The sequence below is a fragment of the Bacillus sp. AR8-1 genome (assembly GCF_008042345.1).
In the GTDB taxonomy this organism is placed as follows: domain Bacteria; phylum Bacillota; class Bacilli; order Bacillales; family Bacillaceae_G; genus Bacillus_A; species Bacillus_A cereus.
Window position 1 is genome coordinate 1 of record NZ_QNUB01000059.1, and the last position, 57671, is coordinate 57671.

Consider the following 57671-nt stretch of genomic DNA (forward strand, 5'->3'; position numbering starts at 1 on the left):
TGCCGCCAGAGCCACTGCCACCAGAACCACTATCGTCCTGAGAACCGTTATTTCCTGGAGGTTTATTATTATCCTTTAAATTTCCTTCGGCAAAATGATTGCTATTTTGTACAATAGCGTTTGTTAATGGTTGGAAGTTTTCAGTTGCAGCATTACCGATATTTAAACCGCTAAAAAAAGATAAAGAGAGTGTTGATGCTAAAATGAAGATTTTCGTCATGGTTTTCCTCCTAAGAAATTAATATTCCATCTAAAATACATCCCTTTGTAATATTTCTTAGGAAAAAGAGTTTTATGCAAAAAAAACTATATATAGAAAAAGGTGGTGTATTTGTCAAAGCAGAAAAGAGTTAATGTAGATTTCCTACAAATAGTAGAGGCGGGGAATTTACATTCATAACGGTAGAGGAAGTGGCAGTAGATGAAAGAGTACATAGCGTTTGATATTGGCGGTACGCAAATTAAGTATGGCATTGTTTCAGAAATAGGGAGAGTATTAAAGCGTAAAACAGTTGCAACAGAAATTCATTTAGGCGGAGAACAAATTATTCAAAAACTTATATATGTATCCAAAAAAATAATGAATGAACATACTATTACAGGAATTGGTATTAGCACTACGGGAATTGTTGATATTAATAAAGGAATTGTGACGGGAGGTGCGGATCATATTCCGGGATATAGTACTATTCCTATTATTGATAGATTGCAAGAGATATTAAAAGTTCCAGTATCGATTGACAATGATGTGAATTGTGCAGCGTTTGGAGAAAAGTGGAATGGTAGTGGAAGAGAGAAAGAGAACTTTATTATGCTCACCCTTGGAACAGGAATTGGGGGAGCAATTTTTATAGATGGAGAATTGTACCGAGGACATTCATTTAGTGCTGGTGAATGGGGGAATATGTTAATAGAAGGAAAAACGTTTGAAGAGGTTGCTTCGATTTCAGGATTAATTCGGCTTGTAAGAAAATATAAAGGCAAAGGCGAGTGGAATGGGAGAACAATTTTTGAGTTGTATGATAAAGGAGATAGAGAAGTTGCTCAAGCAGTTGGGATTTTTTTTAAACATTTGGCAATCGGAATTAGTAATCTTGCTTATATTTTTAATCCAGAAACGATTATTATTGGTGGAGGAATTACCGATAGAGGAAATGAGTTTTTAAAAGAAGTAAAAGAAGAAATCAGTAAATACTTAAATCAAGAGATTTATAATAATTGTGAGATTGAACTTGCGCAAAACGGTAATTGTGCAGGAATGATTGGTGCTATTTACCACTTCTTACATCATCATAAGTAAATTATATGAATGTTTTCATATAACTGAGAATTTATCCTTTTTATCGCTAGGTAAATAATGCTACAATATAAGAGAAGAATACAATATTTTCCGATTTGGAAAATGCTTTGTAGAAAGGGAGAAACTTCATGCCTATTATTTTAGAAAAAGGTCAAAAGATCGATTTAACGAAAGGACAACCAAAAGTAGCAAAACTACAGGTTGGCTTAGGCTGGGATCCAATTGGGCAATCAGGTGGATTTCTGTCTTCATTATTTGGAAGTAAACCAAATGTAGATTGTGATGCATCTGTTGTTATGTTAGAAGGAGATCGTTTTTTAAACAAAAATGATTTAGTTTACTTCGGAAATAAACTTTCTACTTGTGGTAGTATTATTCATTCAGGAGATAATTTAACAGGCGAAGGCGCTGGTGATGACGAAACAATTTTCGTAGAATTACATAAAGTTCCGAGCCGTATTAATCGTTTAGTATTCGTTGTAAATATTTATGACTGTGTAAATCGTCGTCAAGATTTCGGGATGATTCGTAATGCATATATTCGTATTCAAAACCCGCAAACTGGTGAAGAATTAGCACGCTATAATTTATCGGATAATTATGCTGGCAAAACGACTCTAATTGCAGGTGAAATGTATCGTCACGGAAGTGAATGGAAGTTTTCAGCAGTTGGAGAAGGAACACAAGATAAAAACTTAAGTGAGATTGTATCACGTTATCAATAAAATAACCGAGGAGGAATTGTATATGGCATCAATTTCATTGAAAAAAGGACAAAAGGTAGACTTAACAAAAACGAATCCAGGTCTTTCAAAAGTTCTTGTAGGACTTGGTTGGGATACGAATCGTTATGATGGACAAAACGATTTCGATTTAGATGTTAGTATTTTCTTAGTAGGTGCTAACGGTAAAGTTTCAGGTGCAGAGGATTTCGTCTTCTATAATAACCCAAAAGGTGCGAATGGTGCTGTAGAGCATTTAGGAGATAACCGAACTGGCGAAGGTGAAGGCGATGACGAATCGATTAAAGTAGATTTGAAAAATGTACCTGCACATATCGAACGTATTTGCTTCACAATCACGATTTACGATGGAGAAGGACGCAGCCAAAACTTTGGACAAGTTTCTAACTCTTTCGTACGTATTTTAGATGAAGAAAAGAATGCAGAATTAATTCGTTACGATTTAGGAGAAGATTTCTCTATTGAAACAGCCGTAGTAGTAGGTGAATTATATCGTCATGCAGGTGACTGGAAATTCAATGCAATCGGAAGTGGATTCCAAGGTGGATTAGCGTCTCTATGTAATAATTTTGGTTTAGATGTAGAGTAATAGATTTGATTTATATATCCATCGGTGAAATGCGTGTATACCGATGGATATATTTTTAAAGATAAAAATATAGAGGTGAATATAGATGGTTATTCAATTACAAAAAGGACAGAAAATCGATTTAGGTAAGACAAGCCCTGGTTTAACAAAAGCAGTAATTGGTCTTGGATGGGATATTAAATCTTATGACGGTGGATCAGATTTCGATTTAGATGCATCTGCCTTTTTATTAGATGCAAACGGAAAATGTACGAAGGAAACTGATTTTATTTTCTATAATAATTTACAGTCTCCTTGTGGATCTGTTTTACATACAGGAGATAACCGTACAGGCGAAGGCGAAGGCGACGATGAGCAACTTGTTGTAGATTTGAAGAAGGTTCCAGCAGATGTTCATAAAATTGCTATTACAGTTACAATTTATGATGCGGAAGGCCGTAATCAAAACTTTGGACAAGTAGGAAATGCGTTTGTTCGTTTAGCAAATGAAGAGACGAATGAAGAAGTTCTTCGTTTTGATTTAGGGGAAGATTTCTCCATCGAAACAGCAGTTGTCTTTTGTGAATTATACCGTCATAATGGACAGTGGAAGTTTAATGCAGTAGGAAGTGGATTCCAAGGTGGTTTAGGTGCGCTTGTAAGAGCGTATGGCTTGGATGCATAGAAAGGAAACGATATTCGTTTCCTTTTTTTGACCTTTCTATAAATCTAGCAAAGAATAGGGGATAAAGGTAAGATGAGTATTTTGCAAGGAATCCTTGATACGTATGCTCAGTTTTTCGACTTGGACATGTGGATTAAAGTGTTGCAAGATCCAGTATCTTGGGGATTAATAGGTACACTTGTTGTACTTGAAGGGTTGTTATCTGCTGATAACGCACTTGTGTTAGCGGTAATGGTAAAACACCTTCCGGAAGAAAAACGTAAAAAAGCATTATTCTATGGACTTATTGGAGCTTATGTGTTCCGCTTTATTGCGATTGGAATCGGGATGTTCTTAATTAAATTAGCATGGGTAAAAGTGTTAGGTGCACTTTACTTAGCGTGGCTTTCAGTTAAATACTTCATTGATAAAAGAAAAGGTAATGCAGAAGAAGAGGAATCTCATGGTATGAACCAAAATAGTATTCTCTTCAGAATGTTCGGTGTCTTCTGGGGAACAGTTGCGATGGTTGAATTAATGGATATCGCATTCTCTGTAGATAGCGTACTTGCTGCATTTGGTGTATCTAATGAAGTTTGGATTTTACTATTAGGCGGAATGCTAGGTATTTTAATGATGCGTGGTATCGCTGGTGTATTCTTAAAATTGTTAGAGCGTATTCCAGAACTTGAAACGACAGCATATATTTTAATTTTAATTATTGCAGCAAAAATGTTATTGTCTGTTATTCATATTGAAATAAGCCATACAGTGTTCTTCATTATTTTAGTTGTAGCATTTGGAGCAACATTTATACTTCACTACATGAAGAATTCTGGACAAGCTAAAGAAGAAGTAGCAGCTACTAAAGAAGACAATAAATAATTGGAATGGGTTTGCTCGTTTTGCGAGCGCCCATTTTTTATAACCAAAAATAGTTTATAATAGAAGAAGGACTTAGAAAAAACGTAAATGTTTTTGGAGGTGAACTGTTGTGTTTTCACGTTTTACACTTCAACCATATGCATTAAAAGATGAATCAGATTTAAAGCAATTTGAAGCGCTTTTAGAAAAACGCCCACAATATGAGCTGACAGAGAATGAGATGAAATTTAGTTATATAGCATGTCGAATCCTTGGCGTTCCTAATGATGTAGATGAATATTTTAATGAACTGTTTGATTATAGTGAAGCGAAAGGAATCGAAGTTTTACACGAACAAAATTTAAACAAAGTGATTGATTCAGAAAAGCTTCGTCATATTCAAGAAGTGTTCGGATTACATCAAGAAGCACCAAATGGTCTGACAGTAAATAGGTTAGTTGCACACTTATCTGGGAAACAACTTTTACCGAAAGTAGACAACCCTGATTTACAGCATTACATACATACGACGTTTATTGCAGTATTGAAATTATATGAGAAACAACATAATCAGTCGTTAAAGACAGAAGGCTTCCGTCGTTTCTTAATCGACATAATTAAACTAAGCGAAAATTACGTAGCGAAGTGGTTCTCTACGATTAATTATAAGAAACAGATGCCACGTATCGTTTGGTATGGTGATGCACAGGAAAGCCGTATATATTTCTTATATTTTCTTATTATGCTCGGTTGTGATGTGCTTTATTATCACCCCGAAGGAAAAGATGGATTTGAAAATATTGATGAGGAGGGAAGAACTTTTATTGTGTCCCATCCGGGTCGCATTTCTCTTGAACCATTCCCTGATCGCCGCCGCGAGCGTGTTGCAACAGTAGCGTATCAAGCTTCGAAAGAAATTGAACAAGTACTTCACCACGATAATTCACTATTATATAAACCGTGGCAATTCCGTTCGTATACACCTGTAGCACGTACGTTAAAAACGACATATGATGAACTCTTTTTAATTACGAAAGAAAAGGCATTTGTACGTCCAACATTCTTTGTTGAAAATAAACATATTTATATTCCTTCTTTATTTGCGAAAATATCAGGCGTTTCAAAGAATGATAAAGAATATTTTCAACGATTAAAGGCTGTTACATCATTTGATAACAGTTTATTAATTAATACATTCCCGTTTACGAAAGAGCAAAAAGCAAACTTCCAATATCATTATCGAGATGCATTGGACCGAGCTGGAAAATTACATCCTGATCTAATTATGAATAGCCATTGGTGGCCGCATAAGCGTTTACCGGAAGGTTTACAACATGGGATTGCAGAGGCGATTATCCATACGTGCGAAAGTGAAATGTGCAAACCAATTGCGAAAGAGACGAAACAAGATGTAGCGCTATATGTTTTCGCACAACTTTCTCAAATACCACCCAATATTTTAGAACAGCTTGAGAAATTTGATTATTCACAAGATGTACCGAAAATTGTTATATTTAATAATGAGAAGAGCGGAGAATTAACTCGTTCTGACGCTGTTTTATTACTATTTTTGAATCAAATTGGAGTAGATGTATTCCATTTCAATCCCACGGGCAGAAACGATATTGAACCATATGTTGAAGCGGGAGCATTTGATTCCCATTGGCTTGAAGAAGTTAATTTCGATCTTGAGTTTCATGGTTCATCAGCCTATAAAAATTTATCACAAACAATAAAAGGACTATTTCGTCCATTTTTATAAGGAAAGGGAGAATACCATATGAATAACCCAGTCGTACTAGATTCGAAAACTGAATTGAATGAGCAAACCGCACAAGATGTTCGCTTGCAACTTAGACAAGATGCAGATGTGCAACGTATTTATAACGCAGTAGATATTAAAGATCAACTGGAATTAATTGAACTTGGAAAAGAACCTTCTATGGAAATTTCACGTTTTGCTGATCAAATTTTACATACAATGTCATTATCAAAGATAGAAGATTCTGGTGAATTGTTAAAGCAACTTGGTAAAATTATGGACAGATTTGATAGTAAAGACTTTGCAGAAGAAAAAAGTGGTTTCTTCTCGCGCATGTTCAAAAAAGCGGATAAAATGATAGAACAAATCTTTAGTAAATATCAAACGATGGGCCGCGAAATTGATAAAGTTTATGTGGAAATTACGAAGTACCAAGATGAGATGAAAAAATCAATTGGAACGTTAGATGGCTTGTATGAGCAAAACTTAAAATATTATTTAGACTTAGAGAAGTATGTAGTAGCAGGAGAAATGTTATTAGAGCGTTTAAATACAGAATTAGTTCCGATGTATGAAGAGCGCGTGCGTAATAATGATCAATTAGCAGGTATTGAATTAGAGTCGCTTAAAAACTCGGTTGAAATTTTAGAGCAACGTATTGATGATTTAGAAAAAGCGCGTATGGTTGCGCTACTTACAGCGCCGCAAATTCGCATGATTCAACGTGGTAATAATAAATTAATTGGTAAAATCAATACAGCATTTATTACAACGATTCCTATCTTTAAAAATGGTATCATTCAAGCAGTAAATGCGAAACGTCAAAAGCTTGTTGCAGATTCTATGGCTGAACTTGATCGCCGTACAAATGAATTACTTAAGAAAAATGCACAAAATATCGCAACGCAAAGTGTAGAAGTAGCGAGATTATCAGGTTCTTCTAGTATTAAGATGGAAACGCTTGAGGAAACTTGGAACATTATTTCAAGAGGTATGCAAGAAACACAACAAATTGAAGAACAAAATAAACGTGAGCGTGAAGAAAGTCGCAAGCGTATGGCTACATTAACGGAGAATATCAAAAAAGAATTACAAGGATAAATGAAAAGGCAATGAGGAATATTCCTCATTGCCTTTTTAGTTTCTCTTCACTAATTTAATAATCTCATTCACAATAAGTGGAATGATACTCAATAAGAGAACAAATCCCCAATCTCGCATCGTTAATGCATGTACACCGAATATATTTGCAAGGGGCGGGATGGAGATGATACAAACTTGCATAAGAACACCGATAAGAAGGGAGAAAACTAAATATTTATTTGTAAAGATCCCAATTGAAAAAATTGATTTCGTTCTTGAACGCAAGTTAAATGAATGAACGAGCTGAGAAAAACTAAGAACGACAAATGCCATCGTTTGAGCGTGTAATAGAGCATCGTCATCAATTCGCTCTGGGAAAAGAGGGAATAAATTTGTATCTCCAGTATAGAATTTTGCTCCGGCGATAAAAGCTATTAGCGTTAAAAGTCCAATGATAACTCCATTGAAAATTAGGAAAGGAACGCTGCCACTAAATAAGCTTTCTTTTGCATGTCGTGGTTTTTCCTTCATCACATCTGGATCTTCAGGATCAACCCCAAGTGATAATGCAGGCAGTGTATCTGTAATTAAATTCACCCATAAAATATGAATAGGTCGTAGTGGTGTTGCCCAGCCGAGTAAAATTGCTAAAAATAAAGCGATAATTTCTCCGAAGTTACAAGAGAGTAGGAAGAGAATTGATTTTTTTATGTTGCGATAAATATTTCTACCTTCTTCAACAGCTTTCACGATAGATGAAAAATTATCATCTGTTAACACAACATCCGCTGCCCCTTTTGCAACGTCTGTTCCTGTAATGCCCATCGCTACGCCGACATCGGCTTGCTTTAAAGATGGTGCATCATTGACGCCATCACCAGTCATAGAAACGATATTTCCTTTCGCGCGTAATGCCTTTACAATTTTCACTTTATGCTCTGGAGAGACTCTAGCGAATACATTTAAATGATTAATTTTGCTAGCTAGTTCTGTATCAGAAATGTTATCTAATTCAGTTCCAATCATAATTTCCGATATTTCTTCAGCAATGCCAAGTTCTTTGGCAATTGCAAAGGCGGTATCTTTATGGTCACCAGTAATCATAACTGTGCGAATACCGGCTTTTTTACATTCTGTAATTGAATCTTTCACTTCAGTTCGTGGTGGATCAATCATACCGACAAGACCAATAAAGATAAGATTTTCTTCAAGATGATTTATATCCACATCGTTTGAATTGTATTGTTTAAATGCGAATGAAAGTACTCTTAAAGCTTCTTGAGACATTGCTCCGGCAGCTTCTAATATTTGATTTTTATCAGAATCAGTTAAAATCTCGATTTTGCCGTTTTTAAAAATATGGGTACATCGAGGTAAGAGCTTATCAATAGCGCCTTTCGTCATGCTATAGTAGCTTTCATCGTATGTATGTACGGTTGACATCATTTTACGATCTGAATCGAAAGGTACTTCGTTAACACGTTCATGTATTTTTTCTAAATGATCTTTTTGCATGTTAAAAGTGGTTCCAGCAACGAGAAGTGCAATTTCAGTCGGGTCTCCCGTTTGTGATTCGTTAGTGTAAGAAGCATCATTACATAGCACCATATTTTCTAACAATAGACGTTGCGCATCATTATTTACATTTAAACTTTCTAAGCGATCGTATGTGTTATCACTATAAAAGTGAGTAACGGTCATTTTATTTTGCGTTAACGTACCTGTTTTATCTGAACAAATAATTGTGACAGAACCGAGGGCTTCAACAGCTGGTAGTTTCCGAATGATAACGTTTTGTTTAATCATACGTTGCACACCAATTGCAAGAACGATGGAAACAATAGCTGGCAAGCCTTCTGGAATAGCTGCAACGGCTAAACTAATAGCAGTCATAAACATTTCTAACGTATCCCGGCCTTGTAAAAAACCGATGAGGAACATAACGATACAAATAGCTACAGCGACAAAGCCTAAATATTTTCCGACTTGTGCTAAGCTTTTTTGAAGTGGTGTCATATCATCGTCTGCTTCATGTAAAAGGGTAGCAATCTTACCAATTTGTGAGTTCATTCCAGTTTCAACAGCAACACCGACGCCTCTTCCGTATGTTACAAGAGTGGACATAAATGCCATGTTTTTTTGATCGCCGAGTGGTACTTGCTCATCACTTTGCATGGAAGGGTGGTAGATTGCATCTTTATCAACAGGGACAGATTCACCAGTTAGAGCAGATTCTTCAACTTTTAAATTTGCGGTTTCAATAAGGCGTAAATCGCATGGGATATATCGTCCGGCGTCGAGCATAACGATATCCCCTGGAACGACGTGCTCAGATGGAATTTCTTTTAGTTCACCATTTCTCTTGACGATAGCTTTAGGTGTTGCCATCTTTTTCAATGCCTCTAAAGCTTGTTCTGCTTTCGATTCTTGGACAACACCGATAACAGCATTTAAAACTACAACAAGCGCGATAATACTGGCATCCGCCCATTCACCTACAAAGGCAGAAATAAGGGCAGCAATAATAAGGACATATACGAGGACGTCATTAATTTGGGCGAAAATACGCTGCCATAAAGTGCGTTTTTGTTTTGTAGCTAATTCATTAGAACCGTATTGCTTTAAACGTTCACTTATAATCTCATCTGTTAAACCGTGTTGTTCGTTTGTTTCTAGGTCAATCAATGTTTGATCTTTCGTCTTACTGTACCAATTGCTCATAAGTAAGCACCTCCAGTAAAAACAGTTAGCAATGGTAGTGTTGCTATTATTTGTGAGTAGTATGTATGGAGAAAAAATCTAAGGTGAGGTTCTACTTCTATTGTACAATATTTTACAGTTGGTTGAGGGAAAGAGAAGAGTTGTCATGAATTTGTTGGAAATAAAAAAGAGCCTCATATAAGAGAGGCTTTTTTACTTTTTAATTAATGTACCTAATTCTTCTGTAATAGCTTGCATTTCACTAATGCTGAATGTTTCACGTTTCATAACATGATCATAAATATCACGTAAATCTTCGTACATTTCTTCGTTAAAACTAGCAGCTCTCATCGCTCCAGCATTAACCATACGTAATTTTTCTTTAATAGCTTCGACCATGTATTCAACGTTTTCTTCTGACTTTACGGATAAATCCACCGAAGTGTCCCCCTTTAAAATAACATAAGGCTATCTTAACATTTTTTATCATTTTCGTTAATGGATCTTTTCAATCCTATTAAATTAGTAGGGATTTCCTTTATATTTCATAATTGGTTGTTTATACTATAAGTATATATGAAGAAATGCACCAAGAAGGGAAGAAACAAAAACAGGGTTCAAGTATTGTTTGTTTGTCTTGGGAACATTTGCCGTTCTCCGATGGCAGAAGCGATTTTTCGAAATCTTGTCGTAAAAGAGGGACTTGAAGAGAAAATTGTCATTGATTCTGCAGGAACTGGAGATTGGCATGTTGGCCATCCGCCACATAAAGGAACACAAAAAATTTTAAAAGAAAATGCAGTCACTTTTGAAGGAATTAAAGCAAGGCAAGTAGAAAAAGAAGACTTAACAAAGTTTGATTATATTATTGCCATGGACAACAAGAATATAGCAGATTTAAAAAGTTTAGGTAAAACTGGAGGCTATATTGGTAGGCTGTCCGATTTTGTTCCAGACGGTGGCTGGACAGACGTTCCTGACCCTTACTATACAGGGAATTTCCAAGAAGTATATGACCTTGTAACAGAAGGGTGTGCAAAGCTATTAGCTTTCATTCGAAATGAACAAGGAATATGAGGAAGCTTAGAAAGAAATACTTTCTAACATAAGAAATGAAAGGGTGAAGGAATATGGCAAAGAAAAATAATATTGCTCGAAACATTGCGATTGGTGTAGCTGCAGGTGTAGCGGTATCCATGTTAAAGAAAGAAAACCGTGAAAAAGTAAAAAATACAGCAGAAAAAGCAAAAACAAAGATGATTGAAATTGGTGAAAATGCAAAGATCAAAGAAAAAGTGCAAACTGTTACAGATAAAGGACGCGAACTTGCTGATTTCAATGTTGTAAAAGCGAAAGTAGCAGAAATTAAAAAATTAACGCCATCTGTTGTAGAGACGTTAAAAGAAACGAAAGAAATTTTTAGTAAGAAAAAAGTTGAGCCAGAAGAAAAGCCAGAAACGATTGAAATTCAAGCTGTATCTCCAAAGGTAGATGAGCTGAAAGCAGAAGAAGAGCCAGTAGTTGCTGAAGATGGTGGTATGAAAGAAGCGCGTGAATTATTTATAAAAGACTCAAATGCAGTGGAAAAAAAAACTGAAGCGTACATTGAGTTAAAGCAAGATAAAGAAGAGAAGAAAAGCGTTTAAACATATATGAGAAAAATTTTAGAAAAGGTGAGAAGAAATCGTACTTATTCGTTTGGTAAAGATTTATATGACCGGACGATGCGCGATGATGTAGCGGGCTTGGCAGCACAGCTCGCTTATTTCTTCTTGCTTGCAATTTTTCCTGGGCTCGTTTTCTTAATTACGCTTCTTGGATTTATTCCCATTCAAACAGAGGATGTGCTTAGTTTATTAGAGGTTTATGTACCAGATGATGCAATGAACTTAATTGAGGTAAATGTAGATAAAGTTGTAAACCAGCAAAATGGTGGTTTATTATCATTTGGTTTATTATCCATGTTATGGTTTGCCTCAAATGGTGTTAATGCGGTTATGAATGCTTTTAACCGCGCTTATGACGTAAAGGAAACACGTTCTTTTATTACAACAAGAGCGTTATCAATTGTGTTTACATTAGCTATTATTTTTATGATTGTCTTTGCGTTAATTGTTCCGGTATTCGGACAAGTTATTGGAGCAGCAGTGTTTAAAGCACTCGGTTTATCAGATAGTTTTTCTTTCGTATGGAGCATTACACGATTAGTAGCGAGTTTCTTCGTACTATTTGCTTTGTTTAGTTTCTTATATACATTTGCACCAGATCGAAAGTTAAAAAGAAGAGAAGTTATTTCAGGGGCGTTATTTGCTACTGTAGGATGGATTGTGGTGTCTTACTCATTTGCTTATTATGTAGATAAGTTTGCGAATTACGCCAATACATATGGTGGTCTCGGTGGTATCATTATTTTAATGTTATGGTTTTATTTAACTGGATGGGTAATTTTACTTGGCGGTGAAATTAATGGTTTACTCCACCATTATAGAACCGGTGACAATAATTCCCGTAATGAATAATGAGTTCTTGTTCCATAATAAAAAGGAACAGGGGGGATATTTCATGAGTAATAATAAAAAGAACCATAATAATAAAAGTAATAATAAACAAAAGAGCAGTTCGCATCCAAAGCATAAAACGAGTAGCAGTGCGAACGGTCATAATAGCTATCACTAAAAAAAACGGGTCCTCTATGAGGGACCCGTTTTATTTGCTTCCTTTTAGTAATCGTAAGCCATTCAAAATGACAAGAATCGTACTTCCTTCATGGCCAATAACACCGAATGGAAGAGCTAAAAATTGCAAGAAGTTTGAACAAATTAGCATGGCAATAACGGCTAGCGAAAAGATTACGTTTTGCTTCACAATACGGTTCAGTCGTTTTGATAAACGAATTGCTTGGGAAAGGCGAGATAGTTCGTTCTTCATCAGTACAACATCTGCAGTTTCTAAAGCTACATCTGTTCCTTCTCCCATTGCGACACCAATGCTAGCAGTAGCTAGTGCAGGTGCATCATTTATACCGTCTCCGACCATTGCTACTGTACCGTATTTTTCTTTTAACTTTTTAATCGTTTCAACTTTTGTTTCTGGTAAGCATGATGCGTAATATTCCTTTATATTACTTTCAGAGGCAATTGCTTTTGCCGTTTCTTCATTATCTCCAGTAATCATAATTGCTTCGACACCAATGCTTTGTAAATCACGAATAGCAGCTATTGTTTCTTGGCGAAGCGTATCTTTTAAAGCGATAAGTCCAAGAATGCCTCCCTCATCACTAATATAAACGACAGTTTTACCTTCTTTTTCAAGTGAGGCAGAAATACCATTATGAAATGTCTTTGTTTCTTCACCGATAAAATCAGCTTTACCTATTTTATAAGCGTTGTTTTCCAATATTCCTTTTAGACCAAAACCAGTTACATCTTCAACCTTTTCTGGTTTTTTTAAAGTAATGTCGTACGCATGTTGTGCATATTTAACAATGGATTCAGCTAAAGGATGTGTAGAGTGACTTTCAATTGATGCTGTAATAGAAAGTACTTCTTTTTCTGTTATATTTTCTCGAACATATACATCTGTTACGGTAGGTTTACCTTCTGTTAATGTTCCTGTTTTATCAAACGCGATTGCTTTCACAGAAGCAAGGCGTTCTAAATGTATACCGCCTTTAAAGAGAATACCGTTTCTCGCTCCGTTAGAAATGGCTGATAACGTAGCTGGTGTAATGGCAGCTACGAGCGCACAAGGAGATGCGACTACAAGTAAGATCATAGCGCGATAAAACGTTTCATTCCAGCTCCAGTCAAGTAAGAAATGAGGAACGAACATCATAAGCGCAACAACGAGTAGTACACCTTTTACGTATGTTCCTTCAAACTTTTCGATGAATAGTTGTGATGGTGATTTTTCACTTTGTGCACTTTGGACGAGACGGATAATCTTTTGGAATAATGTTTGATCGCTCGGCTTCGTAATTTTAACTTCGATAGCACCACGTAAATTTACAGTACCGGCAAATACTTCATCGCCATGTCTTTTCTCATTTGGAATAGGTTCTCCTGTGATTGCTGCCTCATTGATATTTGTTTCACCGTTATGAATCGTACCGTCAGCAGGAACACGTTCACCGGGTTTAATTAAAATAATGTCGTTAATTTGTAACTCTCCAACAGGAACACGTTCCTCAGTTCCGGTGGAAATACGTAATGCTTCTTCGGGTTGTAAGTCAAGAAGAGCGGAAATTTCTTTTTGGCTCTTACTTAACGTATAAGATTCCATAGCACCGCTGAGTGCAAAGATGAAGATTAAAATAGCCCCTTCTGCCCAGTAGCCAATAATTGCAGCACCGATAGCTGCAAAGAGCATTAGCATTTCAACATTTAGCTCTTTTTCTTCAATCGTATCTTCAATGCCTTCTTTAGCTTTTGCATATCCACCAACTATATAAGCAAGGATATAGCAAGTAATACCTACATTTATTGCATCGTTCTTTGTGAATAGCCAGCCAGCTAAAATAAAAATACCAGATGCTACTGCAAATACAAGTTCATAATGTTTTTTTAATGTGTCCCATAAAGAGGGATGAGAAATTGTTTCTTTTGCGTGTAACGTTTTTACTTCTGAGTTCATTACTACTCGCTCCTTCCGAATTCTTATTGAGAAAAATAATCAAAATCGAAACCCCTATAAAACGACGAAAGCTGCCATCCATAATGGATAGCAGCATTTCTGTTGAATCTGTTTTTAATCGTTCTTATGTTGTAATTATTCTATAGTATATCATATGTTTTTATGAGATGGTACGGTTTTGTTTCAAGTATAAACGGAAAACTTGTGTTTTCGCAATTCCTTTGGTATATATGAATATTGTTCATAAAAAGGTCGGAAAGGAAGACAACAAGTGAAGACAGAGAAATTTTTTACCCATCCGATTGGCGTATTTATTGCTGCAATAGTAGCAACTTTTTTATGGGGAAGCGCATTTCCTTTTATTAAATTAAGTTATGTTGAACTTGGAATTCAACCACAAGAAGTTGGAGAGCAAATATTATTTGCCGGTTATCGTTTCTTTTTATCTGGAGTCATGCTCTTATTATTCTTTAAAGTGTTAGGAAAAGATATGAGCTTCAAAAAAGGAACGGGGAAACAGTTAATACAAATTGGTTTATTCCAAACGTTTCTTCAATATATCTGTTTTTATATTGGAATGAGTTATAGTTCGGGAATTGAAGGAGCTATCATTTCAGGGACATCATCATTCTTTCAAATTTTACTCGCCCATTTTTTATATAAAGATGATGCCCTCAATATGAGAAAAATAATTGGCGTATCGATTGGCTTTTGTGGCGTCGTTTTAGTAAATGTGCCGAGTGATGGTAGCTTATCATTTCATTTTGGAATCGGAAGCTTATTACTTCTTAGTGCAGCAATGCTGTATTCATATGGAAACATATTAGCGAAAGAAGGTAGTAAAACGTTAGATGTTGGCTATATGACAGCATACCAAATGATGTTTGGTTCTATAGGATTATTATGTATAGGGGCTTTACAAGTTGGAGTAATGCCATTTACATTTAGTCTACATGCACTACTTATGCTGATTTATTTATCTTTCTTATCTGCAGCTGGTTTTTGTATTTGGAATACAATTATGAAGTACAACAAGGTTGGAAAAGTATCTATGTATATGTTCTTTATACCCGTATTTGGTGTGTTATTATCGAGCATGATTTTAGGTGAAGCAATTCATTCATTTGTTTTACTCGGTTTAGCATGTGTAGCCGCGGGAATTATTGTGGTAAATCGGACGCCAGCTAAGCAAAAAATAGAGCAAGAAAAACAAGTAGCATAGAAAGCAGAAAAGCGATTACAATGGAAGAACAGTACTGTTCTTCTTTTTTTATAGAAAAAGGATAATAGACTAAGTGTAACGAAAAAAGATACAAAAAGCATTTATTGAGGAGAACATATTATGAATCTACTTTACGTGGTGTTAATTGGGCAAATACTTCTTTTTTTAATTGGTGCAATTTATGCAATGCGGCAGACAAAAAGAACGAAAGATAATATGCCGTTACCTTTAGCAATCCGTCTTATTCTTAGTTTTTCTTTAACAGGTAGTGCAATTTGGATATGGTTACAAGATCCATCTGTAGAGTATAGTACGTGGGTTGCACTTGGTATGACTTTATCGACTGTGGGAGATTTGTTTATGGCTGGGCTGATTCCAATTGGTCATCGATTAATTGGTGGGATGGTTACTTTCGCTCTTGCTCATTGTTTTTATGTAAAAGCATTTTTGCAAACAGGAATTTCGTGGAATGGTTTTTGGATTGGCTTACTCGTATATGGGCTCTTTCTAATTGTAGGATGGTTCTTCTTTATCCGAAATGATAAACAGGATAAATTGTTTACGATAGGAGCTCTAATTTACGGATTGTGGGTTGGAGGAATGGCTTGCTTTGCATTCGCCTTATATTATGAAAATACAGGAATATGGTGGATACCAGCGTTTGGTGGTTTACTGTTTGTGATTTCTGATTTTATTATTGGCGTGACAGATATCGGAGGGCGTAAATTGAAGTATGAGCCACTTTGGATTTGGTTTACATATGTAGCTGCTCAAATGTGTATTGTATATGTGGGATTATAAAAAGATACTCTCAAAATAGTGAATAGACTATTTTGAGAGTATCTTTTTTGCTTGTTTAATTTGATCAGTATTACCATTTGAAATTTCTAATATTATAATTTTATAATTCAGAATTTTGTAGAAAAATATCGGTTGTATTATTTATAATAAAAATAAAAAGATGATGAGATGGTGAAATGATGCAAAAGAAAAAACGTTGGCGTGAATTCTTTGGAACTATTGCAATTGCATGTTTATTGGTGTTTTTGGCGAAAATTTTTGTGTTTTTCCCTACGACTGTAAAAGGAGCATCTATGAGGCCAACGTTGCAAGATGGAGATAAGGTAATTGTTAATAAGTTAGCAAAACAATTTGAAAGCTATGGGAGAGAAGATATTATTGTTGTGAAAACAGATAATTTTTATGTCAAAAGAGTGATTGGATTATCTGGAGATATAATTGAGATGAGAAATGATCAATTATATGTAAATTCTGAAGTGAAAGATGAAGAGTATTTGGATAGTAATAAAAAACAAGCAGAAAAAAAACTTATGAATTTAACAGAGGACTTTGGACCGATTACAGTTCCTAAAAATAAGATTTTTGTTATGGGAGATAATCGCTTAATAAGTAAAGATAGTAGAAATGGTTTAGGTTTTATTGATAGAGAAGATGTGTTAGGAAAGTTAGCAGGCATTTATTATCCGTTTGAACATATGAAAATAATAAAGTAAAAAACCAAGCAAATTTTAGTTTGCTTGGTTTTTTTGTTAAACAGTAGGAGATTCGTTAGATACAAACATATCTTCATGTTTCTTTGTAGTACTTAAAACGAATTTATGTTGTAGCAATTGTAGTTTAAATAACGCCAAAGGATCATGATATGTTTCTGGATTGCTTCTTAGCGTTGCTAATGTTTGCTCGTCTTCCTGTATCTCAAGTTGAGCTGCATCTACATTTTGTTTCAATATGTTAAGTGGATCTTTGAAGAACATCATGATATCACGTTCTAATGCACCTTCAAATACTTCAAATTGAAGGAAGAATTGTTTTGAAATTGTGTGAGCAATTTCTGTATAGTCTTCTGTTTCAATATATTGTTTATATTTGTTGGCGAGCATAGATTGGTTTTTTTGCATATTACCAAATAATTTTCCGGCACTTTTTAAGAAAAACTGTGTCGGTGTAAAGCGTAATAAAATATTGATGTTCGTTACTGTAATTCGATTTGTCATTCGTGCAACATCTCGATTCCAATCATCTAATAATTTGAAATCGCAAGGAAGTTTCATACGTTCTTCTTTATATAATTTATTAAACGTTTCACTCATTTCATCTAAATAAGCTTGAGCTTGAATAAATTCATTATGTGCCGTTTCAATCCATTCTTGAATAGACCCAGTAAATTTAGGAAGAAGTACCTGTTGCACATGCTTTTGAACTCGTTCATTCATTGCAGCATTTAATTCTTCATGAACTAGTTTGAAATCACTATCTTCTTGAACAAGATCAGAGCAGCTCTGTAATAATTCAGGAATTTGAGAATGTATATCTCGTGTAATTTCTTCTTTCGTTAAAAGATAGGATTCGGTAATAGAGCGAATTTTATCTTTTTCAAGAGCAGTAAGGTTATTAATAAATCCAGTAAGTTTCACTGAGATGTGTTTATTCCAGCGTACGGATTTTACTAATGTATTTTCTAATTCCACACGTTCATTTATGAGATAAGCAATTGTCTTTTGCGTAAACCATATTAGCTTTTCTATACGTTCTTTTTCTATATCGCGTTTTGCAAGATTAGAGAGAATAGATTCTGTTACATCTCCAAGTTGCTGACTACTCTCTTGCGAAGGAGAGTATGGGAAGAATTGTGCATCTGGAAAATGTACTTTAAGTTTACTAATTAGTTTTTCATTAGTAGTCGTATTATTTGTGTGTAATACGAAGTGAATTTGTAAGTTTGGTACTTGTTCACGTAAATAAATTAACGTATCAATTTCTTCACTATGCAATGGTGAAGAAGAATTTAATACGTAAACAAGGCTATCTGCTGCTTGTAAGTATTCAAAGTATGCATTGTTTTTATCCAATTGTCCTTGAATGGATGGTGTAATAAGAAATGTAAACTTATTTTTTCTTAAAAATCTACTTGGTAGCTTAATTTCTATACATTTTTTCTCAAGTTCTGACTGAGCAGATGTAGCCGCTATTTGATGGAATTCATCAAGGTTAGAGATATTTCTAATATCTAACTCGTTAAATTCTGTTATTTCAGTTTGACTAGCGTCTTTAAATAGAATAGGAGTTGTTAAAGTTTCAGTTAAGATGTTCTCTCCTAATATTGAATTAACAAATGATGTTTTATCATGGTCACTAGTTCCAGCTATTAGTAGTGGTGTGACATTTAAATCACATAGTTCATGGACGAGTAGCGTAAATTGATGACTTAAATCTACATCATTTTTCTCAGCCCATACAGCGATTGTTTCGAATAAATGAGAAACTATTTCCATATTTACATCTGCTTCAGCTGATGTATTAGAAAGTAAGGATCCAGCACTTTTTACGAGTAATGATTCTAAGGTTGTAGGTGAGACTTCATTCCATGCTAATACTGCTGCAGAGACAACTAGAGAATCTTTTGCTTTCGTTAAACTGAACCAATTTGTTAATAGATTTGGTACAAGTCCGTTTAATTCATGCATAAAATGATTTCCGGTAATTAATGCAAAGTATGTTTCTTGATAGCGAGTAGAAATTTCATTCCAATCGTCATTATTGTCTGTTTCAATATGCAAGAATAAATGATTAATACTTTGAATCCAAGGAAGGTATAAGGATTCATGTTGGTAGCTATTCCAAAGAGCAATAACAAGTTCTTTAAATTGAGCTTGATCAACAGCATATAGAGCTTTTAAAGACTCATAGAAATATTCAGGCTTAATATTTTTAGTAAATCCTTTGTTTATGTAATTTATTAATGTATCAAACCAGTGTAAAGATTGTGTTCGAATACCTTCTTGAACAGCTAGTTCGATAGCGTTGTTCCAATCTTCTTGTTTTTCATAGAAAGAACGTGCAATTGCAGTAATATTTGGGTAATCCGGTTGGAATGCAACAGCTTCACTAATCGTCTTAAAAGCAAGTCCTAAACGATCTTGTTCGATATAAAGAGAAAGAAGTTGTAATGAAACTTCCATCGTAAGAGTTGTATCTTCTGTTTGAATAGATTGATAAATTTCTTCTGCCTTTGGTAGGAATCCTAGTTCAAAATAAGCATCTGCAATATTTTTTGTTGCCCAAAGTGCAAGAGTATTATTAACTTTTTCCCATTTAAATATAGCTGCTTCAAAATCTTTATTTTGATAATAAAATTCACCTTGAGCAAATCGAATATTAGAAATGTTGGAGAATTCATTTTTAGATTCATTTATATATGCTTCACCGAGTACTTCCGATGCAGGAGTAGAAGTTTCTTCTGTTAAAAATGTTTTATAGTAAACTTTTTGAATAAATTGATTTTCAATGGTCATGTTCGTTCCCCCCTGTATAATTTAGAAAAATGATGTTGTATGTAAAAGGGTTCATGTTCTTTTAATAGGTAGAAGTTGGATTATATAGACCAAACTATGTTTTTGCTAGATATATCATTTTTCTTGAGAATTAAACCGTTGCGAAAAGTAACTTTCCTTTATTGTAACAAAAAAACACGCATATGAATTTTTATTTTTTATCAGGACATTTGCAGGCAGTAAGAATCTAATCTCAAAATTAGTGAATGTAAGTGAGTTATGTGGGAGTCGGGATGTCTGTAGAAGCAAGATTGGCATAGGTTAATAATTACAAAACTCCCACTGATTAAAGTTTCACTTTATCTCTGTTAAAGGAAAGAATAGAAGTAGAGTTCATTATAAAAACAATGTATAGTGAATATGTATACCATGTTTGCCTTAAAGATAGAAAGGGTACAATGTGGAATAACGATCGTGCATAGGATGTGTCTTCCGAATGGAACAACATATTGGCGAGTTAATCGCGCATTATGGCTATTTTGGAATTGTTATAGCTTTGGCTGGTGGGATTGTCGGATTACCGATACCAGACGAGTTTTTATTGACCTTTGTTGGTTATAATGTTTCAAAAGGAGTTATGTCAGGAACTGCTGCTTTTTTAAGTGGGATGGCTGGTGCGATGTTAGGGATCACGTTAAGCTACATATTAGGTTTAAAACTTGGGCTCCCTGTTTTAAAGAAATATGGGCCGAAAATTAGAATTAAAGAACATCACATTGAAAAAACACATATTTTATTTGAAAAATATGGGCCATTTCTTTTAATGATTGGTTATTTTATACCGGGAGTACGTCATTTAACAGCATATTTTGCTGGGGTATCAAATTTGACACTTTGGCGTTTTTGTTTGTACGCTTACGGTGGTGCGCTCATTTGGATAAGTGTTTTTATTGGGCTTGGCTGGAAGTTAGGCGAGAAGTGGCGCTTCGTTGAGTATAGTTTACATCATTATGGAATATGGATTTTATTAATTTCAGCAGTTGTTACATGTGTTGTATGGTTTTATATAAAGAAAAAGAAAAACCGCTAATAGCGGTTTTTTTAGCTGAAAGCAATAAATAATACACCAGCTGTAATAAAGACTACACCAACGCCGGTCATAAAGTTTAACTTTTCACCGAGTATAATCATAGCGAGAATGATAGAAAATACGACGCTTAATTTATCGACAGGAGCTACTTGTGAAACCTTTCCTGTTTTGAGGGCAAGAAAATAAAATAGCCATGACGAAGCACCTGCAATCCCACTTAATGTGATAAATAGCAGTGCTTTTTTATTTAGCAGTACGTCGCCGATATTTTGAAATTTACCTTGTATGATAATAACGCCTATCATAAATAATGCCATAATAATAGATCGAATTGTTGTTGCAACGTTTGCATCGATTCCGTCTAAACCAAACTTTCCAAAAATCGATACAAGGGCAGCAGCAATTGCTGATAATAGTGCAAATAAGAGCCACGAACTCATAGTAAAATTCCTCCAATCTTACAGTATTATACATGAAAATGATTCTCATGTATAAAGTTGAAGCAATTGAGGTTTATAGGAAGCACGACTTCAACTTAACTTCTTGTTCCACCTGAATTTTAAGGTGGGAGTTTGACTGCCCGCAAATAGTGGGCTAAATAACGAAATAATCCCCACCTTATATTTTTAATAAGGTGGGGATTATTATACTACTCTGCAATTTCCTCATATAAAAAGTACGTTACATTATAAATATGTTCTACTTCATCGTCTGTCATAAACAGTAATTCATCACGCTCAATCCCTTTTTTCTTTTCAATAAACTCAATCATGTTTTTGCGTTCTTCTCTCTTCATCAATTTTATTTCTCCTCTCAATCTGTTTTAATACAGTTTATTTAAGTTACTGCTATTATATAACAGAATCTTTAGAAAGTTCCACCTATTTTATTGTTTTTTTCAAAAGAACTTTTCGACAAAACAAGCCCACCTAAGGGGGGGCTTGTTTTATTTTATAGTCGTAAAAACTCAGGCTCCGTCGTACCGGCACCATCGATGTAATAAATTGTGTCGGGATTGATTTTTATCAATACGTAATTAGGGTCTTCAGGACCGAGTAACCAACGTTTTAAGCTATTATTCCAAAACTTGTTTTTTAATGTCGAGTCTTCCTCGATTGAAGCTAACCCTTCAACTTCAATATAATCTTCATCTAATTTTTTTCCTTCTCGTCCGAGTAATACATGGACATTAGGATTGTTTTCAATATCTGTTATCTTTTTTGATTGTCGATCTGTTGCAACGTACAGTACAAAATCTTCATGGAAAAACATCATAAAGGCGCTATGAGGTTTCTCATTTCGTACTGTAGATAATACACCGGTACGTTGACCTTGAATAATAGTTGCGATTTTTTCTTTTAAGTGCATAATTTTAACCCCTTTTCACAATTTATAATTCTGTCTGTTTAAACAAGATAATTTAAATATCTTTCATACTGTTTTCTTCAATCCGATTTTTTAAACGTAATTGTGATGAAATCGGACAAGTTAGGAGAAGAATAATAATAATATTGTGGAGAAATACATACGATGGAAGGGTGAAAAGCATGTTTAATAAAATATTTCTTATAGTAGCACTTATAGGTGTACCACTATCTGTACTTGGAAAAACACTTCATTGGCCAGAAACAATTATGTTCGCTGTGTATTGTATTACGATTATCGCGTTAGCTGGTTTTATGGGAAGAGCAACAGAGAGTTTAGCAATTGTATCTGGTCCTAGAATAGGCGGATTATTAAATGCTACTTTCGGTAATGCTGTTGAACTTATCATTTCAATTTTTGCACTTCAAGCAGGGTTAATTGAAGTGGTGTTAGCTTCTTTAACGGGTTCTGTACTTGGAAATTTATTATTAGTAGGAGGACTATCCTTCTTTGTAGGTGGACTTAAATATAAAAGGCAAAGCTTTAACGTTTACGATGCAAGGCATAATTCAGCTTTATTAATATTTGCTGTTGTCGTGGCCTTTGTTATTCCAGAGATCTTTTCAATGAAGATGGACGTTGCCAAGACGTATCAATTAAGTATAGGTGTTTCTATTATTATGATTATCATGTACATTGCTGCATTACTATTTAAGTTAGTTACGCACCGTGGTGTATATCAACATAAAAGTGACGAAGTAGCGCATGAAGAAGAGCCAGAGTGGTCGAAAGGGAAGGCACTCCTTATTTTAGCGATAGCAACACTGGCGGTAGCTTATGTATCAGAGGCGCTCGTGCATACTTTTGAAACTGTTGCAAAATCATTTGGTTGGTCAGAATTATTTATAGGGGTTATTATCGTTGCAATTGTTGGAAATGCAGCGGAACATGCATCTGCAATTATTATGGCTTATAAAAATAAAGTAAATATTGCAGTCGAAATTGCAATAGGTTCTACATTACAAATCGCCATGTTTGTTGCTCCTGTACTAGTATTGCTATCTATGTTCTTCGCGCAGAGGATGCCTTTAGTATTTACCATACCAGAACTTGTATCTATGATTACAGCCGTTTTCTTAACGATTGCGATTTCAAATGATGGAGATACAAACTGGTTTGAAGGCGGCACTTTACTAGCGGCGTATGTCATTATGGGAATTGGTTTTTATTTATTATGAAAAATAGGCATAACAATTGTGCTCAGAGAAAACAATAAACAAAGTAGTATATATACCTTTACATAGGAAGGAGCCAGACAGGTGAAACGAGTATACAGCATATGTCTTTCAACTATGGTCTCGTTTATTTTATTATTTCCTAACATGAGTTTTGCAAAGACAACAGTAGGAACAAAAATGCCTTCATCTGTTTTAAATATTTCAAAAGACAATACATTTCCAAATGATGCGCAAGATTTGCCACGTTTACAGCCAAGTAAGTTTGCTCAAGAACTATTGAAAACAGCTAATATTAAAATTGAAAATCCAGACTTAATTCGGATGTTTAATGAAACGACAATTTCAAATGCGCCGCTTGCAGTAGGGTACCGGGCAAAAATTTATTTAGGTCAATGGGCTTTACATTATGAATCAGTAGACACATCGATTAATTGGGAATATAAACAAGTGAATCGAAATGTGTATGATAATCGCGGAGGAGACCGTTTATATCCACTTCGCTATAAGCAAGAAACACAAAAGACGGTTGAAGGCGATTTAACAGCAGATATGAAAGATGCTGCAGATGTGAAAAAAATGATGCTTCTCAAAGCGCTTGAAAAAGTACAATTGCCCCTTTCGTTTAAAACAACTATTGGTTATGGTACTGGACATGAGCGTGTGTATAATATTAGTCCGAGTCAACTCGGATATTTATATGCTTATACACCAGCAGTAAATGAAAAGGGAAAAGTAACATTTGGAGAAGTGTATCTTGTATTAAAGGGAAATCAAAAAAGACTTGTTGTGAAAAATATTACTTCTCAAGGAATTGGAGCGGCGATTCCAATTCATGATTATTTATTTTTTAAATTCATTTCTTCCTCCCACTCGCAATAACATAAAAAAACGTCAGCTTATAAGCTGACGTTTTTTATAATGTAATGTTTGCTGTTTTTGATAAGAAATCTTCTGTCGGATAGTAGCTGTTTTTTACAAGAACATTTGGTCCAAGACATTTTACTGCAGGACAGTGACAGCTTAATGATTTTGCTGTTTTTGAAGCACTCCATTTGTCATATGCTTCTTGTAATGTGTTTGTTTGTATGTTTCCTAGAAGTGGAACATCACCAAAGTCCGTCACAATAATATTTCCATCGAAAATATTTACATTTAAACGAGAACGGCCATCTGGATCATTACGAACAGTGACATTTTTGCTCTCTTGTAATTTTTTAAATGTGGCAATGTCTCGCTCGTCATCGCTACAAGCATAGAAAGGTAACGTTCCAAATAACATCCATACATTTTCATCGCGAATTTCTAGTAAATGCTCAATAGCATCACGAATTTCAGCTTTTGTTAAAATCTCTAGATTACTCGCGAAGTCACTTGGATACATTGGGTGAACTTCATGACGTTTACAGCCCATCTCTTCGACGATTTGACGGTGAATATGTTCAATATGTGGTAGAGTTCTTTTGTTTAACATTGTTTCGGCCGATACAAGTACACCTGCATCTGATAGAGCCTTACTATTTGTAATCATTCTTTCGAATAATTTTGCACGTTGTTCGTAAGTAGGTTTACGCTCCATCATTGCAAATCCGCCTTCAACGAAGTCATCAATTGTTCCCCAGTTATGAGAGATATGCAACACGTCTAAATAAGGAATAATTTGTTCGTAACGTGCTAAATCTATAGTTAAGTTAGAGTTGATTTGAGTGCGAACGCCTCGTTCATGGGCGTATTTTAAGAGTGGTGTTACATAGTTGTCGACGGATTTTTTTGAAAGCATAGGTTCTCCGCCAGTAATACTTAAAGAACGTAAATGAGGAATCTCATCTAATCGTTTTAATAAAAGATCCATCGGAAGCGGATTTGGGTCTTTCGGCTGTAACGTGTAACCAACAGCGCAATGCTCACAGCGCATATTGCATAACGTCGTCGTTGTAAATTCAACATTTGTTAATAGTAGTTTGCCGTACTCTTCAAGGTCCATATACGCTTCCCATGGATCGTAAGAAGGAGTAATCGGCTTCATTTTTTGTGATATCGTCATATGAAATACTCCTTTGACTATTGAAATAACAATTTGTCCATTCTCTATAATAGAAGAATATGTGCTTTTTATAAAGTGAAACTTTTTAGCGTGAAAAGAGAGAGGGCTTACATTATAGTGGATGACTGTGACAAAATTGATGAAATTTCATGCCCATAGCAATCATTTTTGCGGTATAATAAAAGCAACTCGAATTAAAAGGAGAGTGCCTTCATGGGAAAAGCAATTCAAGATAAAGATACACAATTAGTATATTTAAAAGAGCGTTTAAATATGTTCATTGAAGTAATTGATACAATTGAACCTGAAGAAGTAGAATTAGAAGATGTAGATCGTCTTCTTGCAATGTTAGATGAATTAGAATTAAAATGTGAGCAATTTAAAAAAGACGAATAATATATTAAAAAGGCTGCCAATTCCAATTTGGTAGCCTTTTTCTGTGCGGATAATAGAAGGACGATAGAAAAAGAGGTATAATCAAGTTGTGAAAAATTTCATTTATGCTTTAATAGCGTGAAACAAATAAAAAGCTAAAGAGCATAACAATGGAATTTTCAGCTCATAACGTTTTGGTAGCGTTCACAATTGAGGGGGAAGTAACAATGGAAAAGCTTCAAGAAAGCATGTATCAACTAATTGTTGAAACGTCAACGAACTTACCGAAAGATGTTCGTCGTGCGATTCAACAAGCGAAAGAGCGAGAAAATGCAGGGACTCGTTCTGCGATGGCACTTGGCACAATTACAAATAATATTAAAATGGCTGATGATAACATCTCACCGATTTGCCAAGATACAGGGATGCCAACGTTTAAAATTTATACACCAGTTGGTGTGAACCAATTAAAGTTGAAGGAAGCTATCTATAATGCGCTTGAGCGGGCGACAAAAGATGGTAAACTTCGTCCAAATTCTGTTGACTCTCTTTTTGGAGACAATAGTGGAAATAATTTAGGACCAGGTACACCGGTTATTAAGTTTGAACAATGGGAAAAAGATTATATTGATGCACGTTTAATCCTAAAAGGTGGTGGCTGTGAGAATAAAAATATTCAATATAGCTTACCGTGTGAACTAGAAGGACTTGGACGAGCTGGCCGTGATTTAGAAGGAATTCGTAAATGCCTTCTTCATGCAGTATACCAAGCACAAGGTCAAGGATGTAGTGCTGGTGTAATTGGTGTTGGTATCGGGGGAGACCGCACATCAGGTTATGAATTAGCAAAAAATCAATTATTCCGTACATTAGATGACGTCAATCCAGTACCAGAGTTACAACAACTTGAAGAGTACGTATTAGAAAATGCGAATAAGCTTGGCATTGGTACAATGGGATTTGGTGGAGAAACAACTTTACTGGGCTGTAAAATTGGCGTGTATAACCGCCTGCCGGCTAGCTTCTACGTATCTGTGGCGTATAATTGCTGGGCATATCGCCGCCTAGGTGTAACAATCCATCCTGAAACAGGTGAAATTATGGATTGGTTATATCAAGAAGGTGAAGATACACTTCAGCATGAAGCACAAGAAAAAACAGAGCAACGTGAGATTGTATTACAAGCACCAATTACAGAAGAGCAAATTCGTAGACTTCGCGTTGGTGATGTTGTAATAATTAATGGCATGATGTATACAGGTCGTGACGCAATCCATAAGCATTTAATGGATAATGATTGTCCAGTAGATTTAAATGGACAAATTATTTACCACTGTGGTCCAGTTGTTGTGAAAGATGACAATGACAATTGGCAAATTAAAGCGGCAGGTCCAACGACAAGTATTCGTGAAGAACCGTACCAAGGCGATATTATGAAGAAATTTGGTATTCGCGCTGTTATTGGAAAAGGCGGTATGGGTGCGAAAACATTAGCGGCTTTAGAAGAACACGGCGGCGTGTACTTAAACGCAATTGGCGGTGCGGCGCAATATTATGCTGAATGTATTAAAGAAGTGAAAGATGTTGATTTCTTACAATTTGGTATTCCAGAAGCAATGTGGCATTTACGCATTGAAGGTTTTAAAGCAGTTGTAACGATGGACTCTCATGGTAATAGTTTACATGCAGATGTTGATAAAACATCACTTGAAAAATTAGCGAGCTTTAAAGAGCCGGTATTTAAATAAACAAAAATGCATCTCGAATCTTTCGAGATGCATTTTTTGGTATATATAGAAAAACATGCACAGCATGAAAGTAAGTAAGTAAACAGAAACTACAGGTACGATTATATATGGAAAGGAGACTATTTATGAAATATAAATGGTTATATATCGGTCTCATTTTTTCAATTATGATGGCACTTGTTCCAGTTTCGGCATTGGCTTATACAAATACTCCACATAACTGGGGAATCCCGCGTCCTAAAAATGAAACAGTACCAGATGCAGGAAAGTTATATACGGATTTACTGCAAAAAAATGGCGGGTTTTATTTAGGAGATACGAAGAAAAAAGATATTTATTTAACATTTGATAATGGATATGAGAATGGATACACAGGGAAAATCTTAGATGTATTAAAAGAGAAAAAAGTACCAGCAACTTTCTTTGTAACGGGGCATTACATTAAAACACAAAAAGATTTATTGTTAAGAATGAAGGATGAAGGACACATTATTGGAAATCATTCTTGGAGTCATCCTGATTTTACAGCGGTAAATGATGAGAAGCTTCGTGAAGAATTAACGAGTGTAACGGAAGAAATTAAAAAAGTAACTGGGCAAAAAGAAGTGAAATATGTACGTCCTCCGCGCGGCGTATTTAGTGAAAGAACGTTAGCTCTTACGAAAGAAATGGGCTACTATAATGTATTTTGGTCACTTGCATTTTTGGATTGGAAAGTGGATCAGCAAAGAGGATGGCAATATGCGCATAATAATGTTATGACGATGATTCACCCAGGATCTATTTTATTACTTCATGCAATATCAAAAGATAATGCAGAAGCACTTGCGAAAATCATTGATGATTTGCGCGAGAAAGGGTATCATTTTAAAAGTCTAGATGACTTAGTAAAAAGCAATCAACCGTAAGCATGTATGCTTACGGTTTTCTCATGCTATAATGATGTGTAAAAAGGATGGGGAAACGTATGTGGAGCGAACATGTTACGTTAGAGTATCCGTATCATTTTGAAGAAGTATTAAAACGTTTATCTTTTGATCCTCTTAACGTCATTCAATTAGATGAGAAAGTCATTTATATCCCGCTTTGTATAGACGAGGAACAGGTTATTGTTCGCTTACAAGGGATTGGTACTGTTCAAAATCCACAGTTTTGGATTTCTAGTCAGACAGGAAATCCGGAGAAAGTCATGAAACGAATGAGAGCCATTTTTCATTGGAATGAACCGTTTCAAGATATACAAAATCATTTTTTAAACACATCATTACGTCCACTATTTGAAACATATGCTTATACTCCAATTATTTTAGAATTTGATTATTTTGCTTGTCTTCTTCGCTGTATCATTCACCAACAAATAAATTTGAAATTTGCTACTGTGTTAACAGAACAATTTGTGAAACGGTATGGAATAGAGAAGAACGGTGTATTCTTTTTCCCCACTCCGGAAATAGTAGCAAATATTTCAATAGAAGAATTGAGAGAGCAGAAGTTTAGTCAGCGAAAGGCTGAATATATAGTAGGATTAGGTCGAAGTATTGTCAGTGGTACATTAAATTTAGCGAGTATAGAAAATGGGACGGAAGAAGAAGTTTCAGCACAATTGTTGCCAATTAGGGGAATTGGTGCATGGACAGTGCAAAACTTTTTAATGTTTGGGCTTGGACGGAAAAATATGTTCCCGAAAGCGGACATTGGGATTCAGCGTGCAGTGCAAGGTATATTTCAATTAGATGATAAACCTGATGATGCATTTTTAGAAAAAGTGAAACAAGAGTGTGAACCATACTGCAGTTATGCAGCGTTATATTTATGGAAAAGTATAGAGTAGAGGTGTAATAATGATACAAAAGCAACATGAGAGTAAGTTGGAAGTTGGTCAAACGTTTCCTGTGACAATTAAACGTCTTGGGATTAACGGAGAAGGCGTTGGTTATTTTAAGAGACAAGTTGTTTTCATTCCAGGGGCATTACCAGGAGAAGAAGTTGTTGCAGAAACAACGAAAATTCAGCGTGGCTTCGCTGAAGCGAAAGTGAAAAAAGTTCGTAAAGCTTCACCGCATCGTGTGAAAGCACCGTGTCCAGTATATGAGGAGTGTGGCGGTTGTCAGCTGCAACATTTAGATTATAAAGAACAATTGAATCAAAAGCGTGATATCGTTGTACAAGCATTTGAGAAGTACATGAAAAACAGTATGGAAGAGAAAATTCGTCCAACGCTTGGCATGGAAAATCCATGGCATTACCGTAATAAGAGTCAATTACAAGTGGGGCGTAAAGACGAAAAGGTTATTACAGGGCTATATAAACAAAACTCACATCAGTTAATTGATATTGCTCACTGTATGATTCAACATAAAGCAACGAATGAAGCGACAAAAGTTGTAAGACGTATTTTAGAAAAATTAAATGTTTCTATTTACAATGAGAAAAAACAAAAAGGTTTAGTACGCACAATTGTAACACGTACTGCAGTTCAAACAGGGGAAGTACAAGTTACACTTATTACAACAAAAGAAGAATTACCAAATAAAGAACAATTTGTTGCAGAAGTACAAAAACAGATGCCAGCGGTTAAATCAATTATGCAAAATGTAAACTGGCGTAAAACATCTGTTATTTTTGGAGACAAAACATTTAAATTAGCTGGAAAAGAAGTAATTCAAGAAACACTTGGCGATTTATCATTTGAATTATCAGCACGTGCATTCTTCCAGTTGAATCCAGAACAAACAATTGTTTTATATGATGAAGCGAAAAAAGCAGCTGCGTTAACAGGCGATGAGAAAATTGTAGATGCGTATTGTGGTGTTGGTACAATCGGACTTTGGCTTGCAAATGATGCAGCGGAAGTACGTGGTATGGATGTAATTCCAGAAGCGATTGCAGATGCAAGAAAAAATGCGAAGCGTCACGGATTTACAAATACGAAATATGAAGCAGGTAAAGCTGAACAATGGTTACCGAAATGGGTAAAAGAAGGATGGCGTCCAGATGTAATTGTTGTCGATCCACCACGTACAGGTTGCGATGATAAATTACTGGAAACAATTTTAAAAGTGAAGCCGAAACAAGTTGTGTATGTGTCTTGTAATCCTTCTTCATTAGCACGTGATGTACAAGCATTAATGAAGAGCTATGAAGTGGAGTATGTGCAACCAGTTGATATGTTCCCGCATACAGCTCACGTAGAAAATGTAGTGAAGCTTGTTAGAAAGTAAAGTTTATTAATATTCCCTCATGGTCTGAGGGAATATTTTCTATGAAGGAGAATATTATGCATAATTATAAATTAACGATTCAGTACGATGGTGCACGTTTTAAAGGATGGCAACGTCTCGGTAATAACGATAATACGATTCAAGGAAAAATCGAAAGTGTCATATCTGAAATGATCGGAAAAGAAATTGAAATTATCGGTTGTAGTAGAACAGACGCTGGTGTACATGCTTTGAATCAAGTTGCTAACTTTCAAAGTGATGAGAAGTTAGTGGAACATAAAGTGAAAAAATATTTAAATCAATATTTACCTAATGATATTAGCATTACGAATGTGGAAGAAGTACATGATCGTTTCCATGCTCGTTACAATTCTAAAGCAAAAACATATCTGTATAAAATTTGGAATGAAGAGCATACAAATCCATTTATGCGTAAATACAGCATGCATGTGAATAAAAAATTAAATTTGGAAAGCATGAAAGCAGCTGCGAAACATTTAGTTGGTTCACATGATTTTACTGCTTTTTCAAATGCGAAATCAAAGAAAAAATCTATGGTTCGAGAAGTATATACACTTGATGTGATGGAAGAGGCAGGGTTTGTACAAATTAGAGTAAGTGGTAACGGCTTCCTTCATAACATGGTAAGAAAAATTGTTGGAGCATTAATTGAAGTTGGATTAGGACAATTAGATGCTGAAGCAATTCCACAAATTCTAGAGGCGAAACAACGTAATCAAATTAATTGTCTTGCTGAGGCGAGTGGTTTGTATTTGGAGAATGTTGAGTTTTAATGGCAAATAAAAAAATCGGGCTAAGTAGCTCGATTTTTTTAGTATTACGAAGATTTCTCTTTTTTTATACGTATCTTCAAATTCCAAAAAGCAGCAAGCATAATAGCTGCAAAGGAGCCGCTAATTGTTCCAAATAGTTTTGCATAAGGAGAGCTGCTTACATCGGCATTAATGAATAACATCATACAGAGCATGGCAGGGAAAAAGTATAAGTATTGTAATAACTTTAATTTTTTATCATTACTCATATATATAGCCCCTTTCTAGCATGTTATATGTTTATTATAACATATTTTACCAAGTTGTTTTTACACTTGGAGACATGTTCATTTCATATGTGTAAATGCAGTTTTTTAATTCGATATTGTAAGTTTTGCCTACTTAATCCTAAAAATTTTGCAGCTTGTGAGATGTTGCCATGATTCTCTTTAAGAATTTGGTTAATGTAGTTCTTTTCCATTTTTTCTATTGTGTGTTTTAAAGTTTTTGGTGCATCAGTATTGTGATTAGTTAGTGCATGTTGCATATTGAATTCTGTTTTTATTCGTTCACGGAAGCGAGTAGGCATATGAAACGCTGTAATGATGGTTTCATCTTCTATTAAGTTCATGGAACCTTCAATTATATGTTCCAACTCCCGTACGTTCCCAGGCCAATCGTATGCATAGAAAAATTCTCTTACATTTACATCTACATCGGTTACGTTTAGCCCGAATTGAGTATTATATTTTTCAATAAAGTGCTGAACAAGAGCTAGAATATCCTCTTTTCTTTCACGTAAAGGCGGAAGACATAAAGTAACGACGCTTAATCGGTAATATAAGTCTTCTCTTAATCGATTATGTGCGATGGCTTCGAAAGGATCTTCATTGATAGTTGCTATAATACGAACATCAATTTCTTTTTCGTGTGTGCCTCCGATTCTTCGTATTGTTTTTTCTTGTATAGCTCGTAGTAACTTCGCTTGAAGTGCTGGACTTAATGAGTTGATTTCATCTAATAACAAAGTTCCTCCGTTCGCTTCTTCAAATAAACCAGCTTTATCGATAGCTCCTGTAAATGCACCTCGGTTTGTACCGAATAATAAGCTTTCCATGAGTGTATCAGGTATAGCGGCACAGTTCTGTGAAATAAAGGGTTTTGTTGAACGCTGACTTTCATTATGGATGCTTTGTGCAAATAGTTCTTTCCCAGTGCCTGTTTCTCCTACTAGAAGTATGGAGGAAGATGTACGAATTACTCTTTTTCCTTCAGTAATGATTGATTGAATAGCTTCAGAATCACCAATTATGTGATCAAAGGTAAATTTAGTACTTTGTTTTCGAGAAGGGCCCATTCTTATTGTTTGCTTTAAGTTACTAATTTCTTTTGATATTTCAATAGCGCCTTTAATTTTTCCATTTTCTATTATAGGGAAAGTATCGTTAATCGTTGTAATTTCTTGTCCTTTATTGTTAAAATACGTTTGTTTTATATTTTTGTTTGTTTTTCCTAATTTTAATGCCTCTATAAGAGTACTATTTTTATTTTCTTCAAATGCAAATATTTCTAAAGGACTTTTATATAATACATCTGAGCGTTCCATTGATTCAATTTCCATCATTTTGCGGTTATAGATAATCGTTTTACTTTCCTCATTAATAATATGAATCCCGATATCGAGTTCATTGAGTAAAGTTTCATATAGCATGTTCATTTCAATGATCTGTTTAAAATTAATGTCTTCTGTACGCATAGATTATCTTCTCCTCATTTCACCCTATGAAGACTGACTTTTTATAATTTTATTAAAATTCTTATAAAACCGCAAAATTTTTTTGCTATTTTCCTTTTAAAACTTTTCAAATGATAGAAAAATTTTGCGGTTGTGCACGCTTTTTTGTGTAAAACTCTCATTTAATATATGAATTAGAGACTTGGTACGCATTTTGCATAAATAATATTTGAAATCTCTAGAGGGGAGAATATGAATTTTTACAGGATATACAACGTTTCGGTGTCAATTAATAAGAGGGAGGGGTTTATAAAGTGAAGACAGTTATAGAAGGTGTGTATAGTCCTTGTTATGGAAAAGTAGAGAAGTTATTTGTTACGGAAAGTTCTTACGTATACGAGTGGGAGAAATTAGCGTTAATTGAAACAATAGATAAACAGAAAGTAGAAATTAAGATAGGAATCAGTGGTTATATTGAATCATTAGAAGTAGTAGAAGGACAAGCTATTGCTGATCAAAAGTTATTAATAACAGTAAGGGATGACCTTTTAGTAACAGGCAGTGATTAATGTAAGTGATATGTATTTTTGCTATTTTAAATCATTATTTTTACGGTGAAGAATTTTAAAAACGCTTACATTAAATGGATTGGCAAAGTGAAAAGGGGGGATTTATATGATGGATCAAAACCAAGGATTAAAAAGAGAATTGAAAAGCAGGCACATATTTATGATTGCACTCGGTGGAGTTATTGGTACAGGACTTTTTTTAGGATCAGGTTATACGATTCATGAAGCTGGACCTGGAGGAGCAATTGTAGCGTATCTTGTCGGTGGATTTGTAATGTATTTAACGATGCTCTGTCTTGGAGAGTTAGCGGTTGCGATGCCTGACGCAGGATCTTATCAAACGTATGCGACAAAGCATATTTCTCCTGCAGCAGGTTATGTAGTGGGATGGATGTCGTGGTTAAACTGGTCTGCTACGATAGGTATTGAATTAATTGCAGTTAGTATTTTGATGAAACGTTGGTTTCCTGATGTACCGTCATGGATTTGGTGTGTAGTGTTCGCGGTACTGCTCTTTGCTATTAATGCGTTATCTTCAAGAAGTTTTGCGGAAGTGGAATTTTGGTTTGCAAGTATTAAAGTAATTACAATTATTGCATTTATTATTTTGGGCGGGGCAGCAATGTTTGGGTTTCTAGATATGAAAGGGAATGAACCAGCGCCAATGTTCTCTAGCTTTACTGATTATGGTGGATTGTTTCCAAATGGATTATCAGCCATTTTAATTACAATGATTGCAGTTAATTTTTCTTTCCAAGGAACAGAATTAGTTGGTATTGCAGCAGGTGAGAGTGAAAATCCAGAGAAAACGATCCCGAAGGCAATTAACAATACAGTTTGGCGTATACTTGTTTTCTTTGTACTATCTATTTTTATTCTTGCTGGACTATTCCCTTGGCAGCAAGCAGGAGTAATAGAAAGTCCATTCGTAGTTGTATTTGATAAAATTGGTATTCCTTATGCAGCAGATATTATAAATTTCGTTATTATTACAGCAGTACTATCCGTTGCGAATTCAGGATTATATGCAACTTCGCGTATGCTATGGTCTATGTCTAATCAAGGAATGATTAGTCCAATTTTTGGAAAGTTATCTAAAAACGGTGTTCCTATTTATGCATTAATCGTAAGCACAATTGTAGGGTGTCTCTCACTACTATCAGGTATTTATGCGGAAGATACAGTTTATTTATGGCTGCTTTCTATCGCTGGATTCGGAGCGATACTAGTTTGGGCATCTATTGCTTTATCAAATTTATTAGCTAGAAGGTCATACATGAAGCGGGGCGGGGATGTTAAGGACTTGAAATTTAAAACACCATTGTATCCATTTGTACCACTTCTTGCGTTAGTATTAAATTTAACAGTAATCGTTGGCATGGCCTTTATTCCAGAACAAAGAATGGCATTGTATTGTGGTATTCCATTTATGATTGTTTGCTTACTGTTTTATCGTGCTACAAGAAATAAGGGAAGTAATGTAGAGCATATTGAAAAGACAAATACAACGGAAGTAGAGAGTTTATAATAGTGATTAATTAGGAGACTGTAAAATTGTAAACAGTCTCTTTTTTTGTGAAAATAAAGCTGGAAACATACTATGTATGCAAAGGGGAATTAGCGATGAATCCAGAAGTTTCGCAGTTGTTAAAACAAATAGATTCAAGGAAAGAGGAATTACTAGAACTTACAAAAACTTTAATTCGTTTTGAAACACCAGCACCGCCAGCGAGAAATACAAATGAAGCACAAGAATTTGTTGCAGAGTTTTTAAGAAAACGAAATTTTAGTATTGATAAATGGGATGTATATCCGAATGATCCGAATGTTGTTGGGGTAAAAAAAGGGATAAAAAGTGACTCATATAAAAGTCTTATTATTAATGGACATATGGATGTAGCCGAAGTGTCAGCAGATGAGGCGTGGGAAACAAATCCATTTGATCCATTTATAAAAGATGGCTGGTTAGTTGGACGTGGCGCAGCAGATATGAAAGGTGGGCTGGCTGGAGCGCTATTTGCCATTCAACTTTTACAAGAAGCTGGTATTGAATTACCTGGAGATTTAACTTTTCAATCGGTAATTGGAGAAGAAGTTGGAGAAGCAGGTACACTTCAATGCTGCAAAAGGGGTTACGATGCTGATTTTGCAGTAGTAGTGGATACGAGCGATTTACATATGCAAGGACAAGGCGGTGTCATTACTGGATGGATTACAGTGAAAAGTCCACAAACGTTTCATGATGCAACGCGCAGACAAATGATCCATGCTGGAGGACGTTTATTTGGAGCGAGTGCGATTGAAAAAATGATGAAAATTGTACAAAGCTTACAAGAATTAGAGCGCCACTGGGCAGTTATGAAAACATATGAAGGCTATCCATCTGGAACAACAACAATTAATCCAGCTGTTATTGAGGGAGGAAGGCATGCGGCGTTTATTGCGGATGAGTGCCGATTGTGGATAACAGTGCACTTCTATCCGAATGAAACACATGAACAAATAATAAACGAAATTGAAGAGTATATTGGAAAGGTGGCAGCTGCCGATCCATGGTTAAGTGAAAATCCGCCACAATTTAAGTGGGGCGGAGAATCAATGATTGTAGATCGTGGGGAAATTTTCCCTTCATTAGAAGTAGATAGTGAACATAAAGCTGTAAAAAAACTTAGCTCAGTACACGAGTCTATTCTATCAAAAAATGCAATTTTAGATATGTCTGCAACGGTAACTGATGGTGGTTGGTTTAGTGAGTTTCACATTCCAGCGATTATATATGGACCAGGTACATTAGAAGAAGCACATTCTGTAAATGAGAAAGTTGAAATTGAACAGTTAATTGAATTTACAAAAGTGATAATAACATTTATATATGAATGGTGCCACACGAAAAAATAGATTTGTATAGTAAAATCGTACGAGTATGTATACTTGTACGATTTTTTAGTGAACTATTTCAGAGTTGAATATAAACAACTGAAATAGTTCTTTATTTTGCTATGTCTTTCGTTTCATTTCAAGTAATTTCTCTTTTGCTAATTCAACGGCAATCGCATCATCTAAATAGCCAATTGGAAAGAGATAGTCGGGAATAATATCTGTCGATAAAATGAAATAAAGTAATGCGCTCCCAAGAACTGCACGTTCTTCTTTTGAAATGGTTTCATTACAAAATTGTTGATACATATCTGTTAATTGTTCAATAAAAGGACCAGCACTATCAATTTGCTCTAATTTGCTTGCAAAACTGTCATGAATACGTTTTTCGCCTTCTGTTGTCTGGGCATAGCGTTCGTAATTTTCGAGTTCTTGTTTTACGCGAGTTGTAGTGTAATCGAAATCGAATAAGTTAGAGGATTGTAAAGTTTGTTGAATGGTATCAAGAGATGTGTACATATCCGTTTTTTCTTTATTAATGTGAGGAGAATCAGGGTACATTTCATCAAATAACAATTGGGGTGGAACTTGAAGACATTCTGCAAATTTTTGTAGATGTTTTTGTTTTGGTGGTTGTTTGCCATTAATAATTCTTGAGACTGTTGCAGGATCAATATTTGTAAGTATTCCTAGTTGGCGCATAGATAAGGCGCGTTCTTTTAAAAGTTTTTTTATTAATTTACCAAGCCGATCATTCGGGTTTTCATTAGCCATAGTGCAGGCACTCCTTTTTTAGTGTTGAAAAAATGTTGAGCATTTATTACAAGTATATGAAACAGACAGGCACAGTTGCTCAACATTTTCATAATATGCATTGAAAAGTGAGAAAAAGGGGTGACTATTTATGAGTACGGCAGGCTTATTTTCAATTCTTTTAATCGGGATCGCTTCTAATTTAGATAATGCAGGTGTTGGAATTGCGTATGGCATTCGTAAAATTCGTATTTCGTGGTTTAACAATTTTATCATCGCATTCTTCGGGTTTTTATTTACTTTACTAGCTGGATTTTTTGGGAACTGGATTGCGTTATTTATTTCAGAGTTTACAGCAAACCTGATTGGAGCAATCGTTTTAGGGATAATCGGGGTGTTTATTTTATGTCAGCCTTTCTTGAGTCAAAAAAATACTGTAGATTCTAAAGGTGATAATGTACTTATGGGAATTTTACGTGATCCAGAAAAAGCAGATTTTGATGGCTCTAAAACAATTAGTTTTTCTGAAGCACTTGTTTTAGGAGTTGCATTATCTATTAATAATATTGCAGGTGGGTTTGATGCTGGGGTAACAAATTTAAATCTTTGGCTTACAGCGACTATTTCTGGGGTGTTTAGTTTTATTTGCATAAGTGGTTTTGCATATGTAGGGAAACGATATTTAGCAGCATACTTAGGGAAATGGGCGACGGTTATTGCAGGAGTGTTATTAATACTTATTGGGATTGATCAGTTGTTGTGAAAATAGAAAAGCAATGTTCGAGCATTTCCTCGGAAATACTTGAATAAATTGCATATATCGACATCGGATATTTACTTCTTAATAAATAAAAAGCACCTACATACTACATAGGTGCTTTTTAGCGTATGTCTTCAATTAATTGCTCTGATTCTTCATGCATACTGTATTCACTTAACACTTGGATGCAAAGCCATTTTAATTCCTCGATAGTATGCTCAAGTTCTTCAGGAAGCACATGATGAATGTCTTCAAGTCCCATCCCGAAATGAATAAGTTCAAGTACTTGATCATCGATGTTCCGATCCATTAATAATTCAAGTACTTCTAAATTGAATATGTATCGGTGAGCTTCGTCGAGTGAAACAACTTTTAACTTCAAGCTTTCTACAATACTCAATATAAAAAGAAGGATTGTTTTTTCAAGAACAGGTTGTTTTCCCATTTGAAATATTAGTTTCATCTTTCACACCTCCACATATAGCGCTAGGTTGTACTATATTATTCAGGAGGGGGGAACAAATATGCATGATATAGAGAAACTTTCAGCACTGTTTTTGTAAGAGGATTGATAACTGACAAAAGTGAGGTTTTGGTGAAATAAAAAATCCTGCTAGTATAGCAGGATAACTCGCGATTAAAAAATACTCCAGCCTTCTTGAGCAGAAAGAAGTTCAAGAATTTTAAAACCAGCAATACTATTTCCGTTTGCATCTAAAGCTGGTCCGAAAATGCCGATTCCCATATCGCCTTTTACGCAGCCGAAAATACCACCCGCTACACCACTTTTTGCAGGGATACCAACGCGTATTGCAAATTCACCAGATTCGTTATACATACCACATGTGACCATAAATGTTTTGCAAATTTTTGTAATATGTTTAGGGATGATTTGTTTCTTTTTATATGGATCATATCCATCCATTGCAAAAATTAAGCCGATACGTGCTAAATCAATGCAGTTTACTTCAACTGCGCATTGACGAGTATATAAATCCATAAGTTCTTCAATATCACAATCGATAATACCGTTTTGTTTCATATAATAGCAAAGCGAACGATTTAGATAAGCTGTCTCTAATTCTGAATCGGCAACTTTAGAGGAATAATTAATAGTAGGGTTATCTGTTATTTCACGTACAAAATGAAGAATACGTTCCATTTTTTCCTCGTTATCTTTTCCTGCTAACATGCTTGTAATAGCTAATGCTCCTGCATTTATCATTGGATTAAGGGGTTTGGATGGACTTGTCGTTTCTAACTTAATAATAGAATTAAATGGGTCACCCGTTGGTTCCATTCCAACTTTAGAAAATACATATTCTTCACCACGGTCTAAAAGGGCAAGGGCAAGTGTAATTACTTTGGAAATACTTTGAAGAGTAAATAGTGTTTGTGAGTTGCCTGCATGGATATATTCTGTTTCTTTATGGAAAATGGCAATCCCTAAATCGTCTGGATTTGCATTTCCTAGTTCGGGGATATAAGTAGCAAGTTTTCCTTTTTTCGTATATGGTTTTACTTGTTCTAACAACTGTTGTAAGTTGTTTGTTTCAATGCACTGCATAGTACCAACGCTCCTATTTCGAATTAACTAAGTTTACTTTTCCCGATATGCTCGGAAATAAATAATAACATGAAAAAGTGGAATGATAAAACGAAAGTTATATGTTCTATAGTAGGTCGTTCTTTCAAGTCCTTTGTATTAAAAAAGGAGAATTTCCCTTTTATATAACAGTTTGGAAATAGGAGATTTATCCATAAAAAATTCGAAAATAAAAACTACACATCTATACAACTATATGTTATTATGGTTATGTAAATAGAAAGCGTTTTCTAAGGCGTACTTATAATGATAACGATTTCATAAATTTGATAGGGGGAATTAAAATGTTGCAGTTTTTACAACGTATTGGTAAAGCGTTAATGCTTCCAATCGCCGTACTACCAGCAGCAGGATTATTGCTTCGTTTAGGGCAACCAGATGTATTTGATATTCCTGTTATGGCACAGGCCGGTGCAGCAGTTTTTGATAATTTAGCACTCATTTTTGCAATTGGTATTGCAATCGGTCTTTCAGTTGATGGTAGTGGTGCAGCAGGTCTTGCAGGTGCAATTGGTTATCTAGTTATGAAAAACAGTATTGATGCACTTAGTAAGGGATATTCTACTGTAGAATTACAAGATAAATTAGGCAAAGTCCAAGATTTAATAGGTAATAGCGCTAATGTTGATCCATCTAAGCTTGCAGATACAATGACACAAGTATCTAAGGCAGCCGAATTATCGACTAAAGTGGATATGAAAGTTTTAGGTGGTATTATTGTTGGTGTTATAGCGGGACTTCTTTATAATAAATTCCATAAGATTAAACTTCCAGAATGGTTAGGGTTCTTTGCTGGAAAACGTTTCGTCCCAATTGTTACATCGGTTGTGATGTTAATATTAGGAATTCTATTCGCACAAATTTGGCCAGCAATTCAAAATGCTATCGATGCATTAGCTCATGGAATTGTTAATTTAGGGGCAGTTGGTTCAGGTCTATTTGGTTTATTAAACCGTCTATTAATTCCAATCGGTTTACATCATGTAATGAACACATACTTCTGGTTCGTACTTGGTGACTTTACAAATGCAGCAGGTAATGTTGTAAACGGTGATATTGCTCGCTTCCTTGCCGGAGATAAAACAGCGGGTATGTTTATGACTGGTTTCTTCCCAGTTATGATGTTCGGTTTACCAGCAGCATGTTTCGCAATGATTGCGGCTGCTAAACCAGAAAAACGTAAAATGGTTACAGGTATGTTAGGTGGTCTAGCATTAACTTCATTCTTAACTGGTATTACAGAACCAATTGAATTCTCATTCATGTTCTTATCACCAGTATTATATGGTATTCATGCTGTATTAACAGGTCTGTCTCTATTCATTACAACAACACTTGGCATTCACGATGGTTTCACATTTAGTGCCGGTGCAATCGATTACTTCTTAAACTTTGGTATTGCAACAAAACCAGTATTACTTGCGGGAGTCGGTTTAATTTACGCAGTAATTTATTTCGTTGTATTCTACTTCTTAATTAAGAAGTTCGATTTAAAAACTCCTGGTCGTGAAGACGAAGAGGAAGTAGCTGAAGGTGAAGAAGCTCCAGTTGCAGGTTCAATTGGTGAAACTTACGTAGCAGCTTTAGGTGGAAAAGAAAACTTAACAGTTATTGATAACTGTGCAACACGTCTACGCTTACAAGTAAAAGATGCTGGTCAAGTAAATGAAGCAGCATTAAAACGTGCTGGTGCAAAAGGTGTTATGAAATTAAGTAATACAAGTGTACAAGTTATCGTAGGTACAAATGTTGAATCTGTTGCCGATGATATGAAAAAACACGTATAAATAATGAGATAAGAGGATGTCCAAAAAGATTGATAACATCAATTTTTTACAGGATATCCTCTTTTTTTGTTAACAATTTAACGGGAATCTTACTTTTGTAAATTTTCTTTTTCTTTTTTGTACATATGGGTTGGTAATATGTGTAGTGCGTGATAAAGTAGGGATGATATAGAATGGATTATCCATAATCTACTAAAATAAATCTTTAGTAGAGGAATTAAATTATTGGTGAGTAAGGGGAAAAAAGCAATTATGGATCAGGAAAAAAATAATGCGAATGGGAAAGCAAATCGGCCGATTGTATACATAAAAAGGACAATCATTTTCGTCTTACTATTATCACTTGTATATTTCATGTATACAAAAATTGTTGCGCATAATAAGAAAGAAGAAACTTTAAAAGCGGCAGCAGAAATGAAGAAACAAGAAGAGCTAAAAAAGAAAGAAGAAAAAAAGAAACAAGAAGTACAAAAGCAAAAACAAAAAGAGCAGGAAGAACAAGTGAAGCAAGCGCAAGCTGCGGAACAGCCTGTTGAAGGACCACCTCAAGAAATTAATGAAAACGCTCAATTGGACCAGTATTTACAAAACGCAGGATTTAGCGGGACAGCTGTTATTGTGAAGAACGGAAAAGTTCTTCTGAATAAAGGGTACGGTATGGCAAATAAAGAGCAGCAAGTACCGAATAATTCAGAGACGACTTTTTATATTGGTTCTATTTCAAAGGCGTTTGTAGCAACTGCTATTATGCAATTGAAAGATCAAAATAAATTACAAGTTGAAGATACTGTTGCGAAGTATATTCCAGATTTTCCACAAGGTAATAGTATTCAGCTAAAACATCTATTAACACATACATCAGGGATTCCAGAATATGAGCAAGGAAAAGAAGATATTTCCCATGAAGAACTGATAAAGCGGATAGGAAATCAAAAGCGTATTGGTGGTCCAGGAGAGAAGTGGAAGTATTCCGATTCGAACTACTCTATACTTGCATACATTGCCGAGAAGGTAAGTGGACAGTCGCTTGAAGAATATATTAAACAACATATTTTTGCTACTGCCGGTATGAAACATTCTGGTTTTGGCACAGCGTTAGAACAAACAAGATTCCCATCAACGGGTTATAAAATAGTAAATAATAATATGACAACACCTAATATTCCGAGCATGTCACAACTATATGGTTGTGGTGATATATATACGAGTGCACATGATTTATATTTATTTAACGAAGCGTTATACTCTGGAAAGTTAATTTCAAAAGCGAGTTATGATCAAATGTTTACAGCCGTGAAAAAAGATTACGGATTTGGCTGGTACGTAGACCCAGGAAGCTATTCGAATCACGGTGTAATGCCAGGTTGGAATTGTTTAAATGGATTTAGTAAAAATGGTAGTGTGTATGTTGTTTTATTATCTAACATTCAAAACAACATTAAATCATTTGGTAAAGTGAATAATGACATTTATACGATGTTGCGAAATATTGAAGTGTAAGAAACTATCCTTTTGGATAGTTTTTTTTTGCCCTGAAACAAATATTTCTTTTAGAAAATGTATGCCTTACCTATCACAAAAATATCTATTTTGTATACATTAAGATGTATGGATGTAAAATTTTATAATCTAAAAATAATAGGAGGAGAAGTGTATGTGTCTGTTCAGAAAATATTGGCATAAATTATCAAGATTGTTTAATAGACAATTAAGCTATTTTTTAGATGATAAATTATTGCCTGCTGTGGAACGACTTTTATTTTCGCAAAACTTTGCAAGGTTTATTCAAAGAAACTCTAAGCAAGCTACGGAAGAATTTATAAAATCAAGCCAATTTCAATCTATTATTTGCAACATTTTAAAAGAATGCAATACATCACCTTTTAAAGAAATTGCAAAGCAGTATTTAGGTAAAAATGTTGAAATTACGGTGACAGTTGGACAATTAACAGGCGTTATTGTAGCAGTCGGTGATGATTTCTTAACATTGCAAGAAGGTATAGGAACTGAAGTTTTATTACCATTTACAAGTATTATATCAATTAAAGAAGTGTAAGAAAGGAGAGCTATATATGTTATTTACTGATGAATTACGTAACCATGTTGGTGAATTAGTGCAAGTTGTGACAGCTGTAGAAATTGTTACAGGCATTCTTTTATCTGTGACAGATGGGGCGGTAAGTGTTCGTACTTCTCCTTCTTATGGACCACCGGAAGATGTAATTGTGCGTACTCCTATTATTGCTTATGTTCGCTTGGAAGGGTAAGCGTGATACAAGTATGAGAGTATCAGTTGTTATTCCAGCGCACAATGAAGCGAGTACTTTATCACAAGTTTTAGTAGAAGTGGAGAAGCTCAAGCCTTACGAAATTATTGTAGTAGATAATGGCTCGACAGATGGAACGAAAGACATAGCGTTACAACATCATTGTCACGTGATTTATTATAAACATTCTCTTGGCAATGATGTTGGACGGGCTATTGGAGCTAGAGAAGCAAAAGGTGAAATTGTTTTGTTTTTAGATGGTGATATTGTTATTGATAGTAAAGAGTTACAACGTTTCGTGAAAGGAATTCGACAAGGGCATCAAATTGTTGTGAATAATTTAACATGGTCGGTTTATTTAAAGATGAGACCACATTATACGACAGTTGGAAAGTTCATGTTGAATCGTTATTTGAATAAAAAGGAGCTTGTTGTTGGATCTTTAATTGCAATTCCACATGCGATGAGCAGGGAAGTTATCGAGAAACTTGGGTGGTGGAATTTAGCAGATCCAGCACTATTTCAAGCGATAGCGATGTCTAGAGGAGTAGATATTGTTGATACGGCTTCGGTCGATGTAATTCACACAAATAAGGTTCGTCCTGTGCATACAGGAACATCACCTGGTTCTCCTTATCCGAAAGCGACTAGCCGTATTATGGGTGATCATTTACGTGCTTTGCAATATGTAATCGAAACATATGGTAAACGCGGCGGTTTTTCGGAGGGAAACAGGGATAGGGAGTTTATAGGGAACTATAAACCAGTTGTATTAAAGAAGGAAAAAGCGAAATATAGTGCGATTATACCAGTGTCAGAAGAAAAAATGACGATAAGATTTGTTATACAAGAAGTAAAAAAAGCAGGGGTAGATGAAATTATTGTTGTCGCGAATGGAGCAGATTTTGAGACTGTTAAACAGGCAAAGCTAGAGAATGTTATTGTTGTTGAATTCGGGGAGGCGCTTGGACATAATGTAGCACGAGCGATAGGTGCCATGCATGCTACGGCAGATATTTGTTTATTCGTTGATGGTGATTTTGTTATTCCAGCAAAAAAGCTCACTCCATTTTTGCAAGCTGTTGAAGATGGAAGTGACGTGGTTTTAAATGATTTACAATGCTTATTAGATATGTTTCATCCTGCAGATCCAATTAGTATGGGGAAATATTTTGTGAATTTAGTAGCGAAAAGACCGGATTTATGGAATAACTCATTAACGGCAGTACCACATGCTATGCATAAAAGGGTAATAGAGAAAATAGGATATGACTCGCTTGTTATTCCGCCATTAGCTCAAATGAAAGCTATTTTGGAGGTTTTTTCTATTACAGCAGTAGAATTTGTAGATGTTATAAAAACCAATCGGGTACGCCCGGAGCAACATGGATTTGTAAATGGACGTATTCCGGCATTTGACCGTATTTTCGGTGATCAACTTGAGGCGATTGCTTATCTATTACAATATACAGACGAACGTGGGAGTTTTACAGATGGAGATCGCGATAGAGACACTATTCAACAATTGAGAAAGGAAGAAAAGAATACAGATGAATGCTAGTAGTAAAGTAGCTATTATTGGATTAGGGTATGTTGGTCTTCCTTTGGCAGTCCATTTTGCAGAAAGAGGACATACCGTACTTGGATTAGATAAAGATACTAGAAAAATAGAATCGATTATAAAAGGAGAAAGTTATATTCCAGATGTTTCTTCTAAAGTGTTGCAAAGTTTATTGACTAAAAATAAATTAATAGTAAATACACCAGATAAAGGTATTACTGATTTCCAAAGTAGTGATTATGTTATTGTTACTGTTCCAACTCCAATTAATGAACGAAGAGAACCAGATTTAAGTGCCCTCATTTCAGCTTCGCATTATATACAACAAAATCTCCAAAAAGGACAAACCTTCATTTTTGAAAGTTCCACATATCCAGGCACACTTGAGGAAGTTATTATTCCTATTATTTCTCAAGCTGGCCAAAAGGTAGGAGAAGATTTCTATATCGGATATTCCCCTGAGAGAATTGATCCAGCAAATAGTCAATATTCAGTTCAATCTATTCCAAAAGTTATTAGTGGACAAACAGAAAAGTGTAAACAAAAAGTACAGGATTTATATAGTACCATTTTTGACGTAGTTGTACCTGTTAGTTCGCCGAAAGTAGCAGAGATGTGTAAGCTATTTGAAAATATTCAGCGCTTAGTTAACATCTCTTTAGTAAATGAGTTAAACACATTATGTGAAAGTTTAGGGATTGATTTTTATGAGGCCATTGAAGCGGCATCTACAAAACCTTTTGGATTTACTCCGTATTGGCCAGGACCAGGGATAGGGGGGCACTGTATTCCTGTAGACCCCTTATATTTTCAATGGAGAATAAAAAAGAATGGGGCAATTAGTCAATTAATTGAGGCGGCACATGTAATTAATGAAGAAATGCCAGAGAAAATAGTCCGGAAAGTAAAGGGTATGGTGCAATCACCCGGACTAGTTTTAATTGTAGGAATCGCATATAAGAAAGATGTAAATGATTTGAGAGAATCACCGGCTTTGCCAATTATTCAATTACTAATAAAAGAAGGATACGAGATAAAATACCATGATTCATATATTTCTTCCGCGGAAATTGGAGATAAGGTGTATCAATCTGTTGCTTTGGATGAACAAACAGTTAAAGAGGCAGGTTGTATTTTAATTTTAACTGACCACTCTAATATCGATTGGAAGCTTTTTAAAGGAATGAACCGAGTAATAGATACAAGGGGAATTATAAAGAAGGTGAGTGTATGAGTAAGAAATGTTTAATTACAGGTGGGGCCGGATTTATTGGATCTCATTTAGCTGAAGAGTTGGTGAGAAGGGGTTATAAAGTCACAATTGTGGATAACTTCTATAAAGGGAAAAATAAGTATCATAATGAGCTAATGAGAGAGATTCGAGTTATTCCAATAAGTGTTTTAGATAAAAATTCTATTTATGAATTAGTAAATCAACATGATGTAGTGTTTCATTTAGCAGCAATTTTAGGTGTTAAAACGACAATGGAAAAAAGTATAGAGCTCATTGAAACGAATTTTGACGGAACGAGAAATATTTTACAAGCAGCATTAAAAGGAAAGAAGAAAGTAGTTTTTGCATCTACTTCAGAAGTGTATGGTAAAGGCAAACCGCCTTTCTCTGAAGAAGGAGATCGATTGTATGGGGCAACTTCTAAAATTCGTTGGAGTTATGCAGTTTGTAAAACGTTAGAAGAAACATTATGTTTAGGATACGCATTAGAAGGCTTACCTGTAACGATTGTTCGTTATTTTAATATTTATGGTCCAAGAGCGAAAGATGGTCCATATGCAGGGGTAATCCCGCGATTTATCCGTGCAGCTTTGCAAGGAGAAGACATTCTCGTATATGGAGATGGAAAGCAGACACGTTGCTTTACGTATGTGAGTGATGCGGTAGAAGCAACAATTCGGGCAATGGATGAGAAGGTAAATGGTGAGATTATTAATATAGGTTCTGAGAACGAACAGAGTATAAAAGAAGTAGCAGAAACAATAAAAAAACTAACGAAATCTTCTTCGGAAATTGTAAAAGTTCCTTTTGAGGAAGTATATCCACATGGCTTTGAAGAAATTCCGAATAGAAGGCCGAACGTAACAAAGTTAAGAGAACTTGTTCAATTTCAAGCGACAGTAACGTGGGAACAAGGATTGAAAGAAACTATTAAATGGTTTCGTGAAGAAAACAATGGCTAAGTCGCTATCAGTTATTATTCCTGCAAGTAATGAAGTAGATACGATTTCAGACGTTATTCAATCGGTAAAACCGTTAAATCCAGTAGAGATTATTGTCATAGCAAATGGTTGTAATGATGGTACAGAAGAGGTTGCTGATCAGCTAGGTTGTAAAGTAATCAGGTATACAGAACTATTAGGAAACGATGTTGGGCGTGCAGTTGGCGCAAAACATGCGATAGGTGATGTATTACTATTTATAGATGGGGACTTTGCTATTCCAACTTCCAAATTACAATTGTTTCTTAATCCAATTTTACATGATCAGACTGACATCGTTTTAAATAATTTGGACGCATTGTTTTTAAAGAAACAAAAACCCCATTCCGTTACAGTGTGGCGTCAAATATTAAATGCAATGTTAGAGCGTGAAGAATTAAAGATAGATTCTTTATTATCTGTACCTCATGCGTTGACGAAAGAAGTCGTCCAAAGTATTGGATATGAATGTTTAGTTAATCCTATTGTAGCTCATTTACGTATAGCACAAAGTAAATGGAGAATTAACCGTCATTGTGCTATTGATGTTATTACGCCGAATAAATTTCGACCGATTGAACATGCTGCATATGGAACGAACCTTTCTCAATCTGAAAGACGAATGATAGGTGATCATATAGAAGCAGTTGCAGAACGAATAGTAAGCAGTGATATACGCGGGGGATATTATGATGGAAATAGGAAAAGGGATAGCGTCTATCATACTTTAAATTTCGAAGATTTTTATCAAGGATGGGGCGTTACATCCAATTTGTATAGAGAAAAGCAACTATCGGTTGTTATTCCTGTACAAAATGAAGAGAAAACAATTGGAAAGGTTATAGAAGAGCTTCGTAAAATTGAACCTTTTGAAATCATCGTTGTCGTAAATGGTTCGTCAGATAAAACAGCAACGATTGCAAAAGACAAAGGCGCAACAACCATTGTATATAAAGAAGCCCTTGGAAACGATGTAGGGCGTTCACTTGGAACTTATTTTGCAAAAGGAGAAATTGTGTTATTTATAGATGGTGATTTTGTTATTCCAGCTAGTGAACTATATCCTTTTGCAAAAGCTATTGCAGATGGAAAGGACGTCGCATTAAATGATTTAAATCATTATTTAGATTTAAGAGTACCACTTCATCTTGTAACTGCATTTAAGTATGCACTAAATTTAGCTTGTGATAGAAAGGATTTAGGGGTAGGCTCACTTATTGCGGTACCTAATGCATTTAGCCACAAGTGTTTGAAAGCAATTGGATACAAATCTTTATTGTCACCTTGTGTAGCACAGGTGAAGGCTCTTCTTTCTGGATTTGAAATTGCATGTGTATGTCGTGTTGAGGTTGATAAGATGAACCGTATTCGTCCCAGTGAACATTTTGCAAAAATAGGTCATCCTCCAGCTGTACTTCGAATTATAGGTGATCATATAGAAGGACTAGAGCAAATAATTGCATCAACAGACAATCGTGGCGGATTCTATGATGGCAATAGAAAAAGAGATGTTTTATAGAAGTAACAAAAAAAGTGTACAACATGTGTACACTTTTTTGTTCTGTTATAAAAACTATAACAGATTAGGAGATAAGAGTATTACAGCTCTACAATGGGTATTGTTCTTATATTACAAAATAGGACTCGTATATAAGGATACCAAAAAAATACAATTAAGGAAAGGGTTAATTTTAAAGACTTTTAAATGAAGTTAACACTATATATATAGTAGTTTGCTCAACATTTCACAAACATGTCACAACTATTTCGTTCACTTTCGTAAAAAAGTAGTATTCTAAGTGTGTAAGCTGTTATATAAAAAATCTTAGTCCTGTACTAATCAAAAATGGAGGAGATTAGGATGACTCAAGTATTAGAAAATGTTAAAAACGCATGGGAAAACTTTAAAGGTGAAAAATGGAAAGCAGAGATTGATGTTCGCGATTTCATTTTAAATAATGTAAACGTTTTCGAAGGAGACGAATCTTTCTTAGCAGAAGCAACTGAAGCAACGAAACAACTTTGGGATCAAGTAATGGATTTAACAACAAAAGAACGTGAAAACGGTGGCGTTCTTGATATGGATACAAAAATTGTTTCTTCTATTACATCACATGACCCAGGATACTTAAATAAAGATATTGAAAAAGTAGTCGGTTTCCAAACTGATAAACCATTTAAACGTTCTTTACAACCATATGGTGGTATTCGTATGGCAGAACAAGCTTGTGAATCTTATGGATACGAAATGGACAAAGAACTTAGTCGTATTTTTAGAGATTGGAGAAAGACTCATAACCAAGGTGTATTTGATGCTTATACACCAGAAATGAGAAATGCACGTAAATCAGGTGTTATTACTGGTCTTCCAGATGCATACGGTCGTGGACGCATTATCGGTGACTATCGACGCGTAGCATTATATGGTATTGATCATTTAATTGAAGCGAAAAAAGCTGATTTGAATTTAACTGGTGGTGTAATGAGCGAAGATACAATGCGTTTACGCGAAGAGTTATCTGAGCAAATGCGTGCACTTCAAGAACTAAAACAAATGGCTGCTTCTCATGGTTTCGATATTTCTAAACCAGCAACAAATGCACAAGAAGCATTCCAGTGGTTATACTTCGCATATCTTGCAGCGATTAAAGAGCAAAACGGAGCTGCAATGAGTCTTGGACGTACTTCTACATTCTTAGATATTTACATTGAAAGAGATTTAGCAAATGGTACTTTAACAGAAGAAGAAGTACAAGAAATTGTAGATCACTTCATTATGAAATTACGTCTTGTGAAATTCGCAAGAACACCTGATTATAATGAATTATTCTCTGGTGACCCAACTTGGGTAACTGAATCTATCGGTGGTATGGCATTAGATGGTCGTCCATTAGTAACAAAGAACTCATTCCGTTTCTTGCATACATTAGATAATTTAGGACCAGCTCCAGAACCGAATTTAACAGTTCTTTGGTCTAAACAATTACCAGAGAACTTTAAAAACTACTGTGCGAAAATGTCCATCAAAACATCAGCAATTCAATATGAAAATGATGACATTATGCGTGCTGATTACGGCGATGATTACGGAATTGCTTGTTGTGTATCTGCAATGAGAATCGGTAAGCAAATGCAGTTCTTCGGAGCTCGTGCAAACTTAGCGAAAGCATTATTATATGCAATTAACGGTGGTAAAGATGAAAAATCAAAAGCACAAGTTGGTCCTGAGTACGCACCAATTACTTCTGAAGTACTAAATTACGAAGAAGTTATGCATAAGTTTGATATGACAATGGAATGGTTAGCGGGTCTATATTTAAACACATTAAATGTTATCCATTACATGCATGATAAATATAGTTATGAACGTATTGAAATGGCACTTCATGATACAAATGTTCTTCGTACAATGGCAACAGGTATCGCGGGTCTATCTGTAGTAGCAGACTCATTAAGTGCAATTAAATACGCACAAGTAAAACCAATCCGTGATGAAAATGGTATTGCAGTTGACTTCGAGATTGAAGGAGACTTCCCAAAATACGGTAACAATGATGATCGTGTAGATGAGATCGCTGTAAATCTCGTGAAAACATTTATGAATAAACTGCGTAAACATAAAACATATCGTAATTCCGTTCATACAATGTCAATTTTAACTATTACATCTAACGTTGTATACGGTAAGAAAACTGGTAACACTCCAGATGGACGCCGTACTGGAGAACCATTTGCACCAGGTGCAAATCCAATGCATGGACGTGATACAAAAGGTGCATTAGCTTCATTATTATCTGTAGCTAAATTACCATATGAAGATGCACAAGATGGTATTTCTAATACATTCTCTATTATTCCAAAAGCACTTGGTAAAGAAGATGATGTACAAGTACGTAACTTAGTATCTATGCTTGATGGCTATGCAGTAAAAGAAGGCCATCACTTAAATATTAACGTATTTAATCGTGAAACATTAATGGATGCAATGGAACATCCTGAGAAATATCCACAATTAACAATTCGCGTATCTGGTTACGCTGTAAACTTTATTAAATTAACTCGTGAACAACAAATTGATGTAATTAACCGTACAATGCATGAAAGCATGTAAATGAAAAAAGTGTCCCTTCGCTTTTAATACATAGCGAAGGGAGGCTGTTTCAATAAAGGAGGAAGTAACATGGTAAAAGGAAGAATACATTCTGTAGAGTCTTGTGGTACTGTTGATGGCCCAGGGATTCGTTATGTCATATTTACACAAGGGTGTTTATTACGTTGTCAATATTGTCATAATGCTGATACGTGGGAAATCGGTAAAGGTAAAGAAATAACAGTTGAAGAAGTGATGCAGGATGTGACATGTTACCTTCCATTTATTGAAGCCTCCGGAGGCGGTATAACAGTTAGCGGTGGAGAGCCATTATTACAGCTAGACTTTTTAATTGAGTTGTTTAAAAAGTGTAAAGAGGCTGGTATCCATACAACAATCGACTCTTCTGGTGGGTGTTATTCTGAGGAACCAGAATTCCAAAATAAGCTAGATATTTTAATGGATTATACAGATTTAGTTTTATTGGATTTGAAACATATCGATTCCAAAAAGCATCGTAAATTAACAGGGAAACCAAATGAACATATTTTACAATTTGCTCGTTATTTATCGGATAAGAATAAAGCGATTTGGGTACGACACGTATTAGTTCCTGGTGTTACGGATAATGAAGAGGATCTACAAAAACTATCTAGCTTTATTCAAAGTCTGTCTAATGTTCAAAAAGTTGAAGTGTTACCATATCATAAGCTTGGTGTATATAAATGGGAGGCGCTTGGACACAAGTACCCACTCGCAAATGTAGAACCACCTACTGAGAAAAATGTAGAACATGCTAAACATATTTTACAAGCGGTCTAATCCAAATATTGGATTAGGCTTTTTGCTTTCTTTACAATAAAATCTAGAGTATATATTGATAAAAGAGTATACTGAAAGTAGAATATCCATAATTTTGTACGGACTAAGTGGATAAATTTACATAATTGTAAAGGGAAATCAAAATAGTAAAAAGAATTAAGAAGTAAAAGAGTGAGTATCATGGAATAGAGAAGATTTGTAAGTTATTGCGAAAGCTCTTATAGGAAAGTATAATGTAAAGATATGAGCACAGATAGGATTAAGGGGTCAATCTTATATGCTTTGCATATCCACGACAGGTACATAGCTGAAAAGGGAATTATTAGAATCTGTTTATGTAATTTTTAAGGAAAATGTTTTTCCTATTGTCGTATATGCAATATGGAGAAACAAAAAGCTAGGAGTGGATTTGTTTGATAAAAAACCCCAAGGTTTTAATATTAACTGCACATTACGGTAATGGTCATGTGCAAGTAGCAAAAACATTAGAACAAACATTTCGCCAAAAAGGAATTGAAGATGTTATTGTATGCGACTTGTTTGGAGAATCACATCCATTTATAACTGACATTACAAAATATCTATATTTAAAAAGTTATACAATAGGAAAAGAATTATATCGTTTGTTTTATTACGGGGTAGAAAAAATTTATGATAAGAAAATAGCATCTTGGTATGCGAACTTTGGAAGAAAACGTTTGAAAACACTGTTACAGGTGGAGAAACCTGATATTGTAATTAATACATTTCCAATTATTGCTGTACCAGAATTGAAAAAACAAACGGGGATTTCAATTCCTGTCTATAACGTATTAACGGATTTTTGCGTGCACAAAATATGGATTCATCGAGAAGTAGATCGTTATTTTGTTGCAACGGATCACGTGAAAGAATTGATGGTTGATATCGGTGTACCTGCGGAACAAATTGTTGAAACAGGAATTCCAATTCGGAGTAGTTTTGAGTTAAAGGTAAATTCAGACATCATATATAATAAATATCAGTTATGTAAGAATAAAAAGATTTTACTAATTGTAGCAGGTGCTCATGGGGTATTAGGAAATGTAAAAGAACTATGCCAATCATTTATGTCAGTGCCTAATTTACAAGTAGTTGTCGTTTGTGGAAAAAATGAAGCTTTAAAACATGATTTATTAAGTTTACAGAAGCAAAATTCCGATGCATTAAAAGTGTTTGGGTATGTTGAAAATATTGATGAATTATTCCGAGTTACTTCTTGTATGATTACGAAGCCAGGCGGAATAACATTAAGTGAAGCAGCAGCGTTGCAAGTACCTGTCATTTTATATAAGCCTGTTCCAGGACAAGAAAATGAAAATGCGATGTACTTTGAAAAAAAAGGAGCAGCAGTTGTCATTCGCGATGATAGTGAGGTTTTCGCAAAAACAGAGGCATTATTACAAGATGATGTGAAGCTTCTTCAAATGAAAGAAGCAATGAAAAGCATCTATCTTCCAGAGCCAGCTGGTCATATTGTAGATGCAATTTTGGCAGAAAATCATGCAGAACCGCGTCATATACCTATTAAATCACCTACTCTTGCACAATCTTTTACTTAATATGAAACCCTCTTTGTATATGTAAAGAGGGTTCTTTATTATTTTCAAAGAAAATTTAGCCAGTTATCCACAAAAAAATGCGCTTTCATTAAACAGTAAAGTCGGAATATTAACAACTATATCCACATTGTCCACAATTTTTAGAAAAATATCCACAATTAAAACAGCTGATATATGCTTTAATATAGAAAAATATTAAGTATTTTTGAAAATTACTAACAATTGCATCAGTTTTGTGGATAAAGTTGTCCACAGCAAAAAGACCCCTTATGCATAAGCATAAGGGGTCTTTTTGCTTACTTCTATCAGTCGAGAAAATTATGTAATGAAAATGAATAATTAGGGGGGAAACTTCTAATTATTCATTTTCACTTTAAATGCTTTTCGAGCGATATCCTGCTGCACGATCTGCTTTTTGAAATTCGCGTTGATAGAGAACTTCTTGTGTACTAGATAATGTGTTTTTTGCTTTATCACGTTTCTTTTTATCCATTACAAATCACCTCGTGTCTTAAAGTTACTATTTATCGTTTCCAAAGACATGAGGGGATATACGCATATGGAAAATGTTAATGATTGATTATCATTTCAGAAAATTTAGATTATGCTTCTTTTAATTGATGAGCATCTTGGAAGGTTGTATCTCGCATTGTAGCAAGTGTGTATTGATCTTTTGGAATTTCATATAAGTTATATACTTCTTCGTTTGCGTTAATTTCATCATATACGGCTTTTCTTGTTTCGTTTGCTAGATTCACATATTGCAGTTTTTCTGCAGCTTTAATAGAACGAATATTTATTTTACGAATACGCATGAAAATTGTTTCAATATCTAATTCGTAGAAAAGTTCACTAAAAAATGAATCTTTTGCCAATTTATTATAGCCTTTTCCATGATATGGTTTGCCAAGCCATGTCCCGAGAAATCCAGCTTTTTCTTGCACATCAAATAAAGTAATTGTTCCGATAGGGTTACCCCATTCATCTAAAATTGTGCGTGAAATTAATTCACCACGCTCTTCAGCTTCAATCGTTTGTTTCGTTAAGAATAAATATTCTTCATAAGAATAAGCCTTTTGACGCACAAAAGGGAAGACAGCTGGATCCACCATTAACTCGTATAGAACGTGGCTGTCGTGTAAGTCGCGTTTTTTCAACATACTAACTCCTCCTCACACGAGGGTAGCATGACGAAAAAACACCCCACCCTCGAAATTTTTATATCAATCTTTAAAAAATTTCGGGGTGGGAATCGAACCCACTAGAACCAGTTTCTAACGCTGGTGGCGCACCATTTGCCTTCCCCATTCATCAATTTGAAAATGATAATCACGACACAAATTGATTATGGTTTCATTCAGTTTATAATCGTATAATACTTTATCTAGTCAAAAAAATAAACTAGTTTTTTTTATTTTTTTTGTAAATTATTTTTCCATCAATCATAGTTAGTACAGGCTTGGCTAAATAATGGAAAGGATGATGAGTCCATAACACGAGATCGGCGTCTTTTCCAACCTCGATGCTTCCAATTCTATCCTCTAACCGCAAATTTCGCGCTGGGAATATGGTGATTCCTTCTAGTGCTGTTTTCTCGTCTAACCCTTCTCTTACTGCGACAGCAGCACAAATATTTAAATACTGAATGGGTGTATAAGGATGGTCTGTTGTTATAGAAACTTCCACACCATTTTTGGATAATATATGGTAAGTATCCCATGTCTTGTTTTTTAGTTCGATTTTAGAACGGCGTGTCAGAGTGGGACCAACTGAAACCTTCAAATTGTGTTTCGAAAGCTCTTCAACAAGAAAGTGTCCTTCTGTACAATGTTCAATACGTAGATCGAGGTTGAATTCCGTTGCAAAGCGTAGCGCAGAACTAATATCATCTGCTCGATGGGCGTGGATACGTACGGGTATTTCACGACGTAATGCTTTTAAAATAGGAAGCATTCGAAAATCAGCTTCGTGCCCGTAGTGTTGTGCTTCATAGAATGATTCCCGAAGTAACCCCATAATCCCCATACGTGTTATGGATTCTTTTGTTCCATTACTATGGACTTTTTTAGGGTTTTCTCCAAAGGCAATCTTTAAACCAGCAGGTTCTTGAATAATCATATGATCAATACAAGTTCCAGCTGTTTTTATTACACAAGTAGTACCCCCGATAATATTTTGACTGCCAGGCATAACGTGAACGGTTGTAATTCCATTTTGTACAGCGTCTTGAAAGGCGATATCGAGAGGATGGATTCCATCTAAAGAACGAATATGTGGTGTTGAAACTTCAGATGTTTCATTGGCATCATTTCCAGCCCAACCAGTACCTTCATCATAGAGACCAAGGTGAGTATGGACATCAATAAAGCCAGGTAAGAGATGGAGTGCTCGTGCATCTATAACGGTCATATCTTGAGTAGGTTGAATAAAAGGTTTGACCTCGGTAATTCGCTCTCCTGTAACGAGTACATCGCCTTGAAACTTTGGAGATGTAATAGGGTATACAATGGCTTGTTTGAGCAATATTTTCATAGGTACCTCATTTCTGTTACTTTATAATGCTCATGGAAGTTAAGGGAAAGTAACTGAAAGGTTATTTGTATGGTAATGCTTCGGATCCTAGAAAATGAAAGTTTTAAAAGGGCCCATGTAAAATTGTGTTTTAGAAGTACTACATTGTATGCGAAAGTATATTTTGTAATGCATGGTCTATTGCCGGAAATGTGTATTGGTATCCATGTTTAATTGCTTTACTAGGTAATACATGTTGCCCTTCTAGTACAAGTATGCTCATCTCACCTAATAAGGCGTGAAGCATAAATGAAGGGACAGGCAGCCAATGTGGTTTTCTCGTTGCAGCAGCGATGGTCTTTCCAAATTCCTTCATTCTTATAGGTGTTGGTGCTGTCATATTAAGAGGACCATCAATTTCTTTTTTGTGTATGATGAAATCCATCATACGAACGACATCGTCTATATGAATCCATGATAACCATTGTTTCCCAGAACCAATGGTGCCGCCGATATAGAATTGATAGGGAAGTAACATTTTTGGCAAGGCTCCGCCATCTGCACCTAATACAACGCCAAATCTTGTGTAAATTGTTCTTATTCCGAGAGAACATGCTTTAGCTGCTTCTTGTTCCCATAAAAATACTGTTTCTGCTAAAAAGTCATTTCCAGGAGTTTCTTGTTGCTCAGTAAAAGACTCTACTTCAGATGTTCCGTAGTATCCAATAGCACTTGCATTAATAAATGTATGTGGTTTTTTATGGAGTGCCTGCAATTGTTTAATGAGTCCTTTTGTTGTTTGAATTCTACTGTTTAAAATGGCTTTCTTTTGTTTCTTTGTCCATCTACTATTAATAG

General features: G+C 35.1%; 55 protein-coding genes and 2 pseudogenes (1 of these 57 running past the window's edge). 39 read left to right on the top strand and 18 right to left on the bottom strand.

Translation table 11 applies throughout. The features are described 5' to 3' along the window. Positions 1-220: pseudogene (locus tag DN400_RS27380) on the bottom strand (cell wall anchor protein); the annotation flags it as partial. A gap of 201 nt (positions 221-421) precedes the next feature. Between DN400_RS27380 and DN400_RS27385 the strand changes: the two are divergent. The 7 genes from DN400_RS27385 (at position 422) to DN400_RS27415 (ending at position 7002) form a co-directional block, all read left to right on the top strand. Beyond that, positions 422-1300, top strand: a complete 879-nt coding sequence (locus DN400_RS27385; protein ID WP_098255969.1) for an ROK family protein — start codon at positions 422-424, stop codon at positions 1298-1300. Between the two features lie 128 nt (positions 1301-1428). Then, positions 1429-2025, top strand: coding sequence for a TerD family protein (locus DN400_RS27390; RefSeq protein WP_001121586.1), 597 nt, complete (start codon positions 1429-1431; stop codon positions 2023-2025). A 22-nt stretch (positions 2026-2047) separates the two neighbouring features. Further along, positions 2048-2632 (top strand): TerD family protein, encoded by a 585-nt coding sequence (locus DN400_RS27395; RefSeq protein ID WP_000146729.1) that lies wholly within the window; start codon positions 2048-2050, stop codon positions 2630-2632. 85 nt (positions 2633-2717) lie between these two features. Further along, on the top strand, positions 2718-3296 hold the full coding sequence (locus DN400_RS27400) for a TerD family protein (protein ID WP_000236648.1): 579 nt from the start codon (positions 2718-2720) through the stop codon (positions 3294-3296). Positions 3297-3368: 72 nt separating this feature from the next. After that, on the top strand, positions 3369-4160 hold the full coding sequence (locus tag DN400_RS27405) for a TerC family protein (protein ID WP_023520991.1): 792 nt from the start codon (positions 3369-3371) through the stop codon (positions 4158-4160). A 109-nt stretch (positions 4161-4269) separates the two neighbouring features. Beyond that, positions 4270-5901: a YceG family protein gene (locus DN400_RS27410; protein WP_000492846.1), complete on the top strand. Its 1632-nt coding sequence runs from the start codon at positions 4270-4272 to the stop codon at positions 5899-5901. Between the two features lie 18 nt (positions 5902-5919). Continuing rightward, positions 5920-7002: a toxic anion resistance protein gene (locus tag DN400_RS27415; RefSeq protein WP_001064413.1), complete on the top strand. Its 1083-nt coding sequence runs from the start codon at positions 5920-5922 to the stop codon at positions 7000-7002. A 36-nt stretch (positions 7003-7038) separates the two neighbouring features. Here the strand turns inward: DN400_RS27415 and DN400_RS27420 are convergent, their stop codons facing one another. Beyond that, positions 7039-9705: a cation-translocating P-type ATPase gene (locus DN400_RS27420; RefSeq protein WP_147802049.1), complete on the bottom strand. Its 2667-nt coding sequence runs from the start codon at positions 9703-9705 to the stop codon at positions 7039-7041. Positions 9706-9897: 192 nt separating this feature from the next. Further along, positions 9898-10122, bottom strand: coding sequence for a DUF1128 domain-containing protein (locus tag DN400_RS27425; protein ID WP_000366196.1), 225 nt, complete (start codon positions 10120-10122; stop codon positions 9898-9900). A 138-nt stretch (positions 10123-10260) separates the two neighbouring features. Here DN400_RS27425 and DN400_RS27430 point away from each other — a divergent pair, with 138 nt between their 5' ends. From DN400_RS27430 to DN400_RS27440, 3 genes are read left to right on the top strand one after another with little or no spacing between them, the layout of a single operon-like run. Next, positions 10261-10761: a low molecular weight protein-tyrosine-phosphatase gene (locus DN400_RS27430; RefSeq protein WP_147802050.1), complete on the top strand. Its 501-nt coding sequence runs from the start codon at positions 10261-10263 to the stop codon at positions 10759-10761. A 53-nt stretch (positions 10762-10814) separates the two neighbouring features. Next, the gene (locus DN400_RS27435) at positions 10815-11330 is read left to right on the top strand and encodes a DUF4075 domain-containing protein (RefSeq protein ID WP_001085387.1); all 516 of its coding nucleotides are present in this window, start codon (positions 10815-10817) and stop codon (positions 11328-11330) included. A gap of 6 nt (positions 11331-11336) precedes the next feature. Then, positions 11337-12203 carry a YihY/virulence factor BrkB family protein gene (locus tag DN400_RS27440; RefSeq protein ID WP_001226536.1) on the top strand — a complete coding sequence of 289 codons (867 nt, stop codon included), beginning with the start codon at positions 11337-11339 and terminating at the stop codon, positions 12201-12203. Between the two features lie 187 nt (positions 12204-12390). Here DN400_RS27440 and DN400_RS27445 read toward each other — a convergent pair whose 3' ends face one another. Next, positions 12391-14316, bottom strand: a complete 1926-nt coding sequence (locus tag DN400_RS27445) for a heavy metal translocating P-type ATPase (RefSeq protein ID WP_147802051.1) — start codon at positions 14314-14316, stop codon at positions 12391-12393. A 271-nt stretch (positions 14317-14587) separates the two neighbouring features. Between DN400_RS27445 and DN400_RS27450 the strand changes: the two genes are divergently transcribed. The 3 genes from DN400_RS27450 (at position 14588) to lepB (ending at position 17052) form a co-directional block, all read left to right on the top strand. Next, positions 14588-15538, top strand: a complete 951-nt coding sequence (locus DN400_RS27450) for a DMT family transporter (RefSeq protein ID WP_000845707.1) — start codon at positions 14588-14590, stop codon at positions 15536-15538. A 120-nt stretch (positions 15539-15658) separates the two neighbouring features. Then, positions 15659-16339: a lysoplasmalogenase gene (locus DN400_RS27455; RefSeq protein WP_001051080.1), complete on the top strand. Its 681-nt coding sequence runs from the start codon at positions 15659-15661 to the stop codon at positions 16337-16339. A gap of 176 nt (positions 16340-16515) precedes the next feature. After that, positions 16516-17052: a signal peptidase I gene (lepB, locus tag DN400_RS27460; RefSeq protein ID WP_000983310.1), complete on the top strand. Its 537-nt coding sequence runs from the start codon at positions 16516-16518 to the stop codon at positions 17050-17052. A 36-nt stretch (positions 17053-17088) separates the two neighbouring features. Here lepB and DN400_RS27465 read toward each other — a convergent pair whose 3' ends face one another. Then, on the bottom strand, positions 17089-19851 hold the full coding sequence (locus tag DN400_RS27465) for a tetratricopeptide repeat protein (protein WP_000151423.1): 2763 nt from the start codon (positions 19849-19851) through the stop codon (positions 17089-17091). Between the two features lie 475 nt (positions 19852-20326). On the opposite strand from DN400_RS27465, the gene DN400_RS27470 reads away from it, so the two are divergent. Continuing rightward, the gene (locus DN400_RS27470) at positions 20327-20920 is read left to right on the top strand and encodes a DedA family protein (protein ID WP_000434876.1); all 594 of its coding nucleotides are present in this window, start codon (positions 20327-20329) and stop codon (positions 20918-20920) included. A gap of 11 nt (positions 20921-20931) precedes the next feature. Here the strand turns inward: DN400_RS27470 and DN400_RS27475 are convergent, their stop codons facing one another. The 3 genes from DN400_RS27475 to DN400_RS27485 all read right to left on the bottom strand — a co-directional run bounded on the left by DN400_RS27475 (position 20932) and on the right by DN400_RS27485 (position 22288). Further along, entirely contained in the window at positions 20932-21360 is a 429-nt protein-coding gene (locus DN400_RS27475) for an EamA family transporter (RefSeq protein ID WP_000100295.1), read from the bottom strand. 209 nt (positions 21361-21569) lie between these two features. Then, positions 21570-21716: a BH0509 family protein gene (locus DN400_RS27480; RefSeq protein ID WP_000817786.1), complete on the bottom strand. Its 147-nt coding sequence runs from the start codon at positions 21714-21716 to the stop codon at positions 21570-21572. A gap of 155 nt (positions 21717-21871) precedes the next feature. After that, positions 21872-22288: a pyridoxamine 5'-phosphate oxidase family protein gene (locus DN400_RS27485; protein ID WP_000550219.1), complete on the bottom strand. Its 417-nt coding sequence runs from the start codon at positions 22286-22288 to the stop codon at positions 21872-21874. A 179-nt stretch (positions 22289-22467) separates the two neighbouring features. On the opposite strand from DN400_RS27485, the gene cax reads away from it, so the two are divergent. Both cax and DN400_RS27495 read left to right on the top strand, forming a co-directional pair. Next, on the top strand, positions 22468-23523 hold the full coding sequence (gene cax / locus DN400_RS27490; protein ID WP_142951746.1) for a calcium/proton exchanger: 1056 nt from the start codon (positions 22468-22470) through the stop codon (positions 23521-23523). An 81-nt stretch (positions 23524-23604) separates the two neighbouring features. Then, on the top strand, positions 23605-24402 hold the full coding sequence (locus DN400_RS27495) for a YfkD famly protein (protein ID WP_002098868.1): 798 nt from the start codon (positions 23605-23607) through the stop codon (positions 24400-24402). Positions 24403-24436: 34 nt separating this feature from the next. On the opposite strand, the gene yfkAB is transcribed toward DN400_RS27495, so the two are convergent. Continuing rightward, positions 24437-25564: a radical SAM/CxCxxxxC motif protein YfkAB gene (gene yfkAB, locus DN400_RS27500; RefSeq protein WP_000156022.1), complete on the bottom strand. Its 1128-nt coding sequence runs from the start codon at positions 25562-25564 to the stop codon at positions 24437-24439. Between the two features lie 213 nt (positions 25565-25777). On the opposite strand from yfkAB, the gene DN400_RS27505 reads away from it, so the two are divergent. The 6 genes from DN400_RS27505 to truA all read left to right on the top strand — a co-directional run bounded on the left by DN400_RS27505 (position 25778) and on the right by truA (position 31702). After that, positions 25778-25960, top strand: a complete 183-nt coding sequence (locus DN400_RS27505; protein WP_000513558.1) for an SE1561 family protein — start codon at positions 25778-25780, stop codon at positions 25958-25960. Between the two features lie 206 nt (positions 25961-26166). Continuing rightward, positions 26167-27687, top strand: coding sequence for a class I fumarate hydratase (gene fumA / locus DN400_RS27510; RefSeq protein ID WP_179953511.1), 1521 nt, complete (start codon positions 26167-26169; stop codon positions 27685-27687). Positions 27688-27812: 125 nt separating this feature from the next. After that, complete coding sequence (pdaA, locus tag DN400_RS27515; protein ID WP_000875957.1) at positions 27813-28595, top strand: delta-lactam-biosynthetic de-N-acetylase; 783 nt, start codon at positions 27813-27815, stop codon at positions 28593-28595. A 59-nt stretch (positions 28596-28654) separates the two neighbouring features. Beyond that, positions 28655-29518, top strand: coding sequence for a DNA-3-methyladenine glycosylase family protein (locus DN400_RS27520; RefSeq protein ID WP_000269415.1), 864 nt, complete (start codon positions 28655-28657; stop codon positions 29516-29518). 10 nt (positions 29519-29528) lie between these two features. Further along, a complete protein-coding gene (rlmD, locus tag DN400_RS27525) occupies positions 29529-30908 on the top strand; it encodes a 23S rRNA (uracil(1939)-C(5))-methyltransferase RlmD (RefSeq protein WP_000615211.1) in 1380 nt (459 codons plus the stop codon). A gap of 56 nt (positions 30909-30964) precedes the next feature. Beyond that, positions 30965-31702, top strand: a complete 738-nt coding sequence (gene truA, locus DN400_RS27530; protein WP_097913248.1) for a tRNA pseudouridine(38-40) synthase TruA — start codon at positions 30965-30967, stop codon at positions 31700-31702. A 44-nt stretch (positions 31703-31746) separates the two neighbouring features. On the opposite strand, the gene DN400_RS27535 is transcribed toward truA, so the two are convergent. After that, a complete protein-coding gene (locus DN400_RS27535; RefSeq protein WP_000063858.1) occupies positions 31747-31950 on the bottom strand; it encodes a hypothetical protein in 204 nt (67 codons plus the stop codon). 83 nt (positions 31951-32033) lie between these two features. Further along, a complete protein-coding gene (locus DN400_RS27540) occupies positions 32034-33437 on the bottom strand; it encodes a sigma-54 interaction domain-containing protein (RefSeq protein WP_001258420.1) in 1404 nt (467 codons plus the stop codon). Between the two features lie 293 nt (positions 33438-33730). On the opposite strand from DN400_RS27540, the gene DN400_RS27545 reads away from it, so the two are divergent. The 3 genes from DN400_RS27545 to DN400_RS27555 all read left to right on the top strand — a co-directional run bounded on the left by DN400_RS27545 (position 33731) and on the right by DN400_RS27555 (position 36883). Next, positions 33731-33985: a biotin/lipoyl attachment domain-containing protein gene (locus DN400_RS27545; protein ID WP_000859489.1), complete on the top strand. Its 255-nt coding sequence runs from the start codon at positions 33731-33733 to the stop codon at positions 33983-33985. Positions 33986-34091: 106 nt separating this feature from the next. Further along, complete coding sequence (locus tag DN400_RS27550; RefSeq protein ID WP_000969253.1) at positions 34092-35513, top strand: amino acid permease; 1422 nt, start codon at positions 34092-34094, stop codon at positions 35511-35513. Between the two features lie 95 nt (positions 35514-35608). Further along, complete coding sequence (locus DN400_RS27555; RefSeq protein WP_001067762.1) at positions 35609-36883, top strand: acetylornithine deacetylase; 1275 nt, start codon at positions 35609-35611, stop codon at positions 36881-36883. Between the two features lie 99 nt (positions 36884-36982). Here the strand turns inward: DN400_RS27555 and DN400_RS27560 are convergent, their stop codons facing one another. After that, the gene (locus DN400_RS27560) at positions 36983-37636 is read right to left on the bottom strand and encodes a DUF1232 domain-containing protein (protein ID WP_001262773.1); all 654 of its coding nucleotides are present in this window, start codon (positions 37634-37636) and stop codon (positions 36983-36985) included. Between the two features lie 130 nt (positions 37637-37766). Between DN400_RS27560 and ytaF the strand changes: the two genes are divergently transcribed. Next, positions 37767-38378 (top strand): sporulation membrane protein YtaF, encoded by a 612-nt coding sequence (ytaF, locus tag DN400_RS27565; RefSeq protein WP_097913250.1) that lies wholly within the window; start codon positions 37767-37769, stop codon positions 38376-38378. A 118-nt stretch (positions 38379-38496) separates the two neighbouring features. Here ytaF and DN400_RS27570 read toward each other — a convergent pair whose 3' ends face one another. Together DN400_RS27570 and glsA are read right to left on the bottom strand one after the other, a co-directional pair. Further along, positions 38497-38838 carry a DUF3969 family protein gene (locus DN400_RS27570; RefSeq protein ID WP_000766603.1) on the bottom strand — a complete coding sequence of 114 codons (342 nt, stop codon included), beginning with the start codon at positions 38836-38838 and terminating at the stop codon, positions 38497-38499. A 174-nt stretch (positions 38839-39012) separates the two neighbouring features. Then, the gene (gene glsA, locus DN400_RS27575; protein WP_001149850.1) at positions 39013-39942 is read right to left on the bottom strand and encodes a glutaminase A; all 930 of its coding nucleotides are present in this window, start codon (positions 39940-39942) and stop codon (positions 39013-39015) included. A gap of 69 nt (positions 39943-40011) precedes the next feature. On the opposite strand from glsA, the pseudogene DN400_RS30210 reads away from it, so the two are divergent. From DN400_RS30210 to DN400_RS27640, 13 genes and pseudogenes are all read left to right on the top strand, one after another. Further along, positions 40012-40124: pseudogene (locus tag DN400_RS30210) on the top strand (transcriptional regulator). Between the two features lie 141 nt (positions 40125-40265). Next, positions 40266-41768 carry an N-acetylglucosamine-specific PTS transporter subunit IIBC gene (nagE, locus tag DN400_RS27585; RefSeq protein WP_000938908.1) on the top strand — a complete coding sequence of 501 codons (1503 nt, stop codon included), beginning with the start codon at positions 40266-40268 and terminating at the stop codon, positions 41766-41768. 252 nt (positions 41769-42020) lie between these two features. Beyond that, positions 42021-43268, top strand: coding sequence for a serine hydrolase domain-containing protein (locus DN400_RS27590; RefSeq protein WP_000371817.1), 1248 nt, complete (start codon positions 42021-42023; stop codon positions 43266-43268). Positions 43269-43422: 154 nt separating this feature from the next. Continuing rightward, the gene (locus tag DN400_RS27595; RefSeq protein WP_000335542.1) at positions 43423-43824 is read left to right on the top strand and encodes an LSm family protein; all 402 of its coding nucleotides are present in this window, start codon (positions 43423-43425) and stop codon (positions 43822-43824) included. 16 nt (positions 43825-43840) lie between these two features. Beyond that, complete coding sequence (locus DN400_RS27600; RefSeq protein ID WP_000899476.1) at positions 43841-44035, top strand: LSm family protein; 195 nt, start codon at positions 43841-43843, stop codon at positions 44033-44035. A 13-nt stretch (positions 44036-44048) separates the two neighbouring features. Then, positions 44049-45596 carry a glycosyltransferase family 2 protein gene (locus DN400_RS27605; protein ID WP_025118422.1) on the top strand — a complete coding sequence of 516 codons (1548 nt, stop codon included), beginning with the start codon at positions 44049-44051 and terminating at the stop codon, positions 45594-45596. Then, on the top strand, positions 45586-46830 hold the full coding sequence (locus tag DN400_RS27610; protein ID WP_000994262.1) for a nucleotide sugar dehydrogenase: 1245 nt from the start codon (positions 45586-45588) through the stop codon (positions 46828-46830). The genes DN400_RS27605 and DN400_RS27610 overlap by 11 nt, the downstream gene beginning before the upstream one ends. Continuing rightward, positions 46827-47792, top strand: a complete 966-nt coding sequence (locus tag DN400_RS27615) for an NAD-dependent epimerase/dehydratase family protein (RefSeq protein ID WP_097996758.1) — start codon at positions 46827-46829, stop codon at positions 47790-47792. The genes DN400_RS27610 and DN400_RS27615 overlap by 4 nt, the downstream gene beginning before the upstream one ends. After that, complete coding sequence (locus tag DN400_RS27620) at positions 47785-49329, top strand: glycosyltransferase family 2 protein (RefSeq protein ID WP_139213322.1); 1545 nt, start codon at positions 47785-47787, stop codon at positions 49327-49329. The genes DN400_RS27615 and DN400_RS27620 overlap by 8 nt, the downstream gene beginning before the upstream one ends. Next, complete coding sequence (locus DN400_RS27625) at positions 49298-49519, top strand: hypothetical protein (protein ID WP_002094217.1); 222 nt, start codon at positions 49298-49300, stop codon at positions 49517-49519. The genes DN400_RS27620 and DN400_RS27625 overlap by 32 nt, the downstream gene beginning before the upstream one ends. A gap of 152 nt (positions 49520-49671) precedes the next feature. Next, on the top strand, positions 49672-51921 hold the full coding sequence (gene pflB / locus DN400_RS27630; protein ID WP_000195468.1) for a formate C-acetyltransferase: 2250 nt from the start codon (positions 49672-49674) through the stop codon (positions 51919-51921). Between the two features lie 69 nt (positions 51922-51990). Next, the gene (gene pflA, locus DN400_RS27635; RefSeq protein WP_000238463.1) at positions 51991-52722 is read left to right on the top strand and encodes a pyruvate formate-lyase-activating protein; all 732 of its coding nucleotides are present in this window, start codon (positions 51991-51993) and stop codon (positions 52720-52722) included. Positions 52723-53135: 413 nt separating this feature from the next. Then, positions 53136-54302: a diglucosyl diacylglycerol synthase gene (locus tag DN400_RS27640; RefSeq protein WP_098255966.1), complete on the top strand. Its 1167-nt coding sequence runs from the start codon at positions 53136-53138 to the stop codon at positions 54300-54302. Between the two features lie 373 nt (positions 54303-54675). On the opposite strand, the gene DN400_RS27645 is transcribed toward DN400_RS27640, so the two are convergent. The 4 genes from DN400_RS27645 to DN400_RS27660 form a co-directional block, all read right to left on the bottom strand. Then, the gene (locus tag DN400_RS27645; protein WP_000358482.1) at positions 54676-54795 is read right to left on the bottom strand and encodes a YfhE family protein; all 120 of its coding nucleotides are present in this window, start codon (positions 54793-54795) and stop codon (positions 54676-54678) included. A 109-nt stretch (positions 54796-54904) separates the two neighbouring features. Continuing rightward, positions 54905-55462: a GNAT family N-acetyltransferase gene (locus DN400_RS27650; protein WP_000914737.1), complete on the bottom strand. Its 558-nt coding sequence runs from the start codon at positions 55460-55462 to the stop codon at positions 54905-54907. Between the two features lie 241 nt (positions 55463-55703). Beyond that, positions 55704-56834, bottom strand: a complete 1131-nt coding sequence (locus DN400_RS27655) for an amidohydrolase (protein ID WP_000698297.1) — start codon at positions 56832-56834, stop codon at positions 55704-55706. Positions 56835-56973: 139 nt separating this feature from the next. Continuing rightward, positions 56974-57671 carry the 3' portion of a TIGR01777 family oxidoreductase gene (locus DN400_RS27660; protein WP_000684406.1) on the bottom strand. It continues 208 nt past the right edge of the window, so only the last 698 of its 906 coding nucleotides appear in the window; its start codon lies beyond the right edge, outside the window — the gene reads right to left on this strand; it ends in the stop codon at positions 56974-56976.

Coding starts and splice junctions, on each gene's coding strand:
- DN400_RS27520 (WP_000269415.1), top strand. CDS start 28,655: ATGTGGAGCGAACATGTTACGTTAGAGTATCCGTATCATTTTGAAGAA.
- nagE (WP_000938908.1), top strand. CDS start 40,266: ATGTTGCAGTTTTTACAACGTATTGGTAAAGCGTTAATGCTTCCAATC.
- DN400_RS27625 (WP_002094217.1), top strand. CDS start 49,298: ATGATGGCAATAGAAAAAGAGATGTTTTATAGAAGTAACAAAAAAAGT.
- DN400_RS27605 (WP_025118422.1), top strand. CDS start 44,049: ATGAGAGTATCAGTTGTTATTCCAGCGCACAATGAAGCGAGTACTTTA.
- DN400_RS27550 (WP_000969253.1), top strand. CDS start 34,092: ATGATGGATCAAAACCAAGGATTAAAAAGAGAATTGAAAAGCAGGCAC.
- DN400_RS27505 (WP_000513558.1), top strand. CDS start 25,778: ATGGGAAAAGCAATTCAAGATAAAGATACACAATTAGTATATTTAAAA.
- cax (WP_142951746.1), top strand. CDS start 22,468: ATGTTTAATAAAATATTTCTTATAGTAGCACTTATAGGTGTACCACTA.
- DN400_RS27620 (WP_139213322.1), top strand. CDS start 47,785: ATGGCTAAGTCGCTATCAGTTATTATTCCTGCAAGTAATGAAGTAGAT.
- DN400_RS27485 (WP_000550219.1), bottom strand. CDS start 22,288: ATGCACTTAAAAGAAAAAATCGCAACTATTATTCAAGGTCAACGTACC.
- pflA (WP_000238463.1), top strand. CDS start 51,991: ATGGTAAAAGGAAGAATACATTCTGTAGAGTCTTGTGGTACTGTTGAT.
- DN400_RS27420 (WP_147802049.1), bottom strand. CDS start 9,705: ATGAGCAATTGGTACAGTAAGACGAAAGATCAAACATTGATTGACCTA.
- DN400_RS27595 (WP_000335542.1), top strand. CDS start 43,423: ATGTGTCTGTTCAGAAAATATTGGCATAAATTATCAAGATTGTTTAAT.
- DN400_RS27465 (WP_000151423.1), bottom strand. CDS start 19,851: ATGACCATTGAAAATCAATTTATTCAAAAAGTTTACTATAAAACATTT.
- DN400_RS27475 (WP_000100295.1), bottom strand. CDS start 21,360: ATGAGTTCGTGGCTCTTATTTGCACTATTATCAGCAATTGCTGCTGCC.
- yfkAB (WP_000156022.1), bottom strand. CDS start 25,564: ATGACGATATCACAAAAAATGAAGCCGATTACTCCTTCTTACGATCCA.
- DN400_RS27590 (WP_000371817.1), top strand. CDS start 42,021: ATGGATCAGGAAAAAAATAATGCGAATGGGAAAGCAAATCGGCCGATT.
- DN400_RS27390 (WP_001121586.1), top strand. CDS start 1,429: ATGCCTATTATTTTAGAAAAAGGTCAAAAGATCGATTTAACGAAAGGA.
- DN400_RS27570 (WP_000766603.1), bottom strand. CDS start 38,838: ATGAAACTAATATTTCAAATGGGAAAACAACCTGTTCTTGAAAAAACA.
- DN400_RS27430 (WP_147802050.1), top strand. CDS start 10,261: ATGAAGAAATGCACCAAGAAGGGAAGAAACAAAAACAGGGTTCAAGTA.
- DN400_RS27435 (WP_001085387.1), top strand. CDS start 10,815: ATGGCAAAGAAAAATAATATTGCTCGAAACATTGCGATTGGTGTAGCT.
- DN400_RS27415 (WP_001064413.1), top strand. CDS start 5,920: ATGAATAACCCAGTCGTACTAGATTCGAAAACTGAATTGAATGAGCAA.
- DN400_RS27455 (WP_001051080.1), top strand. CDS start 15,659: ATGAATCTACTTTACGTGGTGTTAATTGGGCAAATACTTCTTTTTTTA.
- DN400_RS27470 (WP_000434876.1), top strand. CDS start 20,327: ATGGAACAACATATTGGCGAGTTAATCGCGCATTATGGCTATTTTGGA.
- DN400_RS27385 (WP_098255969.1), top strand. CDS start 422: ATGAAAGAGTACATAGCGTTTGATATTGGCGGTACGCAAATTAAGTAT.
- rlmD (WP_000615211.1), top strand. CDS start 29,529: ATGATACAAAAGCAACATGAGAGTAAGTTGGAAGTTGGTCAAACGTTT.
- DN400_RS27395 (WP_000146729.1), top strand. CDS start 2,048: ATGGCATCAATTTCATTGAAAAAAGGACAAAAGGTAGACTTAACAAAA.
- fumA (WP_179953511.1), top strand. CDS start 26,167: ATGGAAAAGCTTCAAGAAAGCATGTATCAACTAATTGTTGAAACGTCA.
- DN400_RS27645 (WP_000358482.1), bottom strand. CDS start 54,795: ATGGATAAAAAGAAACGTGATAAAGCAAAAAACACATTATCTAGTACA.
- DN400_RS27560 (WP_001262773.1), bottom strand. CDS start 37,636: ATGGCTAATGAAAACCCGAATGATCGGCTTGGTAAATTAATAAAAAAA.
- DN400_RS27610 (WP_000994262.1), top strand. CDS start 45,586: ATGAATGCTAGTAGTAAAGTAGCTATTATTGGATTAGGGTATGTTGGT.
- DN400_RS27540 (WP_001258420.1), bottom strand. CDS start 33,437: ATGCGTACAGAAGACATTAATTTTAAACAGATCATTGAAATGAACATG.
- DN400_RS27480 (WP_000817786.1), bottom strand. CDS start 21,716: ATGAAGAGAGAAGAACGCAAAAACATGATTGAGTTTATTGAAAAGAAA.
- DN400_RS27650 (WP_000914737.1), bottom strand. CDS start 55,462: ATGTTGAAAAAACGCGACTTACACGACAGCCACGTTCTATACGAGTTA.
- DN400_RS27405 (WP_023520991.1), top strand. CDS start 3,369: ATGAGTATTTTGCAAGGAATCCTTGATACGTATGCTCAGTTTTTCGAC.
- DN400_RS27600 (WP_000899476.1), top strand. CDS start 43,841: ATGTTATTTACTGATGAATTACGTAACCATGTTGGTGAATTAGTGCAA.
- DN400_RS27535 (WP_000063858.1), bottom strand. CDS start 31,950: ATGAGTAATGATAAAAAATTAAAGTTATTACAATACTTATACTTTTTC.
- truA (WP_097913248.1), top strand. CDS start 30,965: ATGCATAATTATAAATTAACGATTCAGTACGATGGTGCACGTTTTAAA.
- pdaA (WP_000875957.1), top strand. CDS start 27,813: ATGAAATATAAATGGTTATATATCGGTCTCATTTTTTCAATTATGATG.
- DN400_RS27655 (WP_000698297.1), bottom strand. CDS start 56,834: ATGAAAATATTGCTCAAACAAGCCATTGTATACCCTATTACATCTCCA.
- glsA (WP_001149850.1), bottom strand. CDS start 39,942: ATGCAGTGCATTGAAACAAACAACTTACAACAGTTGTTAGAACAAGTA.
- DN400_RS27615 (WP_097996758.1), top strand. CDS start 46,827: ATGAGTAAGAAATGTTTAATTACAGGTGGGGCCGGATTTATTGGATCT.
- DN400_RS27445 (WP_147802051.1), bottom strand. CDS start 14,316: ATGAACTCAGAAGTAAAAACGTTACACGCAAAAGAAACAATTTCTCAT.
- pflB (WP_000195468.1), top strand. CDS start 49,672: ATGACTCAAGTATTAGAAAATGTTAAAAACGCATGGGAAAACTTTAAA.
- ytaF (WP_097913250.1), top strand. CDS start 37,767: ATGAGTACGGCAGGCTTATTTTCAATTCTTTTAATCGGGATCGCTTCT.
- DN400_RS27555 (WP_001067762.1), top strand. CDS start 35,609: ATGAATCCAGAAGTTTCGCAGTTGTTAAAACAAATAGATTCAAGGAAA.
- lepB (WP_000983310.1), top strand. CDS start 16,516: ATGATGCAAAAGAAAAAACGTTGGCGTGAATTCTTTGGAACTATTGCA.
- DN400_RS27440 (WP_001226536.1), top strand. CDS start 11,337: ATGAGAAAAATTTTAGAAAAGGTGAGAAGAAATCGTACTTATTCGTTT.
- DN400_RS27400 (WP_000236648.1), top strand. CDS start 2,718: ATGGTTATTCAATTACAAAAAGGACAGAAAATCGATTTAGGTAAGACA.